Consider the following 56,698-nt stretch of genomic DNA (forward strand, 5'->3'; position numbering starts at 1 on the left):
AGCAGCCTGCTGCCGTACCGTTTGGTCAGCAGGCGCTGGTCGTAAATTACCACATCCCCGTGACACTGATGACTGCGGATCAGCCGCCCGACCTGCTGAATCAGCGTAAATGACGCTCCCGGCAGGCTCTGGATTTCAAACGGGTAGCGGTTCAGGGATTTCAGCCAGTCGTTTTCCGTGATAATCACCGGGTTGGTGACCGGCGGAAACGCGATTTTGTGAATATGCACCTGAGTCAGGTAATCCCCTTTCAGATCAAGACCTTCGGCAAAAGAATGCAGGCCGATAAGCACACTGTTCTGCCCGTCCCGGATCCGCTGACAATGGGTTTCCACCAGCCGGTAACGGGGCTGATCCCCCTGCACCAGCAGTTGCAGACGTAAATCCGTCACATGGGTGAGAAACAGATCCATTGCCCGCTGGCTGTTAAACAGCACCAGCATGCCGCGGTGTTCACCGGACGCCAGCTGGGAGCGGAAATAACGCGCCATCTCCCCGATATGTGCGGCTTCATCGGCCGGTGTCGGTTCATAATGCATTTTCGGGATCACCAGCCGCCCCTGATGGCAGTGATCAAACGGAGAATCGAGTGCTACAAAACGGTCATCGGCCTTTTCACTCAGCCCGGTCATTTCCTGTAACCGGCTGAAACTGTTGAGTGAACGCAGGGTTGCCGAGGTCACCACAATATTCGGTACATTGCGCCATAACAGGTGGCCGAGCTGTTCGCTGACACGGATCCCCGCGCAGTGGAACCAGAGGTGAGACTGATTTTTTTCATAGCGGCGGCTGAGCCATTTTGAGACCGGTGCGTGAGAGATTTCCGACAGTGCCGCCAGACGCCACAGTTTAGCGCTGTTTTCCAGTGCACCGAGGAACTTTCCGGCGGTGAGGATGGCGCGGTGCAGACGGACAATATCCTGTTTTGCCGTCTGTTCGTTCAGATCACTGAGTATCCCCTCCACCATGCTGTGCAGAGCATCCGTCTGTTTTGACAACTGCTGAGCCGCCGCCGTCAATGGCTCCGGCAGTTCCCCGAGCGGAAACAGATAGTGCGGATCCGCCGCCTGCTCCGGCAGCAGCGCCTGTGTGTACATCGCCACATCGCGGTACACATCTGACATCGCGTCCAGGTGTTTCTGCAGACGGGCGCTGTCCGCCAGTTTCGGCGGTTTTACCGGGCGGAACTGTTGCAGATACTGGGTGACAAAGCGGGAAAGGTTATCCAGCTGCGCCTGAAGGGATACCAGGGTGATATCCCCTTCCACTTCCAGGGAATCACGGGCCACATCAGCGATATGGTGCCCTTCATCCAGCACCAGCAGCAATTTTTTGCTTTCCGGCAGAACCGATTCATTTTCCATTGCCGCCATCACCAGCGCGTGGTTGGCGACCACCACATCCACACTTTCAATTTCACGCCGCGCCAGGAAAAACGGGCAGCGCGAGTAATACTGACAGTTACGGCCGAGACAGCTGAGTTTGTCAGTGCTGATTTTGCGCCACAGGCTGTCCGGAATAGAGGTTTTATGGTGATCGCGCAGGCCGTCCCAGCCGAAAGAGGTAAAATCATTCTGCAGCTTGCGCACCGTGTCGCGTTCAGAGGCCGTTGCCACATCCGCTTTATCTTCGAGCAGCAGCATCAGGTCGATCTGTTCCCCTTCCGCCGCACCAATCACCGCCATATTGCGCGGACACACATAACGCCCGCGCCCGAATGCACCGGTAAAACGCAGATCAGGGATAATTTTTGCCAGCAGCGGCAGATCCTTGCTGTAGATCTGATCCTGCAACGCGACATTGGCGGTGCTGATCACCAGCAGCTTTTGCTGTTCCCGCGCGACCGCAATGCCCGGGATCAGATAAGAGAGGGTTTTTCCCACCCCGGTCGGGGCTTCAATCACCAGATGCCGCCCTTCATCGCCCGCCATCGTCCGGGCAACTTCCGCAATCATTTCCCGCTGCGGAGCGCGCGGGACAAAGCCGTCAATCTGCTCCGGCAGGGCTTTGTACCAGGCGCTGATTTGTTGTTTGACGGTGGCGGAAAGGGGCATCTGAAAAACCTATGGATAAATAAACAGGGCGCTATTGTTTCACACTACAGAAAAAAAATCAGCATGTCCGGGCCGTTACCGCTCATTTTCTGCATACGGTTGCTTCAATAGTTTGTTACAATTAATCAACATAGCCCCCGGATTTGTCCGGAAGACAGGCTCCATCAGATAAGACCAGAATACATATATGAAGAAATTATTGATTATTTTCATTTTTATTTTTGCCTTCGGCTCCCTCGGCGGCGTTTTTCTTGCCGGAATGAATATGTATAATCGTTCGGTTGCCCCTGAGACTCCATCCACGGCGCAGGAAACGACCACCGGAGAAGCCCGGTAGCACTCTGCGTCCTGCTAACGAGGTTAATTGCGATGTACCGAGACTATTTTGTGACAGCAGACTGGCTGCACACGCACCTGAATGACGACAATCTTGTTGTGCTCGATGTCAGCAAAGCGCCACCCGGTCAGCCAGCAAATTGCCATCAGTTATGGCTTGAGCGCCATATTCCGGGCGCACACTATTTTGATCTGGATAAAGTCGCTGATCTCTCCTCGCCGCTGCCGCATATGCTGCCGTCACCGGAGGTGTTCGCACAGGCTGCCGGTGAATTCGGGATCGATAATGACACCATGGTGATTATTTATGATCAGGGTAACCTGTTCTCCGCCCCGCGCGCCTGGTGGACACTGAAAACCTTCGGTATGAAAAATCTGCGTATTTTACAGGGCGGACTGAATGCCTGGGCCGGTGCCGGTTATACCACCGAAAGCGGCGATATCCCGCTGCCACAGGCGAAAACCTTTGTGCCGGAATTTCAGCGTCATAATGCGGTGAATAAAGATGATGTGCTGCTGGCGATTACGGACCCGGAAATTCAGATTGTCGATGCCCGTTCTGCCGATCGTTTTCAGGCGCTGGCACCGGATCCGCGTCCCGGCGTGCGTTCAGGCCATATTCCCGGCAGTTGCAATGTGCCGTGGAATACCCTGGTGGAAAACGGGATCTTCAAATCCCCGACGCAGATTCAGCAGATATTCCGTGATGCGGGTGTGGATTTAAGCAAATACCTGGTGGTGTCCTGCGGTTCCGGTATGACAGCCGCCATACTGCTGCTGGCGCTGACACTCACCGGCCATCAGAATGTCCGTCTGTATGACGGTTCCTGGGCGGAATGGGGCGGCTCAGACACCCTGCCGATTGAACCATAAAAAAATGCCGGAGCGCGTCAGCTGCTCCGGCATTTTTTAAATCTGTTATGCGGCTGTCAGCCCGCAAACTTCCCGGCGAGAAACAGCACCACCATCGCACCGATCACCGCTACCACAAAGCTGCCGAAATTAAACCCGTCGACACGCCCCTTGCCGAAGAAAACACTGATATATCCCCCGACAACAGCACCAACAACACCCAGTACAATCGTCATAATAATGCCGATACTATAGGTTCCGGGCATAATCCATTTCGCCAGCACACCGGCGATCAGGCCAAAAATAATCCAGGACAGAAAATTCATCAGTACCTCCTGCTGTATTAACGGGTTAAGAAAAAATCCGGCTCACCTGTCAATTAAAGTGCGATATGGCAAAAAAAGCAAATTTTATGCGCCCTGAGCCCGGGCAATCGCCTGTGCAATCGAGGCAGAATCTTTCAGCGGGCGGATCACGGCAAAAAGTTCATCCGCTTCCTGCGGATAGGCTTTATGCAGATAGCTGAACCACTGTTTGATACGCGCCACATGGTACAGCCCGGTATCACCCTGCTTTTCCAGCTGCGTGTAGCGGTACAGTAATGCCACCACTTCCGGCCACGGCATAAAGGGCGCGTTATATTTAACCACACAGCTCAGGTTCGGCACATTGAGCGCTCCGCGCCCGAGCATCACCGCATCACAGCCGGTCACGGCCAGGCATTGCTGCGCACTCTGCCAGTCACGGACTTCGCCGTTGGCAATCACCGGAATGGAGAGCCGCTGACGGATAGCTGCGATCGCCGGCCAGTCAATCAAATCCGCGCGATAACCTGCTTCTTTGGTGCGCCCGTGCACCGTGATCTCGGTTGCCCCGCCCTGTGCCACCGCATCGGCGATTTCAAACTGGTGCGCATTGCTGCTCCAGCCGAGCCGCACTTTCACCGACACCGGCAGATGTGCCGGTACCGCTTCACGGATAGCTTTGGTGCCCTGATAAATCAGCTCCGGGTCTTTAAGAAGCATCGCCCCGCCGCCGCTGCCGTTCACTGTTTTGGACGGGCAGCCGCAGTTGAGATCCACCCCGTGCGAGCCGAGTTCCGCCGCACGTGCGGCATTTTCCGCCAGCCATTGCGGGAACTGCCCCAGCAGCTGGATCCGCACCGGCGTACCGGATTCGGTCAGACCGCCGTTTTCCAGCTCCGGACAGAGACGGAAAAACAGTTTCTCCGGCAGCAGCATATCCACCACACGGACAAACTCGGTGATACAGAGATCATAGTCATTCACCGCCGTCAGCAGATGACGGACGAGGGGGTCTAAGACCCCCTGCATTGGTGCTAAAAGAACACGCATGAGCCGGTTCCGTTATTTGCCCCGGTTACCCCACGGGCTGCCGGAGTCGCTGTTGCCGGAACGCGGTTTGTGCTGACGCGGACGCGGCGGACGTTTGTCACCGCCACCGCTGTTACCGCGGCCTTCGGCGCTGCGACCCTGTCCGCCCTGACGTCCTCCGCCGGAACGTCCGTTGCCGCCGCGACCCTGCTTCGCTTTCTGGATAGGTTCGGCTTTGATGGACGGATCCGGATCGTAACCCGGTTCAGCCATCCGCTCGATTTGCTTTTTCAGCAGTTTTTCAATGTCACGTAATAAGTCATGCTCATCGACACATACCAGTGATAATGCCAGGCCGGTAGCCTCCGCACGCCCGGTACGGCCGATACGGTGGACATAATCTTCCGCCACATTCGGCAGTTCATAGTTCACCACATACGGCAGCTGCTCGATATCCAGACCGCGTGCCGCGATATCAGTCGCGACCAGAGCGCGGATAGCGCCGCTTTTGAAATCCGCCAGTGCACGGGTACGTGCGCCCTGGGATTTATTACCGTGGATAGCCGCCGCTTTGATGCCGCTGTCGTTAAGGAATTCCGCCAGACGATTGGCACCGTGTTTGGTGCGGGTGAAAATCAGCACCTGCTCCCAGTTATCACGGCCAATCAGGTGCGCCAGCAGTTCTGCTTTGCGTTTTTTATCCACCAGATGAACAAACTGTGTGACCTGCTGTGAGGCACTGTTGCGCGGGGAAACTTCCACCGTCACCGGATTATTCAGAATGGTATTCGCCAGAGATTTGATACCATTGGAGAATGTCGCGGAAAACAGTAAATTCTGACGTTTCACCGGTAATTTTTTGATAACACGGCGGATATCATGGATAAAGCCCATATCCAGCATGCGGTCAGCTTCATCCAGCACCAGAATTTCGACTTTGGATAAATCCACGGCATTCTGATGTTCCAGATCCAGCAGACGGCCCGGAGTGGCAATCAGGATATCCACGCCGCCGCGCAGTTTCATCATCTGCGGGTTGATGCTCACCCCGCCGAAGACCACCAGCGAACGGGTGCGCAGATGGCGGCTGTACTCGCGGACGTTTTCGCCGATCTGAGCGGCCAGTTCACGGGTCGGGGACAAAATCAGCGCGCGGACCGGACGCCCGCCGCCTTTGCGCGGATTATCCTGTAAATATTGCAGGATAGGTAAGGTAAAACCGGCGGTTTTTCCGGTACCGGTTTGTGCGCTGGCTAATAAGTCATGTCCGGCAAGAACCTGCGGAATGGCCTGCATCTGAATCGGGGTCGGCTGTTCGTAGCCCATCTCTGCGACGGCCTTCTGAATTTCCGGGCATAATGGTAATGATGAAAAACTCATGAATTGTTAAGACTCCGCCCCGGTCTGTTGTCTGCGGGGCCTGCTGATAATTGAATGTCGAAAATTAATCCGTCACTCCGGAAGAAATATCGATAAAATACGTCTGTGATCAATCCGTTGCTTACTGCTCATTTACAACAGATACTGATGAGCATACAGTTAATCATATGATTGATCTCTCGTTTATGCCGACACACCCATAAGGATATACGCCATGTCAGTCAATACGACTAATACGCCGCGAGGCGAACAAGCCAAACTCGCTTTACTGGAAGCCGCTATTGAGATTTTCGGACTGAACGGCCCAAATAGTGCCACTACTCGCCAGATTGCACAACGTGCGGATCAAAATATCGCAGCTATTGCTTATTATTTCGGCTCAAAAGACGGGTTGTATCTGGCCGTTGCACAGCATATTGCCGACATTATCCGTGATGAATTCCGTCCTGTCATTGAAGAAATTGATCTGTTTCTGGAAAACGGCGCTGACGAACGGGATGAAAGCCGCTGTCTGCAACTGATTGAACTGAGTTTTCTTGCCTACAATGAGCTGGTACTGAAGAAAAGTAATATTAATATCAGCCGGATTATGTCACGCGAGCAGTTAATTCCGACCAAAGCTTACACGCTTATCCACGAGCAGGCGCTGTCTGCGATTTTTACCCGCCAGGCAAGGCTTGTCGCCCGTTATACCGGGCTGCCGGACGGGCATATCAATACGCTGATCCATACACACGCTCTGATGGGTGAGATTTTATCTTTCCGTCTGGCACGGGAAAACCTGCTGCGCCAGACCGGCTGGGATAATATCGGCCCGAAAGAGTATGACATGATCAATGATGTGCTGCGGGAACATATCCGGTTGCTGCTCAGCGGATTAAAGCAGCATTACCGCAACTGATACACCGCTGTCTCTGATAACTCACCAGGAATCAATTCATGAAGCCAATGAAAAAAACCGGGATATTTATCATTATTCTGATCCTGCTGGCCGGTGCCGGCGGATGGTACTGGTGGGAGTCGCGCCCGTCGGGGCCTGCTCTGCTGTACGGTAATGTGGATATCCGGACGGTGAATCTTGGTTTTCGTGTCGGCGGCAAACTGCAATCCCTGAATGCGGATGAAGGGGCGGCGGTTCAGCCCGGTGAGCTGCTCGGTATGCTGGATGATACACCGTACCGTCACGCCCTGCTGAAAGCGGAAGGGGTACGGGACAGCGCGCAGGCGGCATTACTGCTGATGGAAGCCGGCTACCGGCCGGAAGAAATCGCGCAGGCAAAAGCCGATGTTGCCCGTAATACGGCAGCGGCGGAGTTTGCCCGTCAGTTTTATCAGCGCCAGGCCGGACTGATGAAAAGCCGTGCTATCTCCGCCAATGACCTGGAAAATGCCCGTAATCAGCGCAATCAGGCCGATGCGGCACTGAAAGCCTCACAGGACAAACTGAACCAACTGGAAAACGGTTACCGCAAAGAAGAGATTGCCGAAGCGCGCGGACAGCTGAAACAGGCTGAAGCCGCCGTGGAGCAGGCACAGCTTGACCTGGCAGACACCCGTCTGACCGCACCGGCAGCAGGTACTATTCTGACCCGCGCCATCGAGCCCGGCACGATTTTACCGGCAGGCAGCACCGTGTTCACCCTGACACTGACCAATCCGGTGTGGGTACGGGCGTATGTCAGCGAAAGCGAGCTGGGACAGGCACAGCCCGGCCGTAAAGTATTACTGGAAACCGACAGCCGCCCGGGCAAACCGTATCACGGGCATGTCGGATTTGTCTCCCCGACTGCCGAGTTTACCCCGAAATCCGTTGAAACCCCGGCACTGCGGACAGATCTGGTCTACCGTCTGCGCATTGTGGTGACGGATGCCGACCCGCTGCTGCGTCAGGGGATGCCGGTCACTATCCGCTTTGATAATGAAGAGCAGCAGCCGTAAGGAGAGACGATGCCAGACATCACTATCTCCCTCAGTGCCGTCGAAAAATGCTTTCCCGGCCTTGATAATCCGGCAGTTGACCGGCTGACCACCACCATCCGGGGCGGCGGTGTGACCGGGCTTGCCGGGCCGGACGGTGCCGGGAAAACTACCCTCATCCGCATGCTGGCCGGATTACTGAAACCAGACGGCGGGGAGATCCGCGTGGCCGGGTTTGATCCGATTGAAGACAGTGTGGCTTTGCGCGCACAGCTCGGTTATATGCCGCAGAAATTCGGGCTGTATGAAGATCTGTCCGTGATGGAAAACCTCCGTTTATATGCCGAACTGCGCGGTCTGCCGCACCATGAACAGCAGGCTGTTTTTGACCGCCTGCTGACCTTTACTGACCTGACCCGTTTTACCGGCCGCATGGCGGGCAAACTCTCCGGCGGCATGAAACAGAAGCTCGGACTGGCCTGCACACTGCTCGGGCAGCCGCAGGTGCTGCTGCTCGATGAGCCGGGTGTGGGAGTCGATCCTATCGCCCGCCGCGAACTGTGGCGGATGGTGCACACTCTCGCCGATGACGGCATGCTGATCCTCTGGAGTACCTCTTATCTGGATGAGGCAGAACAGTGCCGCGATGTGCTGCTGCTCAATCAGGGAAAAGTCATTTATGAGGGCAAACCGGCACAACTGACAGAAACGATGGAAGGCCGCTCTTTCCTGCTCTCCGCAGCCCCCGGTGAACGCCGCCGCATCTTACAGGAGGCATTGATTCAGCCACAGGTGTCTGATGGTGTTATTCAGGGACGTTATGTCCGGCTGATTGTAAAACCACAGGCCGATACCCACACCCTGCTCAGCGCGCTGAAATGCCCGGATGCAGAGCTGCTGCCTGCTAAGCCCCGTTTTGAGGACGCATTTATTGATCTGCTCGGCGGCGGCCCTTCTCACCGCTCACAGCTGGCGCAGATTATGCCGCAGATCCCGGCGGCACCGGATGAAACCGTGATTGAAGCCGTCAGTCTGACGAAAAAATTCGGCGATTTTGCCGCGACCGATCATGTGGATTTTCAGGTCAAACGCGGGGAGATTTTCGGCCTGCTCGGCCCGAACGGTGCGGGCAAATCCACCACCTTTAAGATGATGTGCGGCCTGATGATCCCGAGCAGCGGCCGTGCCCTGGTGCTGGGGCTGGATCTGAAAACCAGCTCAGCCAAAGCCCGCAGCCGCCTGGGTTATATGGCGCAGAAATTTTCTCTCTACGGCAATCTGACGGTCGCCCAGAACCTGAAATTTTTCTCCGGCGCTTACGGTCTGCGCGGCAAAGCGCAGCAGCAGAAAATCGATGATATGGTAAATGCTTTTAATTTCACCCCGATCCTGCGCCAGACCACCGAAGATTTGCCGCTCGGTTTCAAACAGCGGCTGGCGCTGGCCTGCGCCCTGATGCATGAGCCGGATATTCTCTTTCTCGATGAACCCACCTCCGGGGTTGACCCGCTCACCCGCCGTGAATTCTGGCTGCATATTAACGGCATGGTGGATAAAGGCGTCACCGTGATGGTGACCACTCACTTTATGGATGAGGCGGAATATTGTGACCGCATAGGGCTGGTCTATCACGGCAAAATCATTGCCGCCGGTACCCCTGATGAGCTGAAAGCCTCGGTGGCAGACGACACCCGTCCTGATCCGTCAATGGAAGATGCCTTTATCGGGCTGGTCGAGGAGTATGACAAAGAAAGCGCACAGGAGGCTGCATCATGAGCACACCTTCCGGTTTTTCATGGCGCCGTCTGCGGGCGCTGTGCATCAAAGAGAGCAAACAGATTGTCCGCGATCCGTCGAGTGCCCTGATCGCAATTGTGATCCCGCTGATTCTGTTATTTATTTTCGGTTACGGCATCAATCTGGATTCATCAAAACTGCGCCTCGGGATTCTGGTGAATCAGCAGAGCGAACCGGCGCGGGAGCTGATCAACGCCTTTACCGGCTCTCCGTTTATTGATGCCACCCTCAGTGATAACCGCCGTGAATTAATTGATAAACTCCAGGCGGGGCATATCCGCGGTATTGTGGTGATCCCGGCGGATTTGGACAAACGTCTGGCTCGTCAGGGTGATATCGCACAGATTCAGGTGATTACGGACGGCAGCGAGCCCAATACCGCCAACTTTGTACAGGGCTATGCCAGCGGTATCTGGCAGGTCTGGCAGCAGCAGCGGGCACAGGATCGGGGGATCAGCAGTGAGCCGACTGTTGATGTCCGGCTGCGCTACTGGTTTAACCCGGCTGCTATCAGCCAGCATTTTATTATACCGGGCGCTATCAGCATCATTATTACCGTGGTCGGCGCTATCCTGACCTCACTGGTGGTGGCACGGGAATGGGAGCGCGGCACCATGGAAGCCCTGCTCTCAACACAGGTGACCAAAACGGAACTGCTGCTCTCCAAACTGCTGCCGTATCAGGTGCTCGGCAGTTTTGTCATGGTGCTGTGTATGGTGGTGACGGTGTATGTACTGGATGTGCCGTATCACGGCTCGCTGTGGCTTCTGGCCCTGGTGACCTCCCTCTATCTCGCCACCGCGCTTGGTATGGGATTGCTGATATCCACCGTGACCCGCAATCAGTTTAACGCGGCTATGATTTCGCTGAACGCCGCATTTCTGCCTGCGATTATGCTGTCCGGCTTTGTGTTTGAAATTGACAGTATGCCGGTGGCGATACAGGTGGTAACTTATGTGATCCCGGCGCGCTACTTTGTGGAAAGCCTGCAGACACTGTTCCTGGCGGGTAATATTATGCCGGTGATTATCAGTAATCTGGTGTTGCTGATCCTGTCAGCGCTTGTGTTTATCGGCCTGACCGCCCTGAAAACCCGCCGCCGGCTTGATTAAGGAGACTGCCATGTTTCATCGGATACTCACCTTAATTATCAAAGAGCTGCAATTACTTCTCCGAGAGCGGCAGACCCGGACGATCCTGATCGTACCGGTAATTTTTCAGATGATTTTGTTCCCGCTGGCGGCAACGCTGGAAGTCACCAACGCCACTATCGCCATTTATGATGAGGACAAAGGCCCCGCATCCATTGAACTGACCCAGCAGTTTGCCAAAGCCAGTGCGTTTTCTGATGTGCTGCTGATCCAGAACCGGCATGATGTGCAGGATGTGATTGATAACCGCAAAGCCCTGCTGCTGGTGCATTTCCCGCAGAATTTCAGTGCACAGCTCGCCGCACAGAAACCGGCACAGCTGCAAATCCTGCTCGACGGACGAAACTCCAACAGTGCGCAGATTGCCGCCAATTACGTTCAGCAAATCACCGCGCATTACCAGCAGGAGCGGATGCCGCAGGCGGTCACCAGTGAGCTGGTGGTGCTCAACTGGTATAACCCGAATCTGGATTATAAATGGTTTATCGTGCCGTCCCTGGTAGCGCTGATCACCACTATCGGCGTGATGATTGTCACCTCACTGTCGGTTGCCCGTGAACGGGAACAGGGCACGCTGGATCAGTTACTGGTTTCCCCGCTGACCACCGGTGAAATCTTTGTCGGCAAGGCCGTTCCGGCACTGATTGTGGCCACGGTCCAGGCCAGCATTGTGCTGGTGATCGGCATTTTTGCTTACCGTATCCCCTTCTCCGGCTCACTGATCCTGTTTTATTTCACCATGATGATATACGGGCTGTCGCTGGTCGGGTTCGGTCTGTTAATCTCCGCCCTTTCCGCGACTCAGCAGCAGGCCTTTATCGGTGTGTTTGTCTTTATGATGCCTGCCGTGCTGCTGTCCGGTTATATTGCCCCGGTGGAGAATATGCCGGTCTGGCTGCAACATATCACTTGGGTCAATCCTATCCGCCATTTCAATGAAATCACCAAACAGATTTACCTCAAAGATGCGGATTTCAGTGTTATCCGCCAAAGCCTCTGGCCGTTGCTGGTGATCGCCGTGACCACCGGAACCGCCGCCTATGCGTTGTTCCGGCGCAAGATTGCGTGAATCAGAACGTAAAAAGGCCGGTTTTCACCGGCCTTTTATTGTTACATCCTGTTCTGTCTGTGATTAGCGGCGGTCGCCCATCAGGCGCAGCAGCATCAGGAACAGGTTGATGAAGTCCAGGTACAGCGACAGCGCACCCACGATCGCATAGCGGCGCATGGTGTCTTTGTTGTTGCTGTCAATCTGCTCACCCAGCTCACGCAGTTTTTGGGTGTCATACGCGGTCAGACCGGCAAACACAATCACACCGATATAGGTGATGATCAGTGTCATACCTTCACTTTTCAGCCAGATATTAACCAGTGACGCGATGATAATACCAATCAGCCCCATAAACAGGAAGTTACCCATCTCGGACAGGCTGCGCTTGGTGGTGTAGCCGTAGATACTCAGCGCACCGAACATCCCTGCCGTGATAAAGAAGGTGCTGACAATAGATGCATCTGTATACACGATAAAGATACTGGAGAGCGTCAGCCCTGTCAGTGCGGAATAGAGCATAAACAGCCCGGTCGCCATGGACGCGCTCAGGCGCTCAACCATGCCGGAGATAACCCAGACCAGTGCCAGCTGAGCAATAATCAGGCCGAAGAAGGTGATTTTGCTGGAGAAAACAAAGCTCATAATCGCCATCGAGTTAGACGAATACCAGGCGACGAAGGCAGTCAGCAGCAGGCCGCACGCCATCCAGCCGTAAACCTGGGCCATATAAGCCTGAATACCGGAGCCCGCCTGTGAAACTATCGAGCCGTTAGAACGAGGAAATCGGTCCATGATGGATAACCCTTTCATCTGTATCAAATTGTTTATCGGATGATAAACGACCAAGGACTATAGATTATCACATAAAAAGGGTGTTGCCAGCAGGCAAACTGTCAGGAATTCTCCCCTTTTCTTTACAAACAGAGAATATTTTTAACCTGATGTACAGCCGCCGGAAAAAATCCGGCGATCAGGAGGTTATCAGCGGTAAATTACCAGCGATCTGCGGCTTTCTGGTCGCTTTCTCTGGCATCCACCCAGCGGGTACCGCCTTCCGGCAATGTCTCTTTTTTCCAGAACGGCGCGCGGGTTTTTAAGTAATCCATCAGAAATTCAGCCGCTTCAAATGCCATGCCGCGATGGCCGGCGCTGACACCGACAAACACAATCTCATCATTCGGGTATAAACTGCCGACCCTGTGGATCAGCGTCACCCGCTGTAATTCCCAGCGCTCACGCGCCTGTGTGACAATATCCGCCAGCGCTTTTTCGGTCATGCCCGGGTAGTGCTCCAGCGACAGAGCCGCCACATTATCACCCAGGTTATGATTGCGGACTTTACCGGTGAATGTGACCACTGCGCCGTCATCCGCGCAACCGGCCAGCCACTGATATTCCTCACCGACACTGAAATTGTCCGTCTGAACAGCAATCCGGGTATTATTCATGGCTCAGCCTCCGGTGACCGGCGGGAAGAACGCGACTTCGTCACCGTCTGTCAGCGGGTGCGACAACGGCACAAAAGACTTATTCACCGCACACAGCAGTTTGCCGGATTCCAGCGCCAGCGCCCAGCGCTCACCGCGCTCACATAACGCGGCCCGTAAATCTTCCGCTGTGGCGTAATCACACGGCAGAGAAAGCTCATCGGTATTCACCAGCTCGCGCACCTGCGCGAAAAACAGTACCTTAATCATGCGTCCGCCTTAAAATGTCCTGATTTCCCGCCGCTTTTTTCCAGTAAACGCACCGGGCCGATAACCATATCCTTCTGCACCGCTTTGCACATATCATAAATCGTCAGTGCCGCCACAGAAGCCGCAGTCAGGGCTTCCATCTCCACCCCGGTTTTACCGGTCAGGCGGCAGCAGGATTCAATACGCACACGGGATGTGTCCGGCTCCGCGCTCAGCTGAACCTCCACTTTGCTCAGCATCAGCGGGTGACACAGCGGGATCAGATCCCAGGTTCGTTTAGCGGCCTGGATACCGGCGATACGGGCTGTCGCAAAGACATCCCCCTTGTGATGGTTGCCGTCAATAATCATCTGTAAGGTTTTGGCATCCATGGTGATAAAGGCTTCGGCGCGCGCTTCGCGGACAGTTTCCTGCTTTCCGGACACATCCACCATGTTGGCTTCGCCCGCCGCATTAATATGGGTGAGTTGAGACATGTAAACTCCTGATATGACCGGCGGATCAGCCGCCGATAACGGATAAATTCGGGGTAATACCGCTGTCCCCCTGATGGAGGAAATGGGTTTCGCGTTTGTGCTGCAATGCGCGCTGAAGCCGTGCTTTCAGCTCCGCATCGTGTCCGTCTTCCGCCAGCAGATCACGCAGTGTGATCCCCTGCTCGCCGAACAGGCACAGATGCAGATTACCGACCGCGGACACCCGCAGACGATTACAGCTCTGGCAGAAGTCTTTTTCATACGGCATGATCAGGCCGATTTCGCCCTGATAATCCGGATGACTGAACACCTGTGCCGGGCCGTCACTGCGGGCTCGCGCCACCTGCTGCCAGCCTGCCTGTAACAGACGGGCGCGGATAACATTACCGGAGATATGGAAACGGCGGAATACATCGCTGCCGTCACCGGTTTCCATCAGTTCGATAAAACGCAGCTGGATCGGGCGGTCTTTGATCCAGTTCAGAAATGCAGGCAGATGGATGTCATTGACATTCTTCATCAGCACCACATTCACTTTTACCTTCTCAAAACCGGCCTCAAACGCGGCATCGATACCACTCATCACCTGCATGAATTTATCCTGCCCGGTGATAGCGTGAAACTGGCGCGGGTCGAGACTGTCAACGCTGACATTCACGGCGCTCAGCCCGGCGGCACGCCAGTCGCGGATATCCCGTGCCATGCGGTAACCATTGGTGGTCACGGCAATGGTGCGGATATTCTCATTTTCGCGGATAGCGGCAACGATATCGGTAAAATCGCGGCGCATGGTCGGCTCACCGCCGGTCAGACGGATTTTTTCCGTGCCCAGCTGAGCAAACGCGCGGGTCACCCGGCGGATTTCGCCGAGAGAAAGAAAGGATTTGTGTCCGTTTGGTTTATAACCATCAGGCAGACAATAGTTGCAACGAAAATTGCAAACGTCTGTCACGGAGAGGCGCAGATAGTAAAATTTGCGCGCAAAGGGATCTGTCAGTTGTTCAGTCATAACACCTTTCCAAATACGGGAGATGCGGACATTTCTATCCTGCACCCTGGTGGCACTCGTGAGTGTCACGGCCAGCTCACCCTATTTCCGGTTCCGACCTGAAACGTAGGTGTGAAGGCTAGGAGTTAATCGTTGTCATTAATGCTGTTAATAACCACGCTAAGTGAGTTGATTCTAGCGTTGCCCTGCGGGAATTACCATGATAAATACGCTATATATCTTATTATACAACGAGTTACCGGGCCTCCGGGAAAAGGAACGGATACGCCGGATAACGAAAATTTCACACAGTTTTTCAATTAATTAGCAAATACATTATAGATTACTGAATAAATAATAAACAGCAAACCGCCGGAAATACGGCGGTTTGACAGGAAAATTATTTACCGGTTTCTTGATCTGACACAGGTATAGCAGGCCCGGTCAGTCCAGTGTAACGTGATAGAAAATAACGGATTTATGATTCATTCTCAGTGTCTCCTGCGGGCGGAATCCGTTACGCTCTGCCAGCCGGATGGAGGGTTTATTCTCTGGAGCAATAATACACACGCATTCATTAATACCGCGCACCTCTTTCAGCCAGTTCAGTATGGCTCCCAATGCTTCACCGGCATAGCCCTTACCGTGTGCCCGCTTTGTAAACACCCAACCCGCTTCCGGATAGTGGCTGATGTCTTTTTCCATTTCACGGTAAAAATCCGCAAAGCCGATATCGCCGATATACTCTCCGGTGCTTTTCTCCCTGACCGCCCAGTAACCATAGCCCAGCAGCGGCCACAATCCGAGATAGGCCAGCATCCGCATCCAGCTGTCGCGCGGTGTGGAGATTTGTCCTGCCATAACATGATGCGTTACCACCGTATCTGACCACATATCAGCAACCGCCGCATGATCTTCTCTGCGGTGGGCACTCAGGATCAGACGGTCAGTTTCCAGCACCGGAATGGTGCACGTCAGGTCATTCATGATGTTCTTCCTGTCATTTATTGATTTTTGTTATTGATGTTTATTTGTGATGCTTTCAGTCACCGCATTCACTCATACCATGACTTCCCTGCCGCTGCCACTTCTGAATCACACGTAAAAGTACGCAGCAAAAAGATAATTTATCTTTATGATTGACCGGAGTTTGATAAATCTCAGTATCGTGACGCGAAAAATTGGTTTTTATGATAGATTACCGCGCAAATAAATATGAAAACTCAGGGAATGCATAAACACTATGGGAAACCGCACACTCACGTCGCTGGAACATGTTGTTGCTTTAGGCGGAGGCCACGGGCTGGGACGGGTGATGTCCTGCCTGAACGGTCTGGGATCGCGGCTGACCGGCGTGGTCACCACCACGGATAACGGCGGCTCCACCGGCCGGATCCGCCGGGCGGAGGGCGGCATTGCCTGGGGCGATATGCGCAACTGTCTCAATCAGATGATCACGGAGCCGTCGATTGCTTCCACCATGTTTGAATACCGTTTCAGCGGTAACGGTGAACTGGCGGGACACAACCTCGGTAATCTGATGCTCAAAGCGCTGGATCATATGAGTGTGCGTCCGCTGGATGCGATCAATCTGATCCGCAATATGCTGAAAGTCAAAGCTAAATTGATACCGATGTCAGAAACGCCGGTCGATCTGATGGCTATCGACAGCGAAGGCCATGAAGTGTACGGCGAAGTGAATGTCGATCAGCTGACCTGCCCGCCGCAGGAGTTACAGCTTTCCCCGCCGGTGAAAACCACCAAAGAGGCGCTGGATGCCATCTGCCGCGCAGAACTGATTATTATCGGGCCGGGCAGTTTCTTTACCAGCCTGATGCCGCTGATGCTGCTGCCCGATTTCACCAAAGCCATTAATTTTAATCAGGCGCCGATGATCTATATTGAGAATCTCGGCAAAGAACTGAGCCCAGCTGCGGCATCCCTCAGCCTGAGTGAAAAAATCGCCGTGATTGAGAGCCGCATCGGCCGCAAACGGATAGATGCAGTGGTGTGCGCACCGCATATCAATACCGGCGACCTCGGCGACCGCCTGATTGTCAGAGAGGTCCTGGAGGCACAGGATGTACCGTACCGCCATGACCGCCGCCTGCTGCTGAGTGCGCTGGATAAAACCATCGCCCTGCTGCCCTGATCCCGTCAGGAGTTGGCAATAAACTGCTCACGCAGCCCCTGTAATTCATCCCGTACCGCTGCCGCCTGTTCAAATTCCAGATCCTGAGCGTGGCGGTACATCTGTGCTTCCAGCTCCTGAATTTTAACTTCCAGCTCTTTCGGCGACATACGCTGATAATCGCTGCTTTTCGCGGCTGCTTTCCCTTTGCCTTTATTCTTCGCCCCGGCTGACGGCTGGCCGATTTTAAGGATATCGCCAATCTTTTTATTCAGCCCTTTCGGCACAATACCGTTTGCTTCGTTAAACGCCATCTGCTTCTCTCTGCGGCGTTCGGTTTCCTCAATAGCCCTCGCCATTGAGTCAGTGATTTTATCGCCGTAGAGAATCGCTTTGCCGTGCAGGTTACGGGCGGCACGACCAATGGTCTGGATCAGTGAACGTTCGGAACGCAGGAAGCCTTCTTTGTCCGCATCCAGAATCGCCACCAGCGACACTTCCGGCATATCCAGCCCCTCACGCAGCAGGTTGATACCCACCAGCACATCAAACTCCCCGAGACGCAGATCGCGGATAATTTCCACACGTTCCACCGTATCAATATCCGAGTGCAGATAACGCACCCGCTCGCCGTGCTCTTCCAGATATTCAGTAAGATCTTCCGCCATCCGTTTGGTCAGCGTGGTGACCAGCACGCGCTCATTTTTCTGTGCGCGGATGCGGATTTCAGACAGCAGATCATCCACCTGAGTGGTCACCGGACGCACTTCCACTTCCGGATCGAGCAGCCCGGTCGGCCGGACCACCTGTTCAACCACATCAGACCCGGATTTCTCCGTTTCATATTTGCCCGGCGTGGCGGACACATAAATGCTCTGCGGCGCGAGGGATTCAAACTCCTCAAAGCGCAGCGGACGGTTATCCAGCGCGGACGGCAGACGGAAACCGTACTCCACCAGCGTTTCTTTGCGCGAACGGTCTCCTTTGTACATCCCGCCGATTTGCGGAATGGTGACGTGGGATTCATCAATCACCAGCAGGCCGTCCGCCGGCAGGTAATCAAACAGGGTCGGCGGTGACTCGCCGGATTTGCGTCCGGAGAGATAGCGCGAGTAGTTTTCAATACCCGAGCAGTAACCCAGTTCATTCATCATTTCCAGATCAAACTGAGTGCGCTGGGCGAGGCGCTGCTCTTCCACCAGTTTGTTGTTGTCGATCAGGAATTTGCGCCGCTCCGCCAGCTCCGTTTTAATCCCTTCCATCGCCTCAATGATGCGCTCACGCGGCGTTACATAGTGGGTTTTCGGGTAAACGGTAAAGCGCGGCACCTGATAATGGATATGGCCGGTCAGCGGATCAAACAGCGACAGGCGCTCGACCTCATCATCAAACAGTTCCACGCGCAGTGCGTAATCATCAGATTCCGCAGGGAAAACATCCACCACTTCACCGCGCACACGGAATGTACCGCGCTGAAAGGCCTGGTCATTACGGGTGTACTGGAGATCGGAAAGCCGGTGCAGGATCGAGCGCTGATCAATGATCATCCCCTCGGTGAGGTGCAGCATCATCTTCAGGTAGCTGTCCGGATCACCCAGCCCATAGATAGCGGAAACGGACGCCACCACCACCACATCCCGCCGCTCCAGCAGGGCTTTGGTGGCAGAAAGCCGCATCTGCTCAATATGTTCGTTTACTGAGGCATCTTTTTCGATAAAGGTGTCAGAGCTCGGGACATAGGCTTCCGGCTGATAATAGTCGTAGTAAGAGACAAAATATTCCACCGCGTTTTCCGGGAAGAAATCTTTAATCTCACTGTAAAGCTGCGCGGCAAGGGTTTTGTTGGGCGCCATGATCATGGTCGGGCGGTTCAGCGTGGCGATAACATTGGCAATGGTGAAGGTTTTCCCCGAGCCCGTTACCCCAAGCAGCGTCTGATGCGCCAGCCCGTCTTCCAGGCCCTCAACCAGTTTTGCAATGGCCTGCGGCTGATCACCGGCCGGTTTAAAGTCAGAATGCAGTTTAAATAGTTTGCTCATTGGCCCCCCTGCGCGAATAGGGTCACTATGATACTGGATAAAAAACCAGCTTCAACCCCCGGCAGAAAAAATCCGTTATTTTGTGATTTTTTGCTTGCAAAACCGGGGAAAATTTTATTGGCTTTCCACAGTTATCCCCAAAAAAAAGCACTTGCAATTTTAAATTATGCTGAAATCTGATGCCCCTCTGACCAATTGCTATTTTTCACGCCGGAGGACCCTTGATTTTATTTATCTAATTGTTATTTATGAATAAATCATAAAAGCCCGATTTTACAACAATGTCAGTGAAAGCCCCGTTCCTGCAAGGATAGCGTGAGTTTTCTAAAGTTAATACACAGGGTTATCCACAGGAATAGTGGATAACTTAATAAAGTCGTTTGCCGGTGCATGGTTGCGTGACATTGTGCAGTCATAAAATTGTCACTTTCAGCACAAAGAGAAAAAATAATTCAGGATTTTTTCCTGATAAAAAACACCCGGCCGGAAGATTTGCCGTGATCCCGGCACGATCCGTCCGGATGCAGGATCAGTGCGCGGAAACCGGCAGTGAAAGATAGCCGGATAAGTCCTGATTCATCGGGTCCGGCAGATGCGGTAACACACCCAGGCACGGTGCCGGGATCAGGTTATTCAGTGTCGCCAGATACTCCGGCTGACGCAGGCCCGGCGGTGTGACTTCATTCGCCACCCAGCCCGCCAGGGTCAGTCCGGCCTGCTGTATCGCCAGTACAGTCAGTAACGCGTGATTAATGCAGCCGAGCTTCACCCCGACGACGAGGATCACCGGCATCCGCATTTGTGCCGCCCAGTCCGCATAACTTTGTGTGGCCGACAGCGGCGTAAACCATCCGCCCGCCCCTTCGGTCAGTACCCAGTCAGCCTGCTGATTTAAGGCATGCAGCCCGTCAGTCATCACCGAAAATTCCAGCGGGGTTTGAGTCAGTTCGCTGACAATGTGTGGTGATGTCGGCTCGGCAAAGGTATAGGGGTTAATCTGCGCGTAACTGACCGCCGGTACCGTATGCCGCCACAATGCCAGTGCATCACTGTTGCGCAGCCCCTCCTCCGTCATCTCACTGCCCGAGGCTACCGGCTTATACCCCGCGCAGCAGAAACCGGCGTTGCGGGCCGTTTGCAGCAGGGCGCAGCTGACCACGGTTTTACCGGCATCCGTATCGGTGCCGGTTAAAAACCAGTTATTTTTCAACATGTATGACTCCGTACTGAATAAGATAGCTGAGCGGAAATACGCCGTCTTCGGCGGGATAATGATTCGCCAGCTGAATGAGTTTATTGCGTGTCATCAGCCCGGCAGCACGTCCCTGATGAACATGGGTAGCTCCAATCCCCTTGAGGGAGTGCAGCAGCGCGGGCAGAGAATCAAAGGAGAGCCGGTAACACACTTCTGACAAAGTATGCCGGTAAGGCTGACAGGCGGCGGAAACCGCCTCACGGCTGAGAAAACCGTTGGCGTGACGGTTGCTGTCCACCCGGGAAAACGCCTGATTCAGCTCGTCCAGCGACCCGCTGAGCAGGGTGGAAAACGCCACCACACCACCGGGCCGGGTTACCCGCACCAGTCCGGCCAGCGCCGCCGCCAGTGAATCACACCACTGCACCGCCAGATTGCTGAAACAAAAATCAAACTGATTATCCGCAAAAGGCAGCTGTTCGATATCCCCCTGCACATAACGGGTCGCCCGCTGCTGCTGCCGGGCGTGTGCCAGCATGTCAGGGGAGAGATCAAACGCCGTCACACAGCGGCAATCCGCTTTCCACTGTTCACTGAAAAACCCGGTACCGCAGCCTGCATCCAGCCCGTGCAGTTCCGGTAATAACAGCCCGGAAAGCGCCTGTGTGGTCAGGCGGTGCAGATGGTATCCGGTTTTCTGCTGAAGGTGCGCCACGGTGTCATAGTGTCCGGCGGCGCGTCCGAAAGCCGCGGCAACAGCGGCTTTATTCACAGGGGCGGTAGTGACGGCAGAATGCATCCAGCGCCTCCGTAAGCTGTGTGATATCGTCGCGGTGATGGGCGCTGGTCAGCGTGATGCGCAGACGGGCGGTATTCGGTGGCACAGTCGGCGGACGGATAGCTTTCACCCACAGGCCGCGCTCCTGTAAATAGTGCGACAGTGCCAGGGCTGCGCGGTTATCCCCTACGATCAGCGGCTGGATCGCCGAGGCGGACGGCAGTAACTGCAGCGGCAGATGCGCCACCCGTTCACGGAAGAAGCGGATGTTTTCCGCCAGTGTGTCCCGTAACCCGTCACCGTGACGGATTTCCTGCACCGCTGCCTGAATGGCACACGCCTGTGCCGCCGGGAAGGTGGTGCTGTAGATAAGATGACGGGCATATTGCGTAAGATAATCCGCCGTCTGTGCATCGCACAGCACCGCCGCGCCGCTGACCCCGACCGCTTTACCGAAGGTGACAATCTGAATATCCGGGCGTATCCCCGCCGCATCACAACTGCCCCGCCCTTCACGGCCGCAGACACCGATACCGTGCGCATCATCCGTCATCAGCCGCGCGTTATGCTGCCGGGTGAGCGACAGGATCGCCGCCAGCGGCGCGGCATCCCCGTCCATACTGAAGATCCCTTCAGTGACCACCAGGGTTTTGCCGGTACTGTTTTCAGTCCGACTCAGCCGGGTACTGAGATGGGCGGTATCATTATGATGAAAACGGCTGAATTCAGCGGGTGAATGCATCGCCGCTTCCATAATGGAGGCGTGAGCGAGTTTGTCGCAGATAAGGTGGTCGCCGCGCTGCATCAGTGCGGTGATCACCGCCTGATTAGCGCTGAAACCGGAGACAAATAAGATCGCCCGATCAAACCCGAGCCACTCCGCCAGCATCTGCTCCAGGTCCCGGTGTGCCGTGGTGTAACCGGTGACATGACCGGATCCGCCGCTGCCCACACCGTATTGCCGGGTACCGTCACACCAGGCGCGGATCACCGCCGGGTGGCGGCTGAGGCCGAGATAATCATTACCGGAGAAATTCACGGCACGTCTGCCGTTAATCAGGAGGGTGCGCCCGTCCGCGCCGTCATTGGCCTCGCGGCGGCGTACCGCATCCTGTTCCTGCGCCTGCTGCAGGCGCTCAGAGAGAAAAGTCTGCCACATGGTACGGCTCACAGGGCTGCGTTATAGAATTTTTCGTCATCGCTGTGGCTGATGGCATCCAATAAAGAATCCGTCTCTTCATTGTCACCCCGGGTAACATGGATGGCTTCGCGTTTGATCCCCAGCTTTTTAAACAGGGCAATATCGGTATTTTCTTCCGGGTTGGTGGTGGTGAGCAGTTTGCAGCCGTAGAAAATGGAGTTCGCACCCGCCATAAAGCAAAGCGCCTGGGTCTGTTCATTCATCATTTCACGACCGGCGGAGAGGCGCACATGAGACGTTGGCATCATAATGCGGGCAACAGCGATGGTGCGGACGAAATCAAACGGATCGACTTCCTCATTATCCTCAAACGGCGTGCCTTTGATTTTCGCCAGCATGTTGATCGGTACACTTTCCGGTGCTTTCGGCAGATTCGCCAGCTGTACCAGCATCGCCGCGCGGTCGCGCACCGCCTCACCCAAACCTAAGATCCCGCCGGAGCATACTTTGATCCCCGCATCCCGCACATTGTCGAGGGTGTCGAGTCTGTCCTGATAGGTCCGGGTGGTGACAATCGAGCCGTAAAATTCCGGCGAGGTATCGAGGTTGTGGTTATAGTAATCCAGACCTGCTTTGGCAAGGCGCTCCGCCTGTGAGCTGTTCAGCATACCGAGTGTCATGCAGGTTTCCATACCCAGCGCCCGCACTTCTTTCACCATGGTTTCCAGGTACGGCATATCGCGCTCATGAGGATTCTTCCACGCCGCGCCCATACAGAACCGGGTCGAACCGGCTGCCCGCGCCTTACGCGCCGTCTCCACCACCTGCTGTACTTCCATCAGACGCTCTTTTTCCAGCCCGGTCTTGTATCGCGCACTCTGCGCACAGTATTTACAATCTTCCGGACACGCCCCGGTTTTGATGGAAAGCAGTGTGCTGATCTGCACCTGCTGCGGGTCAAAATGCCGGCGATGTATGGTCTGAGCTTCATACAACAGTTCAAAAAAAGGTTTTTCAAACAATGCATTGGCTTCTTTTAATGTCCACTGACGACCTTGGCTCATAACTGTAACTCCCGATAAAAAAGTGTTGCCAGTTTAAATATCAGCATTATCATGTCAACTTTATTTGCATTGAAATGGTTTACATAATGGCTTTTTCAGGGAATATTTCAGGTCACGCCTTTTCGGATGATGATGCGGATTTTGACCGCCGCCACATCTGGCACCCTTATACATCAATGACTCAGCCGCTGCCGGTCTATCCGGTGGTGTCGGCACACGGTGCGGTGCTGACACTCGCAGACGGCCGCGAACTGGTTGACGGTATGTCCTCCTGGTGGGCGGCTATCCACGGCTATAATCACCCGGTACTGAATGCGGCGGTGACTGAACAGCTGTCACAGATGTCACATGTGATGTTCGGCGGGATCACTCATCCGGCTGCCGTTGCACTGTGCCGCCGTCTGGTGGCAATCACGCCGGAGCCGCTGGAATGCGTGTTTCCTGCCGACTCCGGTTCGGTCGCGGTGGAAGTGGCCCTGAAAATGGCGCTGCAGTACTGGCAGGCACGCGGCGAAAAACGCCACCGGATAATCACCCCGCGTCACGGCTACCACGGCGATACATTCGGCGCGATGTCAGTGTGTGATCCGCAAAACTCCATGCACTCACTCTGGCAGGGCTATCTGCCGGATCACCTGTTTGCTGATGCACCGCAGTGCGGATTTGATGAGGAATGGCGGCCGGAGGATCTTCACTCTGTGGAAAACCTGCTGGCACAGCATCATCATGAGGTCGCTGCCGTGATCCTGGAGCCGGTTGTCCAGGGGGCGGGCGGAATGCGCTTTTACCATCCGGAATATCTGAAAGGCGTAAGATCACTGTGTGATCACTACAATGTCCTGCTGATTTGTGACGAAATCGCCACCGGATTCGGGCGCACCGGTAAACTGTTTGCCTGTGAACACGCAGGTATATCACCGGACATTATGTGTCTCGGAAAAGCGATTACCGGTGGTTATATGACACTCTCAGCCACCCTCACCACCCGCCATATTGCAGACACCATCAGTCAGGGTGACGCAGGCTGCTTTATGCACGGTCCGACCTTTATGGGTAATCCGCTGGCCTGTGCCACGGCAGTGGCGAGTATTGATCTGCTGTCGTCCGGAGACTGGGCTGCGTGTGTGAAGGCTATCGAAACACAACTAAAAAGCGCTCTGCTGCCGCTGAAATCCCGCAGCGGAATCCGCGATGCGCGGGTACTCGGTACCATTGGTGTGATTGAAACGGAAGAGCCGGTGAATATGGCAGAATTGCAGCGCCGTTTTGTTGACGCCGGAGTGTGGATCCGTCCGTTCGGACGGCTGATTTATATTATGCCGCCATACATTATTACAGCGGCACAACTGGAAAAACTGACGCAGGCGATAGATAAGGTAACGGCATAAATCCCGGCATATTTGATCACTCCGCCGTTCAGGTTAACAGCGGGTAACGGGCGAAGGAAACGAAAAGCATGCGCGTCATGGATGACGCGCCTGAGCGCACACGGATGTGTTTACAGCGACTTTTCGTTTTTGCCCGTTACCCGCCGGGCTCCGGAGTAACAGAAAACTACCTGAGCACTGTTACTTCAGCGTCAGCACTGTCACCCACATCGGCCCTTTTCCTGCCGGATAGCGGTTGATAAAGTGCAGTTCGCCGGTAATCGCATCAATCCGGGAAACCGCCACATGGTGAGAGAGCTGTCCGGTTGAGATCAGGAAACGCCCGCTGTTATCCACCGCAAAACCGCGCGGCTGAGTTTCAGTCGGATAACACCCCGCCAGTTGCAGATGACCGCCGTCATCCGACACCCGGTAGTGATTAATCACACTTGATGCCCGCTCACAGGCATAGAGATGATGCCCGTCCGGCGTGATATGAATATCGGCTGCCCAGCGTCGTCCTGAATAATCATCCGCCATCATATCGACAGACTGAATTTCACGGACTTTCACCCATTCGCGGTAAACATTAATGGTCGCATTTAATTCATTCAGGCAATACGCCACATGCTTTGCCGGATGAAACGCCATATGGCGCGGCCCGGCACCGGCAGCAACCGTCAGCATATCGGCGTGACGTTCAGTTAAGCGTCCGTCTTCCTCAATCGTGTAAGCGCGGATGTGATCTTCCCCGAGGCACGGCACAAACAGTGTGTGTCCATCCTGCGCAATATTGGCGGAATGCGGATTTTTTAATCCCTCAATCACCTGCACTGCACGGACGGGAATACCGTTATCGCGGATCGGCAGTACCGCCAGATTTCCCTGATGATAAGAAGCGGCGTACAGTGTGCGCCCCGCTTTATCAAGGGTGATATAGGCGGCAGTGCCCGGGAGCGGCGTCAGGCCGGTTTGTGTGAGTTTGCCGTCTTCCGCGATTTTATAAGTCGCCACCGCATTGCCCGGTTTGACCGCAGCATAAAGATGACGGCCATCCGGCGCGGTGATCAGCGGCTGCACCTGATCAGGCGTTGATACTGTCTGTAACAGTGACATCTCACCGTGTTCATTCATCTGCCAGACATGAATCTGATGACTTTCCGTACTGGCAACATAAACCACCTGCTTCATTCGCGCTCCTTAATATCATCACTTACCCGTTTGATTTTTAACAGGTAATGTAAGCATTTCTGTATAATAATACCGCACTTAGCGTTTATCGCGAAACAATTAACATGCTATATTATCAGTTATCTCCGCCCGGAATCATTCAGGATGCCGTCAGGATACAATAATATTCCCTGATGCCCGCCGTTATTCCGGTTCTGACACTCATACAAGGGGCTCCCTGTTATGTCTTACCGCGTCCTCGCATTTGATCTCGATGGTACACTTCTCGATCCGGATAAACATATATTGCAGGAGTCGCTGGATGCCATCCGCGAAGCCCGTCGTGCCGGGGTGCAGGTGCTGATTGTCACCGGCCGTCATCACGTTGCTATTCATCCGTTTTATCAGACATTGCAGCTGGATACACCGGCTATCTGCTGTAACGGTACCTATCTGTACGATTATCCGGGGAAAAAAGTGCTTTCCGCCGATCCGATGAGTGTCAGTGAATCCCGTCAGCTGCTCGAACGCCTGGCACAGACGGATATCGAGCATCTGATGTATATCTCGGATGCCATGCTTTATCACACTGACAGCAGCACTATTGAGCGGACACTGAACTGGTCAGCTTCTCTGCCGGAGCACCAGCGTCCGGTGATGCGCAAAGTGAATAATTTTCTTGATGAGGTTGATCGCGCTGACACTATCTGGAAATTCGCCACCTGCTCAGATGATCTGAACAAACTGCGTGAATTTACCGACGCTGTGGAAGCGGATATGGGACTGTCCTGCGAGTGGTCGTGGATAAACCAGGTGGATATTGCCCGCAAAGGTAACAGCAAAGGCCGCCGTTTACAGGAATGGGTGGAATCTCAGGGAATGACGATGAAAGATGTGATGGCATTTGGTGATAACCATAATGACATCAGCATGCTTTCAGCCGCCGGTCTCGGAGTGGCAATGGGTAATGCGGCAGACGAAGTCAAAGCACACGCTGACCTGATTATCCCGGATAATACACAGCCGGGTATTGCACAGGCAATCCGCCGTCATATTCTCAGCTGATCAATACCGTATTCTGAACTATAAAAAACGCCTTTTAATAAAGGCGTTTTTTATTATTTATTTCCCGCTGTTCAGAGAACAAAATTAGTTATTTATACTTATCAAAATTCCAGTTATTTTTCATTTTTTCTGCCGGATTCTGATTCGGGAATTTTGCATTTTCGACGATCAGCAATAATTTCGATCCGTCATAAGTATAGCCGCCCTCAGAATACTGATACGGGAAGCTTTCTGTTGCCACCACTTTATATCCCATACTGAGCAGCTCCGGGATACGCATTCCGCCCTGAGAACCGTCAGTGGTGCCGATACACCAGACTTTTAAGTTTTCGATTTCAACATCTTTGACTTTTTTCAGATAGGTGTAACACATCACCTGATTTGCCGCCAGCGCCTGGCCGCCGGAGAAAATACCCAGTAATAAAAAGAAAAGTGCTTTTTTCATTTTATCCCTCTGACTCAGTGGTTTTTTATGCAATAACGCACGTCTTACACTTGTTTCCGTGTGCGGAGAATATTCTGTGATAATCTGGCAGGGTCAGTGATGCACCGGCGTTAATATATATCGCCGGTGATTCGGAAGGGCAATCGGAACAATATGAATGCCCCTTTTATTAATGAAAAGTACGTATATTCAGATAAATTATAATTCGCGGCTCAGTGACACGCTTTTTACCTGGGCATACACCCATTGTCCGGGTTTCAGCTGCAAATCATCCCGCGCCCAGCCGGTAATACGTGCCCAGAGGAAATGATTGCCGACCGCCAGACGCACATCAGTCTGCCCGTTGTCGTCATCATACATTTCCGTGATTTTTGCCCGTAATATATTGCGGATACTGCTGCTTTTCGGTTTTTCCGGTGCAATGGACACATCATCCGCACTGACACGCACACGTACCGGCGTGTCCCGTTCACCGGCGATACGCGGCACCCACAGCACCTGGTCACCGATAGCAGCGGCCGTCATGGCGTAGCGGTCGTGGTGCTCAAGCACAGTGACACTCAGTACACTTGAGAGACTTTCCTGTGTCAGCCACGGGCGTAATGCCGCCCCGGCCCATACCTCTTCCAGCGGTCCCTGTGCCAGAATGCGGCCTTTTTCCAGAATCACCACATCTTCCGCCAGCCGCAGGATCTCATCCAGGCTGTGGCTGACATACAGGATCGGAATACTGATATCCTGTGCCATCTTTTCCAGATACGGCAGCAGTTCGCGTTTGCGCGGCAGATCCAGAGACGCCAGCGGTTCATCCATCAGCAGGATATCCGGTGCGGTCAGCAGCGCGCGGCCAATCGCCACCCGCTGTTTCTCCCCGCCGGAGAGGGTCATCGGCAGGCGGTTCAGCAGATGCCCGATACCCAGCAGTTCCACAATACTGTCAAACTGATCTTCCATCCCCCGTGCCATGCCGTAGCGCAGGTTGCCTCTTATCCGGTAATGGGGAAACAGGCGTGCATCCTGGAAGACATAGCCGATTTTGCGTTTTTCCGGCGGCAGACAGATACGTTTTTCAATATTGACGAGTGTGTGACCGTTAAGCTCAATCCGCCCTTTCTGCGGTTTTGTCAGCCCGCCGATCACATTGATAAAGGAGGTTTTCCCTGCCCCGGAGAGCCCGAAGACAGCGGTAATACGGTCACTGGCCAGTTCGGTATTGATCACCATCGATAAATCACCGAGCTGTTGTTCAAAATCAAGCACTAACATGTGGCAACCCCCAGGCGTTTGCGTCCCCAGCGGGTCAGCCATTCCGAGGCCAGCAGTGAAGCCAGTGCCAGAACAATGGCGATAATACAGAGCCGCGCTGCGTCCATTTCCGCCCCCGGCGTTTCAAGCAGGGAGTACATGGCCAGCGGGATAGTCCGGGTTTCCCCCGGGATATTGGAAACAAAGGTGATTGTCGCGCCGAATTCCCCCAGCGAACGGGCAAATGCCAGCACAGTACCGACAATAATACCCGGCAGCGACAGCGGCAGTGTGATGGTGAAAAAGACCCGCAGCGGGGAAGCCCCGAGTGTCCGTGCCGCCTGCTCCAGGCGCATATCCACCGCTTCCAGTGCCAGACGGATAGCCCGCACCATCAGCGGAAAAGCCACCACAGCCGCAGCCAGCGCGGCACCGCGCCAGCTGAAGGTAAAACTGAAGCCGAACCAGTTATAGAGCCACTCACCGATAATGCCTTTGCGCCCCATGCTGATCAGCAGCAGATAACCCACTACCACCGGCGGTAACACCAGCGGTAAGTGGATAAGACTGTCCAGCAGCGACTTGCCCGGAAAACGGCAGCGCACCAGTACCCATGCCATCAGTATGCCGAACGGCAGACTGGCTGCCACGGCGACCGTTGATACTTTCAGGCTGAGGATGACCGCCTGCCATTCATACTCATTCAACATCGCTGTCTGTTAGTCCTTACTTATTACAGAGGGCTGAAACCGTAACGTTTGAAGATCTCTTTTGCTTCCGGTGTCTGCAGGTAATCATAGAAACCTTTAACATCGGCATTATTGCGATCTTTCAGGATAGCAATCGGATATTCAACCGGTTTATGGCTATCTGCCGGGAAAATACCGACCACTTTCACTTTATCACTGGCAACCGCATCAGAGCCGTACACGATACCCAGCGGCGCTTCACCGCGTTCCACCAGCGCCATGCCGCTGCGCACATTATTAGTGCGGGCCAGCATCGGATCAACGGCTTTCCAGGCACCCAGGTTTTCCAGGGCTTCCTGTGCATAGATACCAACCGGCACATGATCAGGATCGCCGACAGCCAGACGGCCGCCATCCAGTAATTTAACCCAGTCAGTCTGCTTATTAATATCAACTTTATCAATTTTGCTGTCTTTCGCGGCAATCAGCACCAGCTCATTACCCAGCAGGGTTTTACGGGTGTCATTGATGATCAGGTTTTTCTCCTGGGCATAATCCATCCATTTCTGGTCAGCAGAAATAAAGATATCTGCCGGAGCACCATTTTCAATCTGACGGGCCAGGGTGGAAGAAGACGCATAAGACGCGACCACTTCACCTTTTTTCTCCTGCTTATATTTTGCCGAGATTTCATCAACCGCATTTGTCAGTGATGCCGCAGCAAATACGGTCACTTTTTCAGCGGCCCATGCCTGACTCATGACAGCAGCAGAGATAACAACACCGGCCAATAACTTACTGAACTGTTTTTTCATTTTTTCCACCAGGATAGATTAGGATTAACCCGTTGTATATAACAAGATACAACGAAAAATGAAAGGAGGTTTATCCCACTATCGGCAGTTAAGCGGAAAACAATATAAAATGAGGGGAATTACGCAGATAATGAGCGGGAAAACAGAAACAAAGACGGATTACCCGCGAACGCAGGTAATCCTGAATACGGTATAATCAGAGCTGCTTTTCGCGGCGCTCGCCTTTTGAAATCAGGTTGAAAATTTCACCTAATCCCCAGATCAGAGCCGCCAGGCCTGTCATAACAACAGGAACCATTAACAGTGCGAAACCTAAACTTTTAACTAACTCAAACATAGCACTTAATCTCTTTATATCAGGCGAAAAGGATATTCAGCATGACTATAATAGCGTCATAATGGCCGCTATTCTATATAAATCACACCCCGGAAAGCATGGCGATTCGTGCTGTCAGGTCTGCATAAAGTAAACAACCGCCACAATAGCCGCCGCCAGAATCAGAAAACCTATCACTTTTCCGGCACTGCCGGGTTTTTCCACAATACTGCTGCGTGGTGAGACAGGGGCAGCCGGGGATTGTACCGGTGTTTCACCTTCATCGTCTTCGCGGTAAAGCTCCTGAATATAGAGAAACATCATTTTCATAAACTGGCTGTTCAGTGGCAGGGTTTGCCCATCCTCACCGATGATGCACAGTGTGAAATCAATTTTCCTGCTCAGTCCCAGTAAAAACGCGCCCGGCAGCCAGGTATATTCCCGCTCACCGGATGCCATTTCTTCCGCGACTTTTGCAGGTGCTTCATGACCGCCATCATCACGCATATAAACGAGCAGCAGAGGTTCTTCATCATCTTCCCCCTGAGTGAATGCCAGACCAATTTGTCCGCCACTTTCATGATCCTGTGATTCAGCCCAGAATGGCTGTTCTGCCAGCATACGGGCAAATTCTTCTGTTTCAGCCCCTTCCGGTTCCGGGGAATCCTTGACTGCCTGATGAAGACGAAATAATACATTCTGCATGAAATAATCTCTGGCTGATAATCAATTCCTATACCATACCTGTTTTTATCCGGTTCATGAATTTTTAAGTAAACTTAAACCGCCATATTGGCAGATGAAAAAAAAACGCAGTTTGCTACACTAACCGGAAAGTAAAGCCGCACCGGGCGGAGAGACTGCGCCGGTGATTCTGTCTGATTAATATACGGGGTATTTTCCGTTGGATATTTTATTAACACTGAAATCAGAAGGTCATTTATTTGCCGATCCGCGGCGGATTTCCTTACTCAAACAGGTCAGAGCCACCGGCTCCATCAGTCAGGGGGCAAAACTGGCCGGAATCAGTTACAAAAGCGCCTGGGATGCCATCAATGAGATGAACCAGCTTGCCGAGGAAACCATTGTTGACCGGGCCACCGGCGGCAAAGGCGGCGGCGGCGCGACACTGACACGCTATGGTGAGCGCTTACTTCAGCTTTATGATCTGCTGGCACAGATCCAGCAGAAAGCCTTTGATGTTCTTAAGGATGATTCGCTGCCCCTCGACAGCCTGCTGGCGGCCATCTCCCGCTTCTCATTGCAGACCAGTGCCCGTAACCAGTTCTTCGGCACAATTATGTCGCGCAACCATTCTCATGTGCAGCAGCATGTGAATGTCCTGCTGGCGGATAAAAAGACCGAACTTGCCGTTGCCCTGACGGAACAGAGTGCCAACCGGCTGGGCTTATCAGTCGGTAAAGAAGTACTTACTCTGATTAAAGCGCCGTGGGTGAAAATCAGCAAATCCGCAGAAAACAGCACGGATTATGACAACCGTCTGAGCGGACGTATCTGTTCCGTTGCCAGAGGTGCGGAAAACAGCGAGGTGATGGTGACACTGACCGGCGGCGCACAATTATGCTCCACCCTGGATAATCAGGATGCCGACAGGCAGCAACTGAAAGAAGGTGATGACGTCACCGCGCTGTTTAATGCGGACCAGGTGATTATTGCCACATTATGCTGATAAAAATGATGATAAAAGCCGCCGCTGACGGCGGCTTTCGTGAGTAACTGCTTACTTCGCTGTTAAATCAACCTGATAAACCGCAAAACCCACATCATCCGTCCCGACCCGGGTCATCGGGTAATGGGCATTTTCTTTAATAAACTGTGTGGCTTTATCGCCCGGTGAAGTTTCAAAGCGGATATCTAATTTCTTATCCGTTTTCACCGGCACAAATGTCCAGTTTTGCTCAGCCTGCGCTGATACCGCACCTTTCGCTTTGGTTTCTGCCGCGATATAACCGGCCAGCACACTGCGGTTTTCATCCGGTGAGGCAAACGCAATATGTTTGTCACCGGTACCGGCAAATTTTCCGCCGTAAGCACGGTAGTTATTGGTGGCAACCAGGAAAACCGCTTTCGGATCAATCGGCTTACCCTGATAAGTCACATTTTTGATACGGTTGGCCTGCGGATTGACTGTCTGGCACTCCACATCATATTTTGCCGGTTGTGTCAGGTCTATCTGATAGTTGATCCCGGAAATGGTATCGAAATTATAGGTTCTGAAACCATCCCAGTTGACCAGGCTCTGCGGTGCCTCTGACTGCGGGTTAATCTGATTGAACATCCCGGCGGAGCACTCCAGCCATTCGGTCACTTCCGCACCGGTCGCTTTCACCACCACCAGCGTATTCGGGTAGAGATAGAGATCCGCCGCGTTGCGGAACGTCATATCCCCTTTTTCCACCTCGACGAAATCCGCCGGGGCATTTTTGCGTCCGCCCACTTTAAACGGTGCAGCCGCTGACAGCACCGGTAAATCTGCCAGATCCGGATCGCCCTGAATAAAGCGGCGGGTATAATCAGTCTGTGCATTATTCACAATCTGCACCGTCGGGTCGCTCTGCAGCAAGGCAAGGTAGCTGTACATATTATCCGGTGATTTACCAATCAGTTTGCCGACAAAGGTCCGGGTCGCATTGTGCTGCTCATCAATCACAGAAGCCAGCTTGTCATCCCGTACCACCAGCGGCTTTTTATTGACTTTGTCATAAATCGGACGCGCCTGTGCTTTGGCATCCGCCACCTTCCACGCACCGTCATCATTATTCAGCACCAGATCCACCACGCCGAGGTGATCCCCCCACTGGCCGGGCATCACTGCCGGAATACCGTTAACGGTTCCCTGCTCAATATTAACGCCTTTGATATCCGCAAAGTCTTTGCCCGGAAATACACCGTGCGAGTGACCGAACATAATGGCATTAATACCCGGTACTTCACTGAGATAATAAACCGAGTTCTCAGCCATGGCTTTATACGGCTCCTGAGAAAAACCGGAGTGCGGAATAGCGACAATTAAATCCGCACCTTCTGCCTTCATTTGCGGCACAAATTTTTTCGCGGTTTCCGTAATATCATTGACGCGGACTTTTCCTTCCAGATTCGCTTTATCCCAGATAAGGATCTGCGGCGGTACAAAACCGATATAGCCGATTTTAATCACATGCTCTTTGCCGTCGCGATCTTTAACCGGGGTATCAACGATAATATAAGGGGTAAACAGATTCTTACCGGTTTTCTCATCAATAATATTGGCATTCACATACGGAAAATCCGCACCGGCAATGGCTTTTTTCAGATAATCCAGGCCAAAGTTAAATTCATGGTTACCGAAGTTTCCGACGGTATAACCCATGGTATTCATCAGCTTATGTGCCGGATGGGCTTCACCGTCATTTAACCCTTTACTGACCATATAATCCGCCAGCGGGCTGCCCTGAATTAAGTCCCCGTTATCCACTAATACTGCGTTGGTGGCTTCACCTTTTGCCGCTTTAATTAAACCGGCGGTGCGGACCAGACCAAACTGCTCTGTCGGTTTGTCTTTGAAATAATCAAAGTCAATTAAGTTACTGTGAATATCCGAGGTTTCCATCACCCGCAGATCCACTGTCGCGGCATTGACCGTTCCGCTGACCAGTAATGCCAGCACCGAATATTTTAATCCTGTTCTCACCCTGCCCTCTCTTCCGGTTAATTTCCGTGATGCCCTGATTTCTGTACCAAAAAGTATAACAAAAACAGCAGACTGAATGATGACGTTTCTGTGAAGCAGATCTTCTTTTCATGATACGGGATGTAACACCGGTACCATATCTTGACATCCCTGCCGGTTCCGCTTATTTCTGGTGAATAATTAAACTAATAATAAGGCTGTTCACTATGGCATATCTGCACATCACACAAGGGGTCTTCCGGTTAAGCGCGGATAAACAGCTTTCTGTTCCGTCATTACAGCTGGAAAGCGGTCAGCACCACGCCTTTATCGGCACTAACGGCAGTGGAAAATCTGCCCTTGCCCGCGCGCTGATTCAGGAACTTCCGCTGCTTTCCGGGGAGATGAGCAACACTTTCCGCCGTCCGGTTCTGGTCGCGTTTGAGAAATTACAGGCGCTGATTGATGAAGAGTGGAACCGCAATAATACCGACCTGATGGATGGCGATGACACCGATAACGGCCGTACCACCGCTGAGATTATTCAGGCGGAGCATCGTGATAATGAGCGCTGCCTGCAGCTGGCGGCGCAGTTCGGGATTTCTGATCGCCTGTCACGCCGCTTTAAATACCTTTCCACCGGTGAAACCCGCAAAACCCTGCTGTGTCAGGCACTGATGACAGAGCCGGATTTACTGGTGCTGGATGAGCCTTATGACGGGCTGGATACCGATTCCCGCCGTATGCTCAGTGAGATGCTGGCAGAGCTTGCAGAGGGCGGGCTGACGGTTGTTCTGATCCTCAACCGTTTCAGTGATATTCCGGACTTTATCACCCGCGCCGGGCTGCTGACAGACTGTGTGCTGGCACCAGCGGATACCTTATCCGCACTATTACAGGCACAGCTGGCCCGTAGTGAGCAGACAGAGCATCTGACGCTGCCGGAGCGGGATGACCCGTCCGCAGAACGCCTTGCGCCGGATATTCCGCGGGTGATCCTCAATCACGGCTGTGTCAGCTATAACGATAAGCCCATCCTCAATGATCTGACCTGGCAGGTGCTGCCCGGTGAGCACTGGCAAATCACCGGCGAGAACGGCGCGGGTAAATCCACACTGCTCAGTCTGATCACCGGTGATCATCCGCAGGGCTACAGCAATGACCTGACGCTGTTCGGCCGCCGCCGGGGCAGCGGAGAAACGGTGTGGGATATCAAACGCCATATCGGGTATGTCAGTAACAGCATCCACCTCAGTTACCGCGTCAATATCAGTGTGCGTAACACGCTGATTTCCGGTTATTTCGATTCTGTCGGGCTCTATCAGAAACCGTCAGACCGGCAGGTAAAACTGGCGGATGAGTGGCTGGCGCTGCTCGGTCTGAAAGCGTACCGCGATGCTCCGTTCCACAGCCTGTCGTGGGGGCAGCAGCGGCTGATACTGATTGCCAGGGCCCTGGTAAAACACCCTGCAATGCTGATCCTTGATGAGCCGTTACAGGGGCTGGATACACTCAACCGCCTGCTGGTGCTGCGTTTTATCGATATTATGATAAGCCGTGGTGATACCCAGCTGCTGTTTGTCAGCCATCACAGCGAGGATACCCCGGCCTGTATCAACCGGCGGCTGGCATTTATTCCTGATAACGGTAGTTATCGTTACGAAATCAATACGTTGTAATCTTTTTATCAAACGGCTGTTTTACTTTTTTACTGCACCGGAAACAGCCGTTATTTTCTGAATGTATTCAGTCCGTTATTAAGAATAATCTGATTAAAAATCATTATCAGTCTGCTTTTTTGCTGGCGCATCACTGGCTTCTCTTTTACCCTGCACACTCCTTTTCTGATTCTCTGACACAATTCCATGACCTGGCTTTTACTTGCATTATCTCTGCTGTTATTACAATTTCACCGGACACTGTCACTGGCAACACTTCTGGCTGCCACCATCAGCGCCCTGTTTACCGGTGTGATGGACTGGCATGCCCTGCTCACCCTGTGGTTTGCTATCCTTCTGGCTGTCGCACGGCCTTATACCGCACCACGCTCATGGCAGCGTGTACTGCTGACACTACTGGTGATCACCGTCGTGCCGGGTCTGGCTTTTCATCTGCTGCCGGGATTCCACAACCTGCGCTGGATGCCGCCGGAGGCTGCCGGGCCGCACAGTCCGCCCTATTCATTCTGGTTTAATGCCGATAAAGCACTGCTTCCGTTTGTGCTGATCATCATCATTCCGCAGCTTTTTGTCACCGCGCCGCTGCGCCGGGCCACCCGCCTGCACTGGCTGTTACTGGCTTTCTCCGTACCTGCACTATTGTTACTGGCAACCACGCTTGGCGGATTGGGGTTTGAACCGCATCTGCCGCGCTGGCTGCCGGCGTTTATGCTGGCGAATCTGTTTTTTGTCTCCCTCGCAGAGGAAGCGCTGTTCCGGGGGGCTATTCAGCAGGTGCTTTCCCGGTATCTGCCGCCCTATGCCGCGCTGTTTATTGCAGCCGCTGTCTTCGGCCTGGCACATATTGCCGGAGGAGCGCTGCTGGTTGTCTTTGCCGGTCTGGCAGGGGTTATCTACGGGCTGGCCTGGATGTGGAGCGGACGGCTGTGGGTGGCGACAGGGTTTCACTTCGCGCTGAACCTCTGCCATCTGCTGTTTTTTACCTGGCCGTTTAAGGTGGCGTAAAAAACCGTTTTTTCCTGTGTATCACACTTTGCGTAAACATTTATAGCGGAATCGATTCAGTTTTGGTATACACTATCCGGTAAACAGGACGGAATTGATCTCTTCAGCACAGGCCCCGGCGGAAATACCTGTGCGGAAAGTTTGCCGAAAGGCGCCGGTGACCAATATAATGGGCAATGTGCCGGGTCTGTTTCAATTCTGAAACCCCCTATCTGAAACACAACAGGAGTTTACGCTATGGCAGTAACTAAACTGGTGCTTGTACGTCACGGTGAAAGTGAGTGGAACAAAGAGAACCGCTTTACCGGCTGGACTGATGTTGAGTTATCTGAAAAAGGCCGTGCTGAAGCACAAGAGGCTGGTCAGTTACTCAAAAAAGAAGGCTTCTCTTTTGATTTCGCCTATACCTCTGTACTGAAACGCGCTATTCACACACTGTGGAATATCCTGGATCAGGTAAACCAGCAGTGGCTGCCGGTTGAGAAAAGCTGGAAACTGAACGAACGCCATTACGGCGCACTCCAGGGTCTGGATAAAGCGGAAACCGCTGCAAAATACGGTGACGAGCAGGTCAAACTGTGGCGTCGCGGTTTTGCCATTACCCCGCCGGCACTGGAAAAAAGTGATGAGCGCTTCCCGGGCCACGATCCGCGTTATGCGAAACTGGCAGAAAGCGAACTGCCTGCCACTGAGAGCCTGGCGATCACTATCGACCGCGTTGTGCCTTACTGGACTGATGTTATCAAACCACGCATTGCTTCCGGTGAGAAAGTGATCATCGCTGCACACGGTAACTCCCTGCGTGCGCTGGTGAAATATCTGGATAACATGAGCGAAGATGAAATCCTCGAGCTGAACATCCCGACCGCAGTGCCGCTGGTGTATGAGTTTGATGAAAACATGAAGCCGCTGCGCCGCTATTACCTGGGCGACCAGGATGCGATTGCTGCCAAAGCCGCTGCTGTTGCTAACCAGGGTAAAGCGAAGTAATCCGCTTTCTTTGGTGAAAAAAACCCTGACAGTGTCAGGGTTTTTTATTTTCCGGGATTAATGCTTCCGGCGAAATCAGCTGCGGCGGGCTTTTACCGCATCTGCCAGCTGACGCAGCAGGGTTTCGGTATCTTCCCAGCCGATGCAGGCATCTGTCACGCTCTTGCCGTACACGAGCGGCGCATCACCTTCCAGGTTCTGGTTCCCTTCCTCAAGGTGGCTTTCCACCATCACACCCATAATGGCTTTCTCACCACCGGCAACCTGCTGTGCCACATCGGTGCTCACATCCATCTGACGCTTGTACTGTTTGCTGCTGTTAGCGTGGCTGAAATCGATCATGATACGCGGTGCCAGACCGGCCTGTGCCAGCCCTTCTTTTACCGCACTGACATCTTCCGCGCTGTAGTTAGGTTTTTTACCGCCACGCAGAATGATATGGCAGTCACCGTTACCGGTGGTGTTCACGATGGCCGAATGTCCCCACTTGGTCACGGACAGAAAACAGTGCGGCGACCCGGCGGCGTTAATGGCATCAATGGCGACTTTGATGGTACCGTCTGTACCGTTTTTAAACCCGACCGGGCAGGACAACCCGGAGGCCAGCTCACGGTGTACCTGAGATTCCGTGGTACGGGCACCGATAGCACCCCAGCTCATCAGATCCGCCAGATACTGCGGGGTGATCATATCCAGAAACTCACCGGCTGCCGGTAAGCCTTTATCATTGATATCCAGCAGCAGTTTGCGGGCAATACGCAGACCATCATTGATGGCAAAAGAGTGGTCGAGGTGCGGATCGTTGATCAGCCCTTTCCAGCCGACCGTGGTGCGCGGTTTTTCAAAATAGACGCGCATGACGATTTCCAGCTCACCTTTCAGTTCTTTGCGTAATGTCAGCAGGCGATCCGCATATTCAACCGCCGCTTTCGGGTCGTGAATTGAGCATGGCCCGATAACGACCAGCAGGCGATCATCCCGGCCTTCCAGGATTTCGTGGATTGCATGACGGGTGCGGCGAACGGTGTCTGCGGCAGTCTCAGTCGCGGGAAATGACTCTAATAACGCCACTGGCGGTAATAATTCCCGAATTTCTTTTATTTTTACATCATCGTTCTGATAATTCATAACCCGTCTCTTCCGGTGTCCCGTTTCATTATTGTCGTTATTTTAATCTAACTGCTTGTCAACAAGCTGTAAACAATTAGCTGCCGCCGGAATTGAAATTAATTTTTCACCCCGAAAATATTCAGATCAACAGGACAAATTATTATGAATCAGAAGGAAAACAGCGGCTTCATCAGCCGCTGCCCGTGAGAAGGGTATTTATGCCGCTAATCCCGTTTTAATACGCTTAACAGCGGTAATCAGCGCAACAATCACCAGACCGGCGACGAGACCAAACAATAAATTGGCAACCGGTGGGGTCATAAAGTGCAATATGCTGCCGAGTGCCGGGAGTTGTGCACTCTGCTGAGCAAGACTTTCAATCAGGTTATGAATAAACGGAATGCCGTGTGTCAGAATACCGCCGCCGACCATAAACATGGCCGCTGTCCCGACGACTGATAAGGTTTTCATTAAATACGGCGTGGCGTGGATCAGTCCGTCACCCAGTTTTTTCAGCAGCGCGGCTGATTTCTTCTGCAGGTAAAATCCCAGATCATCGAGTTTGACAATCCCGGCCACCAGGCCGTATACCCCGATAGTCATAATGATCGCAATCACCGACAACACCACGAGCTGATTAATAAAGGGAGAGGTGGCAACAATACCGAGGGTGATAGCAATAATCTCCGCCGATAACACAAAATCGGTGCGGATGGCGCCTTTGACTTTGCGTTTCTCGAATGCGGCCAACTCTTCCGGTATCTGAAAATCTTCCGCCGGCGCCGTTTCACCCGGCTCATCACCGGCTTTATGCAGAAACTTATGCGCCAGTTTTTCCGCCCCCTCAAAACACAGAAACGCCCCGCCGACCATCAGAAGCGGCGTAACAGCCCAGGGAGCAAAGGCGTTGATCAGCAGTGCGAGCGGCACCAGAATCAGTTTATTGAGAAAGGAGCCTTTCGCCACCGCCCAGACCACCGGGATCTCCCGCTCAGCGCGGACACCGGCCACCTGCTGAGCATTCAGCGCCAGGTCATCCCCCAGTACCCCGGATGTCTTTTTGGCGGCCATTTTGGTCATCACAGAGACATCATCCAGTACAGTTGCGATATCATCGAGTAGTGCGAGTAAGCTGCCACCGGCCACAGGCGTTTCCTTTTATTGCTGATTAATGAGAATCCGATTATTACCGGACTCTCATTATAATCCCCCGGTTATTGCACTGAAAATAGTTTTACGGCTGCTTCGCTGCTTTTATCCACATCCGCGAACCGTTGAGCGCCACACCCAGCAGGATAATATATTCCAGCGACAGCGCGTACACACCCTGAAGGGCATAAATCACAATACTGATCATATTGATAACCACCCACAGCAGCCAGTTTTCCACCAGTTTGCGGGTCATCAGGATCATCGCCACCACAGACAATACCGTCATGGCTGCATCCCAGAACGGGAAAGCATCGGGCAGCAATACCGGCATTGCCAGATCAGCCCCTGCGGCATTCAGTATACTGACCATGCTCTGTGCCAGCCACGTAAAGACCGGGTCGATAAAACGCGCCAGCAGTAAAATCGCCGCCAGAGAAACCGCCGCAATCACGGCAGTCTGCCGCAGTGGCATCCAGCGGATTTTCAGCTCCGCTTCTGCTTTCTCATTTTGTCTGCTCCAGGCATACCAGCCGTAAATATTGGCGGCGAAGAAGAAAATCTGTAACAGCAGATTGGCATAGAGCTGGATCTGAAAGAAAATCACCGCAAACAGCGTGACGTTAATCAGGCCAAACAGATAATTGATTGTTTTTTCCAGGCTTGCCAGCCAGATACATAACAACCCGGCGGTTGCTCCCACCGCTTCAATCCAGGACAGAGCATAAGACCCTTCTTTCCAGTAAGGGATCACCACGAGAATATTATTAATATCAAAAAATTCCATTCCGTCACCTGTGTTAAGTATATTTCCTGTCACCGGCGGCCAGCCACTGATAACAGGTTTAGTTAACTGTATCCTTCCCTGCTGTTTTCAGTAAAATCATCCCATCGTAACAGCATTTGTTTAATATGCTAAACATGATAACGTTTTTTTAACCTGAACTCTCCCGCTATTTTTGTTTATGACGTACTATCAGCCCAGCTATCAATTATATGAATGAGATGTAAGATGGAATCAATTGAGCAAATTATAAACAATATAATTTCTTTTGCCCTATTAGATCCCCGTATCGATGCGGTCATTATCACCGGCTCTGTGGCACGCCAGAACCAGGCAGACCGTTTTTCGGATATTAATGCCGAACTGATCGGCAGCAGTCATGATGAGTTGTTTCAGGACAGCCGCTGGCTGAGCCGGTTTGGTGTGCCGCTGATTATCCGCAAAGCGGCTTCACGCGAAGACGACAGCCTCTGCTGGCCGTCTTGTCAGGTTCTGTATGAGAAAGGCCGTAAAGTTGATTTTGTGCTGGCCGGGCGCAAACGTATCACACAGATGGCCGAACACGGGCTGGACAGCATCTATCAGCGCGGTTATGCCGTTCTGCTGGATAAAACCGGTCTCACTGCCGGGTTGCCTGAGTATGCCGATCCGGCTGCCGTGCTCACTCCGCCGGATCAGCAGACATTCCTGGAAAACTGGCAGAACTTCTGGCTGGAAGCCTCACAGGTGCCGGTTTATTATCTGCGCAATGAACTCTGGACTGCCCGTCTGCGGGATGTGGCGATGAAACAGTGGCTGATCACCCTGCTGGAGTGGCATGTGCTGCTTCGTAGTGACGGTACACAGGATGTCTGGTATGCGGGGCGTCATCTGGGCACCTGGCTGCCTCCGGGCCTGTACGGGCGTTTTATGGCGACACTGGATAACCGTGATCGTGTCCGTGCCGCACGGGCGCATATGGCGATGCTGACACTCTACCGCGATGTGGCACTCCGCGTGATTGAAACACAGAAATTTGATATCGATATAACGCTGGCAGATAAAATTATTGCACTGGTCACTGACCGGCTGAATGCCGATGATTTACTTGCGCCGGAGAATGAATAATAACAAACGGATGATCGCCGGTGTGATGCCGGGGGAGAACAAAAATCAGAGGGAAAATGGTTACGATGGTGGGTCGTACAGGATTCGAACCTGTGACCAATTGATTAAAAGTCAACTGCTCTACCAACTGAGCTAACGACCCATCGTAATACTGCTGAGGGACTCTGAAATGGTGGGTCGTACAGGATTCGAACCTGTGACCAATTGATTAAAAGTCAACTGCTCTACCAACTGAGCTAACGACCCGTTTCAGATTTCGGGCAAAAGAGAATGGTGGGTCGTACAGGATTCGAACCTGTGACCAATTGATTAAAAGTCAACTGCTCTACCAACTGAGCTAACGACCCGTACTCTCTTGCCAACGGCACGATATAATACTGATTTATCCGGCCGGTGCAACGATTTTTTCAAATTAACTTATTCAAACGCTTATAATTCACTCACTTAGCCCCGGTTGAGCAAAAAACTCTCCGGTCGGGGCTATACTCTGAGCAAAAAAATAAACCGGCGGTTATAAACCAGCCAGTTTTTTCTCAGCCAGTTTCGCACCGGAAGAGCCCGGATATTTTGCGACAACCTGCTGATAAATCGCTTTCGCTTTCGCTTTATCCCCTTTCTCCTGCATGATCAGCCCGACTTTATAGAAGGACTCCCCTGCTTTCTGGGATTTCGGCCAGTTCTTTACCACAGAAGCAAAATACGCCGCGGCGTCATCTTTTTTGCCTTTGTTGTAGTTCATCTGACCTAACCAGTAATTGGCATTAGGAAGATAACCGGATTTCGGATAGCTTTGGATAAAACTCTGAAATGCGCTGATTGCACCATCATAATCTTTGGTGTTCATCGCCATGTTTACCGCGGCGTTATAGTCATCTTTCTCATTGCCCTTACTTGCAGCAGCAGGAGCTGAGGTTGCGGCAGTACCCGCAGAGTCCGTATTACCGGATGCCGCGGATGTATTATCTGTTGATGCACTGCCGCCACCGGTGAGGGAATCCACCTGTGAGAAAAGTTCGCGTTGGCGTTCTGTCAACTGATTCAGCTGGTACTGACTTTCCTGGATTTGCCCGCGCAGCATGTCGATATCGCGCTGGTTGTCCATGACTTGTTGCTGAAGTTGGGTTAATAGCTGACCATGAGCGTTAGAAATACGCTCGAGCTGCGTGAGGCGGTCATCAGTGGAGCCTGAGCCGATATTGATGATGGGTGCCTGAGCAATAGCGGCCCAGGGGGCCGCTACACCTATCAATAACGACAGACTCACCATCAGGCGTCTGAAGTTACTTTTCATGTATATCTCTTAGTATACGATTACAGCACGACGGTTTTTAGCGTAGTCAGCTTCGGTGTGACCCAGAACTGCCGGCTTCTCTTTACCGTAAGAAACGATAGAGATTTGTTCGCCGTTAACGCCTTTACCCTGCAGGTACATTTTCGCTGCGTTAGCACGACGCTCGCCCAGTGCGATGTTGTACTCAGGAGTACCACGTTCGTCAGCATGACCTTCTACAGTTACTTTGTAAGAAGGGTTGTTGCGCAGGAATGCAGCGTGTGCATCCAGCATTTGCTGGAATTCAGGAGAGATATCGTATTTGTCGAAACCGAAGTATACGATATTGTTGTTCTGAAGTTCCTGCAGCTGCTGGCGTGCCAGTTCTTCCGCAGACATACCGGCGTTTGCGCCATTGTCGACAGTGCCCGCATCCGCCTGGTCGTTTTTGTTAGAACTACATGCAGCAACAGCCAGAACAGGTAAAGCTAACATCAGCCCTTTAAGCACTTTGTTAAGTTGCATCTCTTTGATCCTTTTATAATTTGCCATACATATTTTTAATGCATCACAGATACGGCGACCAGGCAGGGAATTTTACCTGTCCGTCAGTCGCCGGAAGACGCGCTTTGAAACGCCCGTCGGTCGAAACCAGCTGCAATATAGTTCCCATACCTTGTGAGGAGCTATAAATAACCATAGTGCCGTTAGGTGCGATACTTGGCGTTTCATCTAGGAACGTATCCGTTAAAATCTGGAAATTGTTCGCTACTAGATCTTGTTTGGCGATATGCTGTTTCCCGCCGCCTGAACTGACCATTACCAGGAAACTGCCGTCAGCACTGACGTCACCATTCTGGTTCTGAGTCCCATCCCACGTCAGGCGCTCAGGCGCACCGCCATTAATACCAACCTTATAGATCTGCGGACGACCAGCCTGGTCAGACGTGAACGCTAACGTCTGGCTGTCCGGGAACCATGAAGGTTCAGTGTTATTACTGCGACCATCTGTTACCTGACGCATCTGGCCTGAGCCGAGATCCATCACATACAGATTCAGACTACCGGTTTTTGATAACGCAAATGCCAGTTTGGTTCCGTCCGGTGAAAATGCCGGTGCACCGTTGTGACGCGGGAATGAAGCAACCTGACGCACCTGTCCGCTGGACAGATTCTGAATAACCAGGGCTGAACTTCCGCTCTCAAAGGTAACATACGCCAGTTTCTCGCCATCCGGTGACCATGCCGGTGACATCAGCGGCTCAGGTGAACGGTGAACGGTGAACTGGTTGTAGCCGTCATAATCAGACACGCGCAGCTCGTGACGATAGTCACCGCTGTTTTTAACCACCACATAAGCGATCCGGGTACGGAATGCACCACGAATACCGGTTAATTTCTCAAATACTTCATCACTGGCAGTGTGTGCCGCATAACGCAGCCACTGTTTGGTGACTTTAAACTGGTTCTGTGCAAGCACGCTGCCCGGGGAACCGGAGGTATCCACCAGCTGGTAGCTCACCAGATAGTTGCCGTCAGCACCCGGCTGAACCTGGCCGACAACAACAGCATCAATGCCTAACGCCGTCCAGGACTCAGGAACCACTTCAGACGCGGTACCCGGTAACTGCGGCATACGGTTAGGGTCGATCGGGTTAAATTTCCCGCTGTTACGCAGGTCAGCAGCAATGATCGCGCCGACTTCTTCCGGTACAGCGCCGCCGCCGGCGACCTGGAAAGGTACAATGCCGATAGGACGTGCTGAATCAACACCCTGAGTAATCTCGATACGAACTTCAGCCTGAGCAACTGCCGCCCACAGCATCAGAAAACCGAGCATGTATTTCACTGCCTGCTTCATTCTCTCTCCCTCGTTGCGCCAATGCCCGCATCAAACCCGTATTTTAACAAACGTTCATAACCAAAACCAGATACCACAGTAAAAACTAATACCCGGATATATCTGGTTCGTCACGCTGTATTACAGCTTATTCCGGCTTAAAGTCCAGTTTGGTATTCTTAAACTGCTGCCAGACCGATTTGCTCGGCGGCGCAGGAATACGAGCCTGTTTGGCCGCCGCGAGTGCGGCCTGACATAAACCGTCATCACCACCGACCGCATTCACACTGATAAGCGTACCTTTATCAGTGATATTAATTTCCAGCGTACAGGTTTTACCGCGGTACATATCCGCATTATAGAACTTCGCCTGAATCGCTAACCGGACCTGTGCGATATAACCGTTCATATCGCCATCCGAATTTGTTCCGCTCTTCTTGCCACCGCCCTGACCGGCTGCGGATGCACCGCCGCTTTCTGTGCCCGGAGCGTTGGACGCCAGTCCGCCGAGGAGGTCATCGACTTCACTGGCCTGTTTTTTCGCTGCGGCTTTGGCTGCCTTTTCTTTAGCTGCTTTGTCTTTGGCTGCTTTTTCAGCTTTGGCGGCTTCTGCTTTGGCTGCTTTTTCCTGAGCCGCTTTTTCGGCTTTGGCTTTTTCTTCTTCAGCGGCTTTCTGTGCGGCAGCTTTTTCGTCAGCCTGTTTCTTCGCCAGTGCCTGCTCTTTAATCACTTTTTCTTTTTCAGCCTGAGCTTTGGCAGCGGCTTCTTCCGCCAGCTTTTGCTCTTCTTTGGCTTTCTTCACGGCTTCCTGAGCTTGTTTTTGCTGCTCTTCAGCCTGTTTTTTCTGGTCTTCAACTTGTTGTTCGGTCTTCAGGCGCTCTTCTTCAATTGCTTTTAAGCGCTCCTGCTCACGCAGTTCTTTCTGACGTAATTCTTCTTCCTGCTGCTTCGCTTTTTTCTCGCGCTGCGCCTGAGCCTGTTTTGCGTTGGCCTGCTGCTGTTGCTGCTGGTTAAAATTTTCAACCATGGCGTTCGGATCAACCATAATGGCGTCGATCACCTGACCGCCCTCACCGCCGCCGGTCAGCCCTGATTTGGTTACAAAGGATCCCCAGATCACAAGCGCAATCAGCAAAAGATGCAACACCACAGAGGTGATGACAGAACGATTTAATTTATCTTTACGCTCTTTCAGCTTTCCCACGCTTAATTCCCTAACCTTCTGAGTGAAAACATCTGCATAACAAACCTTACATCGGCTTCGTCATCAGGCCCACAGATTTCACTCCGGCCTGTTTCAGAATATTCAGGCCATTAATAATCTCTTCGTAAGGCACATCTTTGGCACCGCCGACCAGGAAAATAGTCTTCGGATCTTCAGCCAGATACTGTTTTGCCGCAGCAATGATCTGCTCTTCCGGTAACAGTTCCAGACGATCCTGCTTCACGACCAGGGTGTAGCGGCCGACACCGGAGACTTCCAGAATCACCGGCGGATTATCATTGGTGGAAACGGATTGTGAATCGGAGGCATCCGGCAGATCCACTTCCACACTCTGACTGATGATCGGCGCTGTTGCCATGAAGATCAGCAGCAACACGAGTAACACGTCCAGTAAAGGAACAATGTTAATTTCGGATTTCAGCTCCCGCCGGCGTCCGCGATGACGTGCCATGATAATCTCCTGCCTTATTTCTTATCAGCAGTAGCAAAGGCCTGACGGTGTAAAATCGCCAGAAATTCTTCGCTGAAGTTGTCGTAATTCTGTTCTAATTTATTCACGCGCTGATTAAGACGGTTGTATGCCATAACCGCAGGAATTGCCGCAAACAGACCGATTGCTGTTGCAATCAGTGCTTCCGCAATACCCGGTGCCACCATCTGTAATGTTGCCTGTTTTACCGCACCCAGTGCGATAAAGGCGTGCATGATCCCCCATACTGTACCGAACAGACCGATATACGGGCTGATAGAACCGACAGTACCAAGGAACGGGATGTGGTTTTCCAGATTTTCCATCTCACGGTTCATGGAGATGCGCATTGCACGCGCCGCACCGGTTTCCACCGCCTGCGGAGAGTGCACATTCGCCTGATGCAGGCGGGCAAATTCTTTAAAGCCGGAGTAGAAGATCTGCTCAGTACCGCTCAGTTCATCACGGCGGGCCTGGCTTTCTTTATACAGACGGGACAGTTCGATTCCTGACCAGAATTTGTCTTCAAACGCTTCTGCTTCACGGGTGGCCGCATTCAGGACTTTGGTGCGCTGAATAATAATGGCCCACGAGGCAACAGAAAAGCCCAGCAATACCAGCATGATAAATTGCACGAGGTAACTTGCTTTCAGGAATAAATCCCAGATATTCATGTCAGTCACTGCTTAAACTCCGCGACAATAGACTCAGGAAGCGCTACCGGCTTCATTAAAGAAATATTCACGCAGGCGACCAGTACCTCTGCGCGACATAAAAGAGTTCCGTTTTTATGCATAAGTGTCTGCGTAAATGTCAGAGACGCACGACGGATGTCGGTGATCTCACTGCGTACCTCTAACAGATCGTCTAACCTTGCCGGATGGTGGTAATCGATAGTTAATTTGCGGACCACAAAGCCGAGCTGCTCTTCCAGCAGACGCTGCTGATGAAAGCCCCGTTCCCGTAACATTTCGGTTCTGGCGCGCTCGAAAAATGCAAGATACTGCCCGTGGTATACCACACCACCAGCATCGGTATCTTCGTAATAAACCCGTATTGGCCAACTGAACATTGAATATCCCGCAACTTACCTTTATCAGACAACATGCTTTGCAAACTATACGTGAAGAGCAAACGTATTGAAAATGCTTAGTTCGTAAAGATAAGAAAAGCCCGTTTGTCCGCGCGCTAATCATACTCGCCTTTATCCAACACGCAAGCCCCCGGAAGGGTTGAGATGAAAAAATATTTTATTACGTATTACAACACCTTAGGGGCGTTATTTTTTGCTCTGAAAGCTATCATTAAACACTTATTAAAAGACATTTTCCCCCACGAATACGCAAAAATCCGGAATTATCCGGATTTTTGTGCTACCGATTTATTTACCACGCAATCTAACTTATTGTAATTACATAAATTAAATCACCTTATTTTTATCTTATAAAAACAGGATTTCCGTCCGCATTTACCGGCTGAAAACACCGCCGGCGGCATTTCAGGCAGACAGCGGTGTTTCATGTAAATAATGCCACCGCCACTTCCCGTTATCCTCCCGGCGGAGAATAACCAGCGAGCGCCGTGCTGTGGTGCTTCCGGCAAAATGCTGTGTCTCCTGATAGCGCACGGATATGGTGTTTTCTGTCAGGCTGACACACTGATACTCCGCCGTTTCAATCGGTGCTCCCTGTCTCTGACCCTGTATACGGGTAAACATCGCCGTCACCGCCGCGAGATCAATCACTGCCCCGCTGATACCGGTCATGGAAAACTCAGGGGTAAAATGGGTCAGCAACTCAGACAGTGCGGCCTGCCCTTCTGCTCCGGGGACAGTAAATGTTTTAAAAATCAGGTCATGGACATGATGGATTTCGTCACACGCCTGCTGAAATATGGTATTACTCACGGATAATCTCCTCTGCGGATTTTAATGAAGTACGGAACTGCGGGCGGGCCAGGAAAATCAGCGGGATAAGCCCGGCCAGTGCGCCTCCCAGAAATGTCAGGGCAAATGCCTGTCCCGGAACAATGGCATTCAGGGTCTGATACAGCGTCATCATGACGGCAGCACCAATACTGAACACCACCTGGCGGTTAATATTCCAGATCACACTGGCTTTGTTCAGCTGTGTTCCGTGAAAATCATACAGTGCGGTGGTTTGTGCACAGTTTGCGGCGATGCCGCCGCCGGTGCCGGTCAGCAAATAAATCAGGCCGATGAAATATAACGGTGTGTGGCTGTCTGTCAGGGCAAACAGTGCGATACCGCCGCTGTGCAGCAGCAGACTGATAATAAACAGGCGCCCGGCACCGGTCCGGTTATAGACTGTGCCGCTGATCAGCATGGCCACCATGGCACCCGCCGCATACAGCAGCATAAACGCACCGGTGACGGCAGTACTCAGGCCGAGGACCGTGGTCAGATAAAAGATAGCGAGGATGTTCGCCCCGGTGAATACGCCCGGTACCGCGTAATACACTGCAACCGAGAGCCACAACCGGGTATTTTTCAGCAGCGATAAATCAATAATCGCCTGCGGAGTCTGCCGGTAATGGCGGTAATAAAGCCCTGCACTGAACAACATCAGTCCGCCGAGCGCCAGTGCGCCGGTGATATTGTGGTATTCCCCGTACAATGAGAGGGCAATCAGCAGGGATGCCAGCGTCAGGCTGACCAGAAGCAACCCTTTGAGATCAGCTGCTTCTCCGGCAGTCGTTTTCGGTTCACGGATCCAGCACCAGGCCAGCAGTGCCGTAAAGAGAGCCACCGGGGCATTGACATAAAAGACAGGCCGCCATCCTGCCAGGTCAACAATGATTCCCCCTGCCATCGGGGAAAGCGCAGGTGCAATCAGCGCGATCATCATAATAATGGTGGATATCTTGCTTCGCTCACGCCCCTGAAAATACTGAAAAGTCAGTGACTGCCCGGCCGGGATCAGTAATCCGCCTGCCACGCCCTGTAAAAAACGCCAGAAAATCAGCGAAGCAAAGGATTCTGCACTGCCTGCCAGCACTGCAGCTGCGGCAAACAGCAGCATTGAGGCTGTCATCAGTTCGCGGATCCCGAAACGGGCCGCCAGCCGGGGACTGAGCGGGATAATCAGTGTCAGTCCGAGAATATAGCTGTTTGCCACCCAGGTCACCGACAGGGATGACACCTGCATTGCCTCTGCAATAGCAGGCAGTGTGATGGCCGACATAAAGATATTGATACAATCAATAAAAAAGCCCAGTAAAAAAATCAGGGCGATACGGTAACGATAAGTCATGGTTTCCTCCGGCCAGCAGTGTAAAAGCAGTTGACCGCAGCCGTCTATGCATCAAAATAGACAATACTGTTTGAAAAAACGAAACAATCTTATGCTTACATCTGTTGAGAAGATCAATACCTTTATTTATGTTGTGGATACCGGTTCCTTTACCCGGGCCGCTGCACGCCTGAATCTGAGCAAATCGGTGGTCAGCCTGCATATCAAAGCCCTGGAATCCGAGCTCAGCACCACACTGCTGCACCGGACCACACGGCAGTTTACGCTGACAGAATCCGGCCAGGCACTGTATCAGCAATTCAAACCGCTGTTACAACAGTTCGACAGCGCGATGGATGCCGTCAGAACGGGGACCGCGCAACCACAGGGACCGCTGAGTTTCAGTGCCGCCGCAGAATTCGGCGGCCAATTTCTGCTGCCGCAACTGCCTGCTTTCACAGAGCGCTATCCGCTGATCAGAGCTGATTACCGCGTCGATCACAGTCTGAGTGATTTGATTGCCCTGAAACTGGATGTGGTGTTCCGGCTGGGAACGCTGAGTGACAGCGGCCTGCGGTTCCGCAAACTCGCTGATTTTCCGGTTTGTTATGTGGCAACGCCGGCGTTTATCCGGCAGCACCGGGTGACGGAGAGCAGTGATCCCGCCGCTTTGCCCTTTATCGCCAACAGCAACCTGACCGCCCGTATCAGCTGGCGTCAGCATCTGCCCGCGCCGGACAACCGGGTGTTTATCTCTAATTCGATTCAGGCGATCCGCACCATGACACTGGCACATCAGGGTTACAGTCTGCTGCCGGTCTGGTATATCCGCGAACAACTGACAGAGGAGAAACTGGTTCCGGTATTCACCCGTCAGCCGGTGCCGGATCAGAGCATCAATATGGTATTTCCGCCCGCTGCGCATCTGCCGCAGAAGGTCCGGGTGTTTATTGATTATTTTGCCCGCTTTTTTGCAGATAATGCCGCATTGCTGCACTATCCGTGAACCAGGGCAGAAACAGAAAAGAAAAAAAGCCGTTCATCAGAACGGCTTTTTAGTCATAAACGTTTATATCAGCTGAAAAAATGATAAAGGCCGTAACCCAGAATCACCACCGCCGGAAGCGGATGGAACAGAATCTTCCAGATTGCGCGCTTCGGCCGGAATGCCAGACCGAAAATTGCGCCGCTGCATACCGCCCAGATCATCAGCAGTCCCTGCCAGATCTGTAATGAACTGGTGTTTGCCGCAAAACGCGACGGATCCCAGATCACACTCAATGCCAGCCCCAACGCCATTATCAGGACAAGGGCCCGTAAAGGACCCTTATCCAGTAGTTGGTAAGACTTATCCAGCATCCGTCTTACTCGCCTGAAGCGGCTTTATCTTCGTGGTGCTCAATAGCCAGTGCTGCAATAACAGCAATACTACAGGCCAGGAGCGTTCCGAGGATCCATGCAAAATACCACATATTCGTCTGCTCCTTAGTACAATGTATGTTTGTTCTCTTCGATGAAGGACTTATCAATACGCCCTGCCATCTTCACGTAACACCAGATGGTGTACAGGAGAACAAGTGGTACAAAGATAATCGCAACAACCGTCATCACCTGGAGAGTAAACAGGCTGGAAGTTGCATCCCACATGGTCAGACTAACGTTCGGGTCGATGCTTGAAGGCATAATGAACGGGAACATTGCTGTACCACAGGTCAGGATCACACCGGCAATAGTCAGCGAGGTGAACAGGAATGCCCACGCGCCTTTATCCATTGCAGTGAACATCACGACCAGCAGAGGTGATGCCAGACCAATAGCAGGCAGGATCCACAGGATTGGATAGGCATTGAAGTTTGCCATCCATGCGCCTGCTTCCTGTACCACTTCTTTATTGACCGGGTTAGACGCACCGAAATGGTCGATGTCAGAGACAACACGGAAACCATCGATACCGCCCCACATCAGCCATGCACCGGCTGCCGCGAACAGAACAAATGTCAGCAGAGCAGTGATAGTGGTGGCTTTACGCACACGCACATGCAGATCACCGGTGGTACGCATCTGCAGGTAAGTTGCACCGTGCGCCACGATCATCATCAGGCTGATTAAACCGGCTAACAGACCGTACGGGTTCAGCAGACCGAAGAAGCTCCCTGCATAAGACACCTGCAGCTGGGAGTTAACTTCAACCGGTACACCCTGTAACAGGTTACCGAATGCCACACCGATCACTAATGACGGTACGAAACTGCCGATAAAGATACCCCAGTCCCACATACCGCGCCATTTTGGTGATTCCAGTTTTGAACGATAGTCAAAACCGACCGGACGGAAGAATAATGCCGCCAGGACCAGAATCATTGCGATATAGAAACCGGAGAATGCTGCAGCATAGACCATCGGCCATGCTGCGAACAGTGCACCACCCGCGGTGATAAGCCATACCTGGTTACCGTCCCAGTGCGGTGCAATCGCGTTAATCATGATACGGCGTTCAGTATCATTTCTGCCGATAACTCGCAGCAGAACACCCACGCCCATATCAAAGCCATCAGTTACAGTGAAGCCAATCAGCAGTACGCCAATCAGGATCCACCATACAAACCGTAATATTTCATAATCAAACATAAGTGGGCTCCTGTTTACTTAGCGTCTTGTGCCGGGGACGTTTCGAAATGATAACGGCCGGTTTTTAAGCTGCTTGGACCAAGACGTGCAAATTTGAACATCAGGAACATTTCAGCAATCAGGAATAAGGTATACAGGCCGCAAATCAGCGCCATAGAGAACAGAATGTCTCCGGCTGCCAGATGTGACGTTGCATATGCTGTCGGTAACACTTCACCGACTGCCCATGGCTGACGGCCATATTCAGCAACGAACCAGCCTGCTTCAACACCAATCCACGGTAACGGCAGGCTGAGGAATGCAGCACGCAGCAGCCATTTGGACTTGCCGATACGATTGCGCAGTACACTCAGGAATGACAGACCCAGAACGATCAGCATCAGACCACCGGCAGCCACCATCAGGCGGAATGCCCAGAACAGCGGTGCGACACGCGGAATGGAGTCTTTGGTTGCTGCCTGAATCTGCTCTTCAGTTGCCTGACCGACGTTATCGGTATAGCGTTTCAGCAGTAAGCCGTAACCAAGGTCTTTTTTGCTCTGATTAAAGGCATCACGGACTGCCGGGTCGGTATTACCGCCACGCAGCTGCTGTAACAGATCATACGCCACCATACCGTTACGGATACGGGCTTCGTGCTGCACCATCAGGTCACGCAGGCCGAGAACCGGAGTATCAATTGAACGGGTGGTGATAAGGCCCATCAGGTACGGAATCTCAATCGCAAAACTGTTTTCCATTTTTTCCTGATTAGGGAACGCAATCACGTTAAATGATGCAGGCGCAGGCTGAGTATGCCATTCACCTTCAATCGCGGCGAGTTTGGTTTTCTGCACGTCACCCATTTCATAACCGGATTCATCACCCAGCACGATAACGGATAACACAGCGGCGATACCAAAGCTTGCTGCAATCGCAAAAGAGCGTTTTGCAAATGCAAGATCACGGCCCTTCATCAGATACCGCGCACTGATAGACAGTACGAAGATCGCACCGGTACAGTAGCCGGCAGCCACTGTGTGCACAAATTTAACCTGTGCAACCGGGTTGAGAACCAGTTCGGAGAAGCTCAGCATCTCCATACGCATGGTTTCAAAGTTGAAGTCAGCAGCAATCGGGTTCTGCATCCAGCCGTTTGCCACCAGGATCCACAGCGCAGAGAAGTTGGAACCGAGCGCAACGAACCAGGTCACCATCAGGTGCTGTTTCTTGCTGAGACGATCCCAGCCGAAGAAGAACAGACCCACGAAGGTGGATTCGAGGAAGAATGCCATCAGACCTTCGATTGCCAGAGGCGCACCGAAGATATCACCGACATAGTGAGAGTAGTATGACCAGTTTGTCCCGAACTGGAACTCCATGGTCAGACCGGTAGCAACACCCAGAGCGAAGTTAATACCAAATAACTTGCCCCAGAACTTCGTCATATCTTTATAGATTTGTTTACCGGACAGGACGTATACCGTTTCCATGATCGCTAACATGAAGGACATCCCTAATGTTAGCGGTACAAATAAGAAGTGGTACATCGCTGTTAAGGCAAACTGTAATCGCGACAGTTCGACAATATCAAACATCTTGACTCCTTGCTCCTAGCAGGAAGACACCGACATGCGGCAACCCAAGCTTTCCTGAAGAAAGAAAGCAACATAACTACCAGCAATAAATGCCTCTAAATGCAATAACAAATTAGTAACAAAAAAACACCTAAATAGACACCCTAATAATAGTACGCTTATATTTGCACACAATAAACCGCTTTTGCGTGATTCAGATTGGAATTCTGAGGATATATCAAATAATGCACAGCGTAGTCATTTTCGGCTATTTTGATCTGCCACAATTTAAACAAATCACCGAAATAATGCCAGTGCAATAGATTGATTTACGTCAATTTTTCCGCATCGTGTTAATTAAAATCGCATATATGGTAATTGAGTTACTTTATTGTTACGGCAATGTACACACAAATACAACCTGACAGAAAAATACCAATAATATATGCGCTTTTTATTAACCTTTTATTTTCATCAGCAATTCTGGTTAATTTCATGAGCCGGATAATTCAATTATAAATAAATTATCACTAAAACTGTTATTGTCTGTTTGTATTAACACACGACAATAATCATTTTCGGCACAAAAATTAAGTATAAATCAAGATGATAAAAAACGCCCTTTTATACCTGAGACTTTTTGCTGTGTAAACGATACAGCAGGCGTTTCAGAACAATTAAGAAAATTGCTTAAAACAACAGCAATAACAGGAAGCAGTGGGTAAAAGCGCGTAATCAGGCAGAAATGGCGGAATTGTGTTCAGATCAAAAAACAGCCGGAAGCGCCATGAAACCGGCTCCGGCTGTATAATAATGGCAGGAATTATTTATTCAGAATCGCTTTTACCGCATCACCGATATCAGCCAGGCTGCGGACCGTCTTCACACCGGCGGCTTCAAGGGCGGCAAATTTCTCATCTGCTGTCCCCTTCCCGCCTGCGATAATCGCCCCCGCATGACCCATACGTTTGCCTTTCGGCGCAGTCACACCCGCGATATACGCCACGACAGGTTTGGTGACATGGTCTTTGATAAAGGCAGCCGCTTCTTCTTCCGCACTGCCGCCGATTTCACCGATCATAACAATCGCTTCTGTCTGCGGGTCGTTCTGGAACATCCGCAGGATATCAATAAAGTTAGAACCCGGAATCGGGTCACCGCCGATCCCCACACAGGTGGATTGTCCCAGACCGGCATCAGTCGTCTGTTTCACCGCTTCATAAGTCAGCGTACCTGAACGGGAAACGATCCCCACTTTGCCCGGCAGATGGATATGTCCCGGCATAATCCCGATTTTGCACTCACCCGGAGTGATAACACCCGGACAGTTCGGGCCGATCATCCGCACACCAGCTTCATCCAGCTTCACCTTGACGGTCAGCATATCCAGAGTCGGGATACCTTCCGTGATGGTGATAATCAGCTTAATACCTGCATCAATCGCTTCCAGAATCGAGTCTTTGCAGAACGGTGCCGGAACATAAATAACAGAAGCGGTCGCACCGGTGGCTTCCACCGCGTCACGCACGGTGTTAAAGACCGGTAAACCTAAATGTGTTGTACCGCCTTTGCCCGGCGTCACACCGCCGACCATTTTAGTGCCGTACGCAATTGCCTGTTCAGAGTGGAAAGTCCCCTGGCTACCTGTGAATCCCTGACAGATAACTTTGGTGTTCTTATCGATTAAAATAGACATTATTTCGCTCCCACTGCTGCAACAACACGTTTCGCAGCATCCGTCAGGCTGGTTGCCGCAATAATATTCAGACCACTTTTCGCCAGTTTTTCCGCACCCAGTTCCGCGTTGTTCCCTTCCAGGCGCACAACCACCGGCACACTGACACCGACTTCCTCAACCGCGCCGATGATCCCGTCCGCAATCAGGTCACAACGGACAATTCCGCCGAAGATATTGACGAAGACTGCTTTGACGTTTTCGTCAGACAGAATGATTTTAAAGGCTTCTGTCACACGCTCTTTGGTTGCGCCGCCGCCGACATCCAGGAAGTTTGCCGGCTCACCGCCGTGCAGTTTGACGATATCCATGGTGCCCATTGCCAGACCGGCACCGTTCACCATACAGCCGATATTGCCGTCCAGTGCCACATAGTTCAGTTCCCACTGTGCAGCCTGTGCTTCGCGGGCATCTTCCTGTGACGGATCATGCATTTCACGCAGTTCCGGCTGGCGGTACAGTGCGTTACCGTCAATGCCTAATTTGCCGTCGAGGCAGATAAGCTCGTCCTGAGTGGTGATCACCAGCGGGTTGATTTCCGCCATGGCCAGATCACGCTCCAGGAACATGGTTGCCAGTCCCATAAAGATTTTGGTGAACTGGCTGACTAATTTACCGGTTAAGCCCAGTTTAAACGCCAGCTCGCGCCCCTGATACGGCATCGGGCCGGTCAGCGGGTCAATCACGGCTTTGTGGATCAGTTCCGGTGTTTCATGTGCCACTTTCTCAATTTCGAC

58 protein-coding genes, 3 tRNA genes and 1 riboswitch (2 of these 62 running past the window's edge) are annotated in these 56,698 nt (G+C 52.5%); of the genes, 17 read left to right on the forward strand and 44 right to left on the reverse strand.

What is annotated here, in order from left to right; genetic code table 11:
• On the reverse strand, window positions 1-2,054 hold the 5' portion of the coding sequence (gene dinG, locus X965_RS03475; protein WP_036417057.1) for an ATP-dependent DNA helicase DinG. It extends 55 nt beyond the left edge of the window; 2,054 of the gene's 2,109 nt are visible here — the first part of the coding sequence; its start codon is at window positions 2,052-2,054; its stop codon lies off the left edge, out of view.
• Window positions 2,055-2,241: 187 nt separating this feature from the next.
• Between dinG and X965_RS19510 the strand changes: the two genes are divergently transcribed.
• The gene (locus X965_RS19510) at window positions 2,242-2,391 is read left to right on the forward strand and encodes a hypothetical protein (protein ID WP_004241665.1); all 150 of its coding nucleotides are present in this window, start codon (window positions 2,242-2,244) and stop codon (window positions 2,389-2,391) included.
• Between the two features lie 32 nt (window positions 2,392-2,423).
• On the forward strand, window positions 2,424-3,263 hold the full coding sequence (sseA, locus tag X965_RS03480) for a 3-mercaptopyruvate sulfurtransferase (RefSeq protein WP_036417061.1): 840 nt from the start codon (window positions 2,424-2,426) through the stop codon (window positions 3,261-3,263).
• A gap of 56 nt (window positions 3,264-3,319) precedes the next feature.
• On the opposite strand, the gene X965_RS03485 is transcribed toward sseA, so the two are convergent.
• The 3 genes from X965_RS03485 to rhlE all read right to left on the reverse strand — a co-directional run bounded on the left by X965_RS03485 (window position 3,320) and on the right by rhlE (window position 5,956).
• Window positions 3,320-3,568: a GlsB/YeaQ/YmgE family stress response membrane protein gene (locus tag X965_RS03485; RefSeq protein ID WP_004235708.1), complete on the reverse strand. Its 249-nt coding sequence runs from the start codon at window positions 3,566-3,568 to the stop codon at window positions 3,320-3,322.
• Between the two features lie 84 nt (window positions 3,569-3,652).
• The gene (gene dusC / locus X965_RS03490) at window positions 3,653-4,597 is read right to left on the reverse strand and encodes a tRNA dihydrouridine(16) synthase DusC (protein ID WP_004241659.1); all 945 of its coding nucleotides are present in this window, start codon (window positions 4,595-4,597) and stop codon (window positions 3,653-3,655) included.
• A gap of 12 nt (window positions 4,598-4,609) precedes the next feature.
• On the reverse strand, window positions 4,610-5,956 hold the full coding sequence (gene rhlE / locus X965_RS03495; RefSeq protein WP_004235705.1) for an ATP-dependent RNA helicase RhlE: 1,347 nt from the start codon (window positions 5,954-5,956) through the stop codon (window positions 4,610-4,612).
• A 214-nt stretch (window positions 5,957-6,170) separates the two neighbouring features.
• Here rhlE and cecR point away from each other — a divergent pair, with 214 nt between their 5' ends.
• From cecR to X965_RS03520, 5 genes are read left to right on the forward strand one after another with little or no spacing between them, the layout of a single operon-like run.
• The gene (gene cecR / locus X965_RS03500; protein ID WP_004235704.1) at window positions 6,171-6,857 is read left to right on the forward strand and encodes a transcriptional regulator CecR; all 687 of its coding nucleotides are present in this window, start codon (window positions 6,171-6,173) and stop codon (window positions 6,855-6,857) included.
• A 38-nt stretch (window positions 6,858-6,895) separates the two neighbouring features.
• A complete protein-coding gene (hlyD, locus tag X965_RS03505) occupies window positions 6,896-7,894 on the forward strand; it encodes a secretion protein HlyD (RefSeq protein WP_004235703.1) in 999 nt (332 codons plus the stop codon).
• Window positions 7,895-7,903: 9 nt separating this feature from the next.
• The gene (locus X965_RS03510; protein ID WP_004235702.1) at window positions 7,904-9,649 is read left to right on the forward strand and encodes an ATP-binding cassette domain-containing protein; all 1,746 of its coding nucleotides are present in this window, start codon (window positions 7,904-7,906) and stop codon (window positions 9,647-9,649) included.
• Window positions 9,646-10,782, forward strand: a complete 1,137-nt coding sequence (locus X965_RS03515) for an ABC transporter permease (RefSeq protein WP_036417063.1) — start codon at window positions 9,646-9,648, stop codon at window positions 10,780-10,782. The genes X965_RS03510 and X965_RS03515 overlap by 4 nt, the downstream gene beginning before the upstream one ends.
• Window positions 10,783-10,792: 10 nt before the next feature.
• Window positions 10,793-11,890, forward strand: a complete 1,098-nt coding sequence (locus X965_RS03520) for an ABC transporter permease (RefSeq protein WP_036417065.1) — start codon at window positions 10,793-10,795, stop codon at window positions 11,888-11,890.
• A 63-nt stretch (window positions 11,891-11,953) separates the two neighbouring features.
• Here X965_RS03520 and X965_RS03525 read toward each other — a convergent pair whose 3' ends face one another.
• The 6 genes from X965_RS03525 to X965_RS03550 form a co-directional block, all read right to left on the reverse strand.
• Window positions 11,954-12,664: a Bax inhibitor-1/YccA family protein gene (locus X965_RS03525; protein ID WP_036417068.1), complete on the reverse strand. Its 711-nt coding sequence runs from the start codon at window positions 12,662-12,664 to the stop codon at window positions 11,954-11,956.
• Window positions 12,665-12,864: 200 nt separating this feature from the next.
• A complete protein-coding gene (moaE, locus tag X965_RS03530) occupies window positions 12,865-13,320 on the reverse strand; it encodes a molybdopterin synthase catalytic subunit MoaE (protein WP_036417070.1) in 456 nt (151 codons plus the stop codon).
• 3 nt (window positions 13,321-13,323) lie between these two features.
• Window positions 13,324-13,569, reverse strand: a complete 246-nt coding sequence (moaD, locus tag X965_RS03535; protein ID WP_036417072.1) for a molybdopterin synthase sulfur carrier subunit — start codon at window positions 13,567-13,569, stop codon at window positions 13,324-13,326.
• A complete protein-coding gene (gene moaC, locus X965_RS03540) occupies window positions 13,566-14,045 on the reverse strand; it encodes a cyclic pyranopterin monophosphate synthase MoaC (protein ID WP_004235693.1) in 480 nt (159 codons plus the stop codon). The genes moaD and moaC overlap by 4 nt, the downstream gene beginning before the upstream one ends.
• 25 nt (window positions 14,046-14,070) lie before the next feature.
• Complete coding sequence (gene moaA / locus X965_RS03545; protein WP_004235691.1) at window positions 14,071-15,054, reverse strand: GTP 3',8-cyclase MoaA; 984 nt, start codon at window positions 15,052-15,054, stop codon at window positions 14,071-14,073.
• A riboswitch (molybdenum cofactor riboswitch) is annotated at window positions 15,042-15,191 on the reverse strand. It overlaps the preceding gene by 13 nt.
• A 286-nt stretch (window positions 15,192-15,477) precedes the next feature.
• A complete protein-coding gene (locus X965_RS03550) occupies window positions 15,478-16,020 on the reverse strand; it encodes a GNAT family N-acetyltransferase (protein WP_004235690.1) in 543 nt (180 codons plus the stop codon).
• 256 nt (window positions 16,021-16,276) lie between these two features.
• Here X965_RS03550 and yvcK point away from each other — a divergent pair, with 256 nt between their 5' ends.
• A complete protein-coding gene (gene yvcK / locus X965_RS03555) occupies window positions 16,277-17,185 on the forward strand; it encodes a uridine diphosphate-N-acetylglucosamine-binding protein YvcK (RefSeq protein ID WP_024474128.1) in 909 nt (302 codons plus the stop codon).
• Between the two features lie 5 nt (window positions 17,186-17,190).
• Here the strand turns inward: yvcK and uvrB are convergent, their stop codons facing one another.
• Entirely contained in the window at window positions 17,191-19,203 is a 2,013-nt protein-coding gene (uvrB, locus tag X965_RS03560; RefSeq protein WP_036417074.1) for an excinuclease ABC subunit UvrB, read from the reverse strand.
• 27 nt (window positions 19,204-19,230) lie between these two features.
• Here uvrB and X965_RS19285 point away from each other — a divergent pair, with 27 nt between their 5' ends.
• Complete coding sequence (locus tag X965_RS19285; protein WP_153641938.1) at window positions 19,231-19,383, forward strand: hypothetical protein; 153 nt, start codon at window positions 19,231-19,233, stop codon at window positions 19,381-19,383.
• A gap of 349 nt (window positions 19,384-19,732) precedes the next feature.
• Here X965_RS19285 and bioD read toward each other — a convergent pair whose 3' ends face one another.
• Genes bioD through bioB form a run of 4 tightly spaced genes read right to left on the reverse strand, consistent with a single transcriptional unit; the run spans window position 19,733 to window position 23,381 of the window.
• Window positions 19,733-20,416 carry a dethiobiotin synthase gene (bioD, locus tag X965_RS03565; protein WP_004235686.1) on the reverse strand — a complete coding sequence of 228 codons (684 nt, stop codon included), beginning with the start codon at window positions 20,414-20,416 and terminating at the stop codon, window positions 19,733-19,735.
• Window positions 20,403-21,197 carry a malonyl-ACP O-methyltransferase BioC gene (bioC, locus tag X965_RS03570; protein ID WP_036417075.1) on the reverse strand — a complete coding sequence of 265 codons (795 nt, stop codon included), beginning with the start codon at window positions 21,195-21,197 and terminating at the stop codon, window positions 20,403-20,405. The genes bioD and bioC overlap by 14 nt, the downstream gene beginning before the upstream one ends.
• Window positions 21,163-22,335, reverse strand: a complete 1,173-nt coding sequence (bioF, locus tag X965_RS03575; RefSeq protein WP_036417076.1) for an 8-amino-7-oxononanoate synthase — start codon at window positions 22,333-22,335, stop codon at window positions 21,163-21,165. The genes bioC and bioF overlap by 35 nt, the downstream gene beginning before the upstream one ends.
• An 8-nt stretch (window positions 22,336-22,343) precedes the next feature.
• Entirely contained in the window at window positions 22,344-23,381 is a 1,038-nt protein-coding gene (gene bioB, locus X965_RS03580) for a biotin synthase BioB (protein ID WP_004235683.1), read from the reverse strand.
• An 86-nt stretch (window positions 23,382-23,467) separates the two neighbouring features.
• On the opposite strand from bioB, the gene bioA reads away from it, so the two are divergent.
• Window positions 23,468-24,769, forward strand: a complete 1,302-nt coding sequence (gene bioA, locus X965_RS03585; protein ID WP_051997306.1) for an adenosylmethionine--8-amino-7-oxononanoate transaminase — start codon at window positions 23,468-23,470, stop codon at window positions 24,767-24,769.
• A 180-nt stretch (window positions 24,770-24,949) separates the two neighbouring features.
• Here the strand turns inward: bioA and pgl are convergent, their stop codons facing one another.
• On the reverse strand, window positions 24,950-25,939 hold the full coding sequence (gene pgl / locus X965_RS03590) for a 6-phosphogluconolactonase (protein ID WP_004241640.1): 990 nt from the start codon (window positions 25,937-25,939) through the stop codon (window positions 24,950-24,952).
• A 222-nt stretch (window positions 25,940-26,161) separates the two neighbouring features.
• Here pgl and X965_RS03595 point away from each other — a divergent pair, with 222 nt between their 5' ends.
• On the forward strand, window positions 26,162-26,983 hold the full coding sequence (locus tag X965_RS03595; protein ID WP_004235680.1) for a pyridoxal phosphatase: 822 nt from the start codon (window positions 26,162-26,164) through the stop codon (window positions 26,981-26,983).
• Between the two features lie 88 nt (window positions 26,984-27,071).
• On the opposite strand, the gene X965_RS03600 is transcribed toward X965_RS03595, so the two are convergent.
• From X965_RS03600 to X965_RS03620, 6 genes are all read right to left on the reverse strand, one after another.
• A complete protein-coding gene (locus tag X965_RS03600; RefSeq protein WP_036417077.1) occupies window positions 27,072-27,428 on the reverse strand; it encodes a hypothetical protein in 357 nt (118 codons plus the stop codon).
• 198 nt (window positions 27,429-27,626) lie between these two features.
• The gene (modC, locus tag X965_RS03605) at window positions 27,627-28,694 is read right to left on the reverse strand and encodes a molybdenum ABC transporter ATP-binding protein ModC (RefSeq protein ID WP_036417079.1); all 1,068 of its coding nucleotides are present in this window, start codon (window positions 28,692-28,694) and stop codon (window positions 27,627-27,629) included.
• On the reverse strand, window positions 28,688-29,383 hold the full coding sequence (gene modB, locus X965_RS03610; RefSeq protein WP_004235677.1) for a molybdate ABC transporter permease subunit: 696 nt from the start codon (window positions 29,381-29,383) through the stop codon (window positions 28,688-28,690). Before modB ends, modC begins: the two co-directional genes overlap by 7 nt.
• A gap of 23 nt (window positions 29,384-29,406) precedes the next feature.
• Complete coding sequence (modA, locus tag X965_RS03615) at window positions 29,407-30,177, reverse strand: molybdate ABC transporter substrate-binding protein (RefSeq protein WP_036417081.1); 771 nt, start codon at window positions 30,175-30,177, stop codon at window positions 29,407-29,409.
• A gap of 196 nt (window positions 30,178-30,373) precedes the next feature.
• Window positions 30,374-30,514 carry an AcrZ family multidrug efflux pump-associated protein gene (locus X965_RS18875; protein WP_004235675.1) on the reverse strand — a complete coding sequence of 47 codons (141 nt, stop codon included), beginning with the start codon at window positions 30,512-30,514 and terminating at the stop codon, window positions 30,374-30,376.
• Between the two features lie 114 nt (window positions 30,515-30,628).
• Window positions 30,629-31,198 (reverse strand): hypothetical protein, encoded by a 570-nt coding sequence (locus X965_RS03620; protein WP_004241632.1) that lies wholly within the window; start codon window positions 31,196-31,198, stop codon window positions 30,629-30,631.
• Between the two features lie 199 nt (window positions 31,199-31,397).
• On the opposite strand from X965_RS03620, the gene modE reads away from it, so the two are divergent.
• Window positions 31,398-32,183: a molybdenum-dependent transcriptional regulator gene (gene modE, locus X965_RS03625; RefSeq protein ID WP_004235672.1), complete on the forward strand. Its 786-nt coding sequence runs from the start codon at window positions 31,398-31,400 to the stop codon at window positions 32,181-32,183.
• A gap of 51 nt (window positions 32,184-32,234) precedes the next feature.
• Here the strand turns inward: modE and X965_RS03630 are convergent, their stop codons facing one another.
• Complete coding sequence (locus X965_RS03630) at window positions 32,235-34,184, reverse strand: bifunctional 2',3'-cyclic-nucleotide 2'-phosphodiesterase/3'-nucleotidase (RefSeq protein WP_015422552.1); 1,950 nt, start codon at window positions 34,182-34,184, stop codon at window positions 32,235-32,237.
• Window positions 34,185-34,390: 206 nt separating this feature from the next.
• Here X965_RS03630 and modF point away from each other — a divergent pair, with 206 nt between their 5' ends.
• From modF to gpmA, 3 genes are all read left to right on the forward strand, one after another.
• On the forward strand, window positions 34,391-35,842 hold the full coding sequence (modF, locus tag X965_RS03635) for a molybdate ABC transporter ATP-binding protein ModF (RefSeq protein ID WP_036417084.1): 1,452 nt from the start codon (window positions 34,391-34,393) through the stop codon (window positions 35,840-35,842).
• A 186-nt stretch (window positions 35,843-36,028) separates the two neighbouring features.
• On the forward strand, window positions 36,029-36,847 hold the full coding sequence (locus X965_RS03640) for a CPBP family intramembrane glutamic endopeptidase (protein ID WP_036417086.1): 819 nt from the start codon (window positions 36,029-36,031) through the stop codon (window positions 36,845-36,847).
• A gap of 237 nt (window positions 36,848-37,084) precedes the next feature.
• Window positions 37,085-37,837, forward strand: a complete 753-nt coding sequence (gene gpmA, locus X965_RS03645; protein ID WP_036417088.1) for a 2,3-diphosphoglycerate-dependent phosphoglycerate mutase — start codon at window positions 37,085-37,087, stop codon at window positions 37,835-37,837.
• Window positions 37,838-37,912: 75 nt separating this feature from the next.
• On the opposite strand, the gene aroG is transcribed toward gpmA, so the two are convergent.
• The 3 genes from aroG to pnuC form a co-directional block, all read right to left on the reverse strand.
• A complete protein-coding gene (aroG, locus tag X965_RS03650; protein WP_004235667.1) occupies window positions 37,913-38,965 on the reverse strand; it encodes a 3-deoxy-7-phosphoheptulonate synthase AroG in 1,053 nt (350 codons plus the stop codon).
• A 198-nt stretch (window positions 38,966-39,163) separates the two neighbouring features.
• Window positions 39,164-40,093, reverse strand: a complete 930-nt coding sequence (locus X965_RS03655) for a DUF808 domain-containing protein (RefSeq protein WP_036417090.1) — start codon at window positions 40,091-40,093, stop codon at window positions 39,164-39,166.
• Window positions 40,094-40,181: 88 nt separating this feature from the next.
• Entirely contained in the window at window positions 40,182-40,883 is a 702-nt protein-coding gene (gene pnuC, locus X965_RS03660; RefSeq protein ID WP_004235665.1) for a nicotinamide riboside transporter PnuC, read from the reverse strand.
• 225 nt (window positions 40,884-41,108) lie between these two features.
• Between pnuC and X965_RS03665 the strand changes: the two genes are divergently transcribed.
• Window positions 41,109-41,987, forward strand: coding sequence for an aminoglycoside 6-adenylyltransferase (locus X965_RS03665; RefSeq protein WP_036417092.1), 879 nt, complete (start codon window positions 41,109-41,111; stop codon window positions 41,985-41,987).
• Between the two features lie 66 nt (window positions 41,988-42,053).
• Here X965_RS03665 and X965_RS03670 read toward each other — a convergent pair.
• From X965_RS03670 to X965_RS03725, 12 genes are all read right to left on the reverse strand, one after another.
• Window positions 42,054-42,129, reverse strand: a tRNA-Lys gene (locus tag X965_RS03670).
• 28 nt (window positions 42,130-42,157) lie between these two features.
• Window positions 42,158-42,233: transfer RNA gene (locus X965_RS03675), tRNA-Lys, on the reverse strand.
• Window positions 42,234-42,258: 25 nt separating this feature from the next.
• Window positions 42,259-42,334 (reverse strand) — tRNA-Lys (locus X965_RS03680).
• A gap of 164 nt (window positions 42,335-42,498) precedes the next feature.
• The gene (gene cpoB, locus X965_RS03685; protein ID WP_015422550.1) at window positions 42,499-43,278 is read right to left on the reverse strand and encodes a cell division protein CpoB; all 780 of its coding nucleotides are present in this window, start codon (window positions 43,276-43,278) and stop codon (window positions 42,499-42,501) included.
• 9 nt (window positions 43,279-43,287) lie between these two features.
• On the reverse strand, window positions 43,288-43,782 hold the full coding sequence (gene pal, locus X965_RS03690) for a peptidoglycan-associated lipoprotein Pal (protein ID WP_004241622.1): 495 nt from the start codon (window positions 43,780-43,782) through the stop codon (window positions 43,288-43,290).
• A gap of 43 nt (window positions 43,783-43,825) precedes the next feature.
• The gene (tolB, locus tag X965_RS03695) at window positions 43,826-45,118 is read right to left on the reverse strand and encodes a Tol-Pal system beta propeller repeat protein TolB (RefSeq protein ID WP_004235661.1); all 1,293 of its coding nucleotides are present in this window, start codon (window positions 45,116-45,118) and stop codon (window positions 43,826-43,828) included.
• A 127-nt stretch (window positions 45,119-45,245) separates the two neighbouring features.
• Window positions 45,246-46,301 carry a cell envelope integrity protein TolA gene (gene tolA, locus X965_RS03700; protein WP_036417095.1) on the reverse strand — a complete coding sequence of 352 codons (1,056 nt, stop codon included), beginning with the start codon at window positions 46,299-46,301 and terminating at the stop codon, window positions 45,246-45,248.
• Window positions 46,302-46,347: 46 nt separating this feature from the next.
• A complete protein-coding gene (gene tolR, locus X965_RS03705; protein WP_004235659.1) occupies window positions 46,348-46,773 on the reverse strand; it encodes a colicin uptake protein TolR in 426 nt (141 codons plus the stop codon).
• Window positions 46,774-46,787: 14 nt separating this feature from the next.
• Window positions 46,788-47,474, reverse strand: a complete 687-nt coding sequence (tolQ, locus tag X965_RS03710; protein ID WP_004241620.1) for a Tol-Pal system protein TolQ — start codon at window positions 47,472-47,474, stop codon at window positions 46,788-46,790.
• Window positions 47,471-47,863 (reverse strand): tol-pal system-associated acyl-CoA thioesterase, encoded by a 393-nt coding sequence (gene ybgC, locus X965_RS03715; protein WP_004241619.1) that lies wholly within the window; start codon window positions 47,861-47,863, stop codon window positions 47,471-47,473. The genes tolQ and ybgC overlap by 4 nt, the downstream gene beginning before the upstream one ends.
• A 426-nt stretch (window positions 47,864-48,289) precedes the next feature.
• Entirely contained in the window at window positions 48,290-48,697 is a 408-nt protein-coding gene (locus tag X965_RS03720; protein ID WP_051997307.1) for a hypothetical protein, read from the reverse strand.
• Window positions 48,690-50,063, reverse strand: a complete 1,374-nt coding sequence (locus X965_RS03725) for an MFS transporter (protein ID WP_036417097.1) — start codon at window positions 50,061-50,063, stop codon at window positions 48,690-48,692. Before X965_RS03725 ends, X965_RS03720 begins: the two co-directional genes overlap by 8 nt.
• A 91-nt stretch (window positions 50,064-50,154) precedes the next feature.
• On the opposite strand from X965_RS03725, the gene X965_RS03730 reads away from it, so the two are divergent.
• On the forward strand, window positions 50,155-51,048 hold the full coding sequence (locus X965_RS03730) for a LysR family transcriptional regulator (protein ID WP_036417099.1): 894 nt from the start codon (window positions 50,155-50,157) through the stop codon (window positions 51,046-51,048).
• A 68-nt stretch (window positions 51,049-51,116) separates the two neighbouring features.
• On the opposite strand, the gene ybgE is transcribed toward X965_RS03730, so the two are convergent.
• The 6 genes from ybgE to sucC form a co-directional block, all read right to left on the reverse strand.
• Complete coding sequence (gene ybgE, locus X965_RS03735) at window positions 51,117-51,401, reverse strand: cyd operon protein YbgE (RefSeq protein ID WP_015422547.1); 285 nt, start codon at window positions 51,399-51,401, stop codon at window positions 51,117-51,119.
• 5 nt (window positions 51,402-51,406) lie between these two features.
• Window positions 51,407-51,514: a cytochrome bd-I oxidase subunit CydX gene (cydX, locus tag X965_RS03740; RefSeq protein ID WP_004235652.1), complete on the reverse strand. Its 108-nt coding sequence runs from the start codon at window positions 51,512-51,514 to the stop codon at window positions 51,407-51,409.
• A gap of 13 nt (window positions 51,515-51,527) precedes the next feature.
• Window positions 51,528-52,670, reverse strand: a complete 1,143-nt coding sequence (gene cydB, locus X965_RS03745; RefSeq protein WP_004235651.1) for a cytochrome d ubiquinol oxidase subunit II — start codon at window positions 52,668-52,670, stop codon at window positions 51,528-51,530.
• 14 nt (window positions 52,671-52,684) lie between these two features.
• The gene (gene cydA / locus X965_RS03750) at window positions 52,685-54,247 is read right to left on the reverse strand and encodes a cytochrome ubiquinol oxidase subunit I (protein WP_036417101.1); all 1,563 of its coding nucleotides are present in this window, start codon (window positions 54,245-54,247) and stop codon (window positions 52,685-52,687) included.
• A gap of 802 nt (window positions 54,248-55,049) precedes the next feature.
• The gene (sucD, locus tag X965_RS03755; RefSeq protein ID WP_004235649.1) at window positions 55,050-55,922 is read right to left on the reverse strand and encodes a succinate--CoA ligase subunit alpha; all 873 of its coding nucleotides are present in this window, start codon (window positions 55,920-55,922) and stop codon (window positions 55,050-55,052) included.
• Window positions 55,922-56,698: the 3' portion of an ADP-forming succinate--CoA ligase subunit beta gene (sucC, locus tag X965_RS03760; RefSeq protein WP_004235648.1), read on the reverse strand. The gene runs 390 nt beyond the window's last position; 777 of the gene's 1,167 nt are visible here — the last part of the coding sequence; its start codon lies off the right edge, out of view; the stop codon is at window positions 55,922-55,924. The genes sucD and sucC overlap by 1 nt, the downstream gene beginning before the upstream one ends.

The organism is Morganella sp. EGD-HP17 (assembly GCF_000512315.2).
Taxonomy (GTDB): domain Bacteria; phylum Pseudomonadota; class Gammaproteobacteria; order Enterobacterales; family Enterobacteriaceae; genus Morganella; species Morganella morganii.

What these genes read in the sequence shown, in the direction of transcription:
- X965_RS19510 (WP_004241665.1), top strand. Translation starts at nt 2,242, where the DNA reads ATGAAGAAATTATTGATTATTTTCATTTTTATTTTTGCCTTCGGCTCC.
- sseA (WP_036417061.1), top strand. Translation starts at nt 2,424, where the DNA reads ATGTACCGAGACTATTTTGTGACAGCAGACTGGCTGCACACGCACCTG.
- X965_RS03485 (WP_004235708.1), bottom strand. Translation starts at nt 3,568, where the DNA reads ATGAATTTTCTGTCCTGGATTATTTTTGGCCTGATCGCCGGTGTGCTG.
- dusC (WP_004241659.1), bottom strand. Translation starts at nt 4,597, where the DNA reads ATGCGTGTTCTTTTAGCACCAATGCAGGGGGTCTTAGACCCCCTCGTC.
- rhlE (WP_004235705.1), bottom strand. Translation starts at nt 5,956, where the DNA reads ATGAGTTTTTCATCATTACCATTATGCCCGGAAATTCAGAAGGCCGTC.
- cecR (WP_004235704.1), top strand. Translation starts at nt 6,171, where the DNA reads ATGTCAGTCAATACGACTAATACGCCGCGAGGCGAACAAGCCAAACTC.
- hlyD (WP_004235703.1), top strand. Translation starts at nt 6,896, where the DNA reads ATGAAGCCAATGAAAAAAACCGGGATATTTATCATTATTCTGATCCTG.
- X965_RS03510 (WP_004235702.1), top strand. Translation starts at nt 7,904, where the DNA reads ATGCCAGACATCACTATCTCCCTCAGTGCCGTCGAAAAATGCTTTCCC.
- X965_RS03515 (WP_036417063.1), top strand. Translation starts at nt 9,646, where the DNA reads ATGAGCACACCTTCCGGTTTTTCATGGCGCCGTCTGCGGGCGCTGTGC.
- X965_RS03520 (WP_036417065.1), top strand. Translation starts at nt 10,793, where the DNA reads ATGTTTCATCGGATACTCACCTTAATTATCAAAGAGCTGCAATTACTT.
- X965_RS03525 (WP_036417068.1), bottom strand. Translation starts at nt 12,664, where the DNA reads ATGGACCGATTTCCTCGTTCTAACGGCTCGATAGTTTCACAGGCGGGC.
- moaE (WP_036417070.1), bottom strand. Translation starts at nt 13,320, where the DNA reads ATGAATAATACCCGGATTGCTGTTCAGACGGACAATTTCAGTGTCGGT.
- moaD (WP_036417072.1), bottom strand. Translation starts at nt 13,569, where the DNA reads ATGATTAAGGTACTGTTTTTCGCGCAGGTGCGCGAGCTGGTGAATACC.
- moaC (WP_004235693.1), bottom strand. Translation starts at nt 14,045, where the DNA reads ATGTCTCAACTCACCCATATTAATGCGGCGGGCGAAGCCAACATGGTG.
- moaA (WP_004235691.1), bottom strand. Translation starts at nt 15,054, where the DNA reads ATGACTGAACAACTGACAGATCCCTTTGCGCGCAAATTTTACTATCTG.
- X965_RS03550 (WP_004235690.1), bottom strand. Translation starts at nt 16,020, where the DNA reads ATGAATGACCTGACGTGCACCATTCCGGTGCTGGAAACTGACCGTCTG.
- yvcK (WP_024474128.1), top strand. Translation starts at nt 16,277, where the DNA reads ATGGGAAACCGCACACTCACGTCGCTGGAACATGTTGTTGCTTTAGGC.
- uvrB (WP_036417074.1), bottom strand. Translation starts at nt 19,203, where the DNA reads ATGAGCAAACTATTTAAACTGCATTCTGACTTTAAACCGGCCGGTGAT.
- X965_RS19285 (WP_153641938.1), top strand. Translation starts at nt 19,231, where the DNA reads ATGATACTGGATAAAAAACCAGCTTCAACCCCCGGCAGAAAAAATCCG.
- bioD (WP_004235686.1), bottom strand. Translation starts at nt 20,416, where the DNA reads ATGTTGAAAAATAACTGGTTTTTAACCGGCACCGATACGGATGCCGGT.
- bioC (WP_036417075.1), bottom strand. Translation starts at nt 21,197, where the DNA reads ATGCATTCTGCCGTCACTACCGCCCCTGTGAATAAAGCCGCTGTTGCC.
- bioF (WP_036417076.1), bottom strand. Translation starts at nt 22,335, where the DNA reads ATGTGGCAGACTTTTCTCTCTGAGCGCCTGCAGCAGGCGCAGGAACAG.
- bioB (WP_004235683.1), bottom strand. Translation starts at nt 23,381, where the DNA reads ATGAGCCAAGGTCGTCAGTGGACATTAAAAGAAGCCAATGCATTGTTT.
- bioA (WP_051997306.1), top strand. Translation starts at nt 23,468, where the DNA reads ATGGCTTTTTCAGGGAATATTTCAGGTCACGCCTTTTCGGATGATGAT.
- pgl (WP_004241640.1), bottom strand. Translation starts at nt 25,939, where the DNA reads ATGAAGCAGGTGGTTTATGTTGCCAGTACGGAAAGTCATCAGATTCAT.
- X965_RS03595 (WP_004235680.1), top strand. Translation starts at nt 26,162, where the DNA reads ATGTCTTACCGCGTCCTCGCATTTGATCTCGATGGTACACTTCTCGAT.
- X965_RS03600 (WP_036417077.1), bottom strand. Translation starts at nt 27,428, where the DNA reads ATGAAAAAAGCACTTTTCTTTTTATTACTGGGTATTTTCTCCGGCGGC.
- modC (WP_036417079.1), bottom strand. Translation starts at nt 28,694, where the DNA reads ATGTTAGTGCTTGATTTTGAACAACAGCTCGGTGATTTATCGATGGTG.
- modB (WP_004235677.1), bottom strand. Translation starts at nt 29,383, where the DNA reads ATGTTGAATGAGTATGAATGGCAGGCGGTCATCCTCAGCCTGAAAGTA.
- modA (WP_036417081.1), bottom strand. Translation starts at nt 30,177, where the DNA reads ATGAAAAAACAGTTCAGTAAGTTATTGGCCGGTGTTGTTATCTCTGCT.
- X965_RS18875 (WP_004235675.1), bottom strand. Translation starts at nt 30,514, where the DNA reads ATGTTTGAGTTAGTTAAAAGTTTAGGTTTCGCACTGTTAATGGTTCCT.
- X965_RS03620 (WP_004241632.1), bottom strand. Translation starts at nt 31,198, where the DNA reads ATGCAGAATGTATTATTTCGTCTTCATCAGGCAGTCAAGGATTCCCCG.
- modF (WP_036417084.1), top strand. Translation starts at nt 34,391, where the DNA reads ATGGCATATCTGCACATCACACAAGGGGTCTTCCGGTTAAGCGCGGAT.
- X965_RS03640 (WP_036417086.1), top strand. Translation starts at nt 36,029, where the DNA reads ATGACCTGGCTTTTACTTGCATTATCTCTGCTGTTATTACAATTTCAC.
- gpmA (WP_036417088.1), top strand. Translation starts at nt 37,085, where the DNA reads ATGGCAGTAACTAAACTGGTGCTTGTACGTCACGGTGAAAGTGAGTGG.
- aroG (WP_004235667.1), bottom strand. Translation starts at nt 38,965, where the DNA reads ATGAATTATCAGAACGATGATGTAAAAATAAAAGAAATTCGGGAATTA.
- pnuC (WP_004235665.1), bottom strand. Translation starts at nt 40,883, where the DNA reads ATGGAATTTTTTGATATTAATAATATTCTCGTGGTGATCCCTTACTGG.
- X965_RS03665 (WP_036417092.1), top strand. Translation starts at nt 41,109, where the DNA reads ATGGAATCAATTGAGCAAATTATAAACAATATAATTTCTTTTGCCCTA.
- cpoB (WP_015422550.1), bottom strand. Translation starts at nt 43,278, where the DNA reads ATGAAAAGTAACTTCAGACGCCTGATGGTGAGTCTGTCGTTATTGATA.
- pal (WP_004241622.1), bottom strand. Translation starts at nt 43,782, where the DNA reads ATGCAACTTAACAAAGTGCTTAAAGGGCTGATGTTAGCTTTACCTGTT.
- tolB (WP_004235661.1), bottom strand. Translation starts at nt 45,118, where the DNA reads ATGAAGCAGGCAGTGAAATACATGCTCGGTTTTCTGATGCTGTGGGCG.
- tolR (WP_004235659.1), bottom strand. Translation starts at nt 46,773, where the DNA reads ATGGCACGTCATCGCGGACGCCGGCGGGAGCTGAAATCCGAAATTAAC.
- ybgC (WP_004241619.1), bottom strand. Translation starts at nt 47,863, where the DNA reads ATGTTCAGTTGGCCAATACGGGTTTATTACGAAGATACCGATGCTGGT.
- X965_RS03725 (WP_036417097.1), bottom strand. Translation starts at nt 50,063, where the DNA reads ATGACTTATCGTTACCGTATCGCCCTGATTTTTTTACTGGGCTTTTTT.
- X965_RS03730 (WP_036417099.1), top strand. Translation starts at nt 50,155, where the DNA reads ATGCTTACATCTGTTGAGAAGATCAATACCTTTATTTATGTTGTGGAT.
- ybgE (WP_015422547.1), bottom strand. Translation starts at nt 51,401, where the DNA reads ATGCTGGATAAGTCTTACCAACTACTGGATAAGGGTCCTTTACGGGCC.
- cydX (WP_004235652.1), bottom strand. Translation starts at nt 51,514, where the DNA reads ATGTGGTATTTTGCATGGATCCTCGGAACGCTCCTGGCCTGTAGTATT.
- cydB (WP_004235651.1), bottom strand. Translation starts at nt 52,670, where the DNA reads ATGTTTGATTATGAAATATTACGGTTTGTATGGTGGATCCTGATTGGC.
- cydA (WP_036417101.1), bottom strand. Translation starts at nt 54,247, where the DNA reads ATGTTTGATATTGTCGAACTGTCGCGATTACAGTTTGCCTTAACAGCG.
- sucD (WP_004235649.1), bottom strand. Translation starts at nt 55,922, where the DNA reads ATGTCTATTTTAATCGATAAGAACACCAAAGTTATCTGTCAGGGATTC.